This window comes from Roseovarius sp. (assembly GCF_048262375.1).
In the GTDB taxonomy this organism is placed as follows: Bacteria; Pseudomonadota; Alphaproteobacteria; order Rhodobacterales; family Rhodobacteraceae; genus Roseovarius.
In genome coordinates, this window is record NZ_JBLXFE010000022.1 from 1 (window position 1) to 47,334 (window position 47,334).

A 47,334-nucleotide genomic window follows, 5' to 3' on the forward strand; every position below is an offset into this window, starting at 1 on the left:
TCCGGAACCGCATGGGCCCTCGAATGGATGATCCTCCCGCAAATGGCCCAGACAACAGCACGCGCCCTCAACGCCGCAGTGAAACTTTGCAACGCGGTAACGGCGATGGGTGGGAAAACATCATGACTCTGTTTCAACACACCATCCGCAAGACCGCGTACCGACGATAAAACTATGGCCAAACGCCGTATATTCCACCAAGGAGGAGACCCAGATGACTTTCAAAACCACGTTGACCAGTGCGATTGCTGCTCTGGCCCTAAGCACCGGATTTGGTATGGCGCAGGAGGTCACGCTGACCGTGCATCATTTCCTGCCACCGGTTGCCAGCGCTCATAAAACCATGATGCAGCCTTGGGCTGACAAGATCCAAAGCGAGAGTAACGGGCGTATCGCGATCGAGATCTTCCCGTCGATGTCAATGGGCGGCAAGCCCGGCGAGCTTTATGGGCAGGTGCGCGATGGCACCGCTGATATCGTCTGGACGCTTCTTGGATATACGCCGGGCGTTTTTCCGCGCAGCGAAGTGTTCGAACTACCGCTGGTGCATGCCGGATCGGCCACCGACACGACGATTGCACTGAACGCATCGATGGACATGCTGGCCGAGGATTTCGGCGATGTCCACGTTCTGTTTCTGCACAGCCACGACGGCAATGTGATTCATTCCGCGACCAGGCCCGTGCGCAGCTTTGAGGATGCGGCCGGCATGAAGCTGCGCACGCCAAGCCGTACCGGGGCATGGGTCATCGAGGGCGCGGGGGCCGAACCGGTCGGCATTCCCGTCCCGGCCCTGCCCGAAGCGATGTCAAAGGGGGTTGTCGATGGCGCGCTCACTCCGCTCGAAATCGTTCCGCCGCTCAAGTTGCAGGAGTTGGACAAATCCGTGACAGAATTGCCAAACGGCGATCGCTTTGGCACTTCCGTCTTCATGGTCGCGATGAACAAGGACGCCTATGAAGCGTTGCCGGATGACCTCAAATCGGTCTTTGACGCCAATTCAGGCAGCAATGTCGCCGCTGAAATCGGTGCGATGTGGGAAGGGTTCGAGCAAAGCGGCGCTGATGCGCTGGCCTCTAAGAATGTTGAACGCATTGTTCTGTCTGAGGAAGAGGCGGCCAAATTCAATGCCGCCAATGAAACCGTGGTTCAGCGCTGGATTGAGGAGGTGAGTGCCAAGGGTATCGACGGTGCCAGCCTTGTGGCACAGGCGCGCGCGGCCATCGCGGCGGCAAAAGCAAGCCGCTGAAACGCCGACAGGAGTGGTGATCGCGCCTCTCCTGTCGCTGGACAACCAAGGGGAACCGGCACCATGACCACCATGATAAGACGTCTTACAGATGGGTTTGCCGTGCTTGGCGGGGTCATCTTGTTGATCATCGTCGCGGTCACCACGACCAACACGGCGGCGTTCATTCTTGATCGTATCGCGGGTCTCTTCGGCACCGATGTGTCGGGTCTGCCCGGCTATGAGGATTTTGTCCAGCTTGCCATAAGCGGGGCGGCCCTGATGGTCTTTCCCTATTGCCAGGCGAAACGCGGGCATGTGGCGGTCGAGCTTTTCATGGACCGCCTGCCCCAGATCCTGCAACGCGCCTTTGACAAGCTTTGGCTGACCTGCACCGCGGCGGTTGCGCTTTTTCTTGCCTACTGGATGGTGTTCGGCTTGCTTGAGGCGCGGGCTGATGGGGCGGTGACAAGCGTACTGGGCTGGGCTATCTGGCCGTTCTACCTGCCTGGGATTGCCTCAATGATCCTCTGGGCGCTTGTTGCCGCGACGCAGATCACGGGTGGTGCGCAGGATGCTTGACCCCATCTCCATCGGCATCATCGGGCTGATTGTCCTCTTTGCCCTGTTGATCCTGCGTATGCCGGTGGGCATCGCCATGATTGCGGTCGGCGTTGGCGGCACCTGGGTGCTGAGCGAAACCGTCAGCTACATTCGGTTCGTGCCCTATCTCAGGCAATTCAAAAGCCTGCTTTGGGAAAATGTCGCCAATTACGATCTTTCGGTGGTGCCGCTCTTTGTGCTGATGGGCTATGTCGCCGCCGAGGCCCGCCTGTCGAGCGATCTGTTCAAAGGGCTTGAAGCGCTGATGTCGCGGCTGCGCGGCGGGGTGGCCATGGCAGCCGTGGCAGCCTGTGGCGGGTTCGGGGCGGTGTGCGGCTCTTCGCTGGCGACAGCCGCCACAATGGGCAAGGTCGCTTTACCCGAACTGCGCGCCCAGGGCTATTCGTCGCGCCTTGCCTCGGGCGCGCTGGCAGCGGGCGGCACGCTGGGCATTCTGATCCCGCCCTCGGTGGCGCTGGTGATCTATGCGATCATCGTCGAAGGCTCGATCCTGCAAATGTTTCAGGCAGCAATCATTCCGGGAGTGCTGGCGATGTTGGGGTTTATCGCCGTCATCGCCCTTCAGGTGCGGTTCAACCCGTCCCTGGCCCCTGAACCGGGCGCGATGGACCCGGCCCTGCGCCGCCGCGCGATTGGCCGTCTGTTGCCGGTCCTGATCATCTTCGGCGCGATCATCCTGGGACTTGGCTTTGGCCTGTTCACGCCCACGCCCGCCGCCAGCATCGGTGTCTTTGTCGTCATCGTCTACGGCTTTGGCCTGCGCGCGCTGACCGGAGAGGGATTGAACATGGCGGGCCTCTTGCGCGCCATCCGCGCCACGGCCAGCACCAGCGGGATGATCTACCTGATCCTCTTTGGTGCAGAGGTTCTAAAGGGCTTTTTCACGCGCACCAACCTGCCGCAGGCGCTCTCGGACTGGGCCGCCAATAGCGGGATGGAGCCGATGATGATCCTGGTCATCATGCTCGTCATCCTGATCGTGCTTGGCTGTTTCATGGAAAGCCTTGCGATGATCCTAGTCGTGGTGCCGTTCTTCTGGCCAACGCTGATCGCGCTCAATGGCGGGGAATTCGCCACGGCGGACACATCGGCCTTCGGGCTTGATACGGACAGCCTCAGGATCTGGTTCGGGATACTCGCGCTCATTGTGGTCGAACTTGGCCTGATCACACCGCCGGTGGGCCTCAACGTTTTCATCATCTCGTCGCTGTCCAAGGACACACCGATGTCGACCGTCTTTCGCGGTGTGATGCCCTTTTTCGGTGCCGAGATCATCCGCGTGGCCCTGATCCTGATGATCCCGACCCTCACACTTTTGGTGCCACGTCTGATCGGCGGATGAAATCGTCATCTTTGCTCATGCAGCCCTGGGCCTGCGAGCAGCCAACTCTGAAATCCGACGCCGCCGAACATGCTTAAGCAAGTGACGGCGCGGCTCAGAAGGCAGGGGCTTGTGATATCCAGTTGACGGCAGCTTCATACTCTCGACCGAGGTTCAAGACAGCGGCGTCCTGACCGCGATGGCCGATCAGCTGCACCCCCATTGGGGTGCCGGACGCGCCAAAGCCCGCAGGAACACAAAGCGCCGGCAGGCCAGTCAGGGACGCCGGCACAACGACCTCCATCCAGCGGTGGTAGGTGTCCATGGTCGTCCCTGCGACCGTTTTGGGCCAATCCCAGTCGGCGTCGAATGCAAAGAGTTGTGCCGATGGCAGGGCAAGGATATCCACGTCTAGGTTGGCGGTGCAGCGGAACCAGTCTGAACGAATGACGCTTGCTCGGTGGATATCGGCACCCGTTGCGGCAAGGCCCTGCTCGATCTCCCATCGCAGTTCTGGCTTGATCATCTCGGGCGATTGCCTCAGCAGCGCCCCGAGGTTGCCCGCGATCGTCCAACTGCGCAGCGTGATCCATGCGCTCCACAGCGCCTCGGCCGAAAAGGGCGGGGTCAGGGCCGTGACGCTGTGGCCAAGGTCCTCGAAGACGCGGACCGCAGACTCACACAGATCCAGCACGCCCGGTTCCATTGCATAGGCACCGCCCCAATTCGCAAGCCAGCCGATCCTCAGCTTGCGGCCTTGGGCCTTGGGCCGATAGGGGCCGCTCGAATGCGGGTGCCTTGGGTCGTGTTCGGACAGGACGGACAGCAACAATTCTAGATCGCAAATGGAGCGGGCCATTGGGCCTTCGGTCGAGAGTTGCGACAAGAAGAGATCGCCCTTGCCCCCGCCTGCCACAAGGCCATAGCTGGGGCGGAACCCGAAGACGTTGTTCCATCCCGCCGGATTGCGCAACGAGCCCATCATGTCCGACCCGTCGGCCAAGGCCACCATCCGGGCGGCGACTGCCGCGCCCGCGCCACCACTTGAGCCCCCGGCCGATCGCGTGCGGTCATAGGGGTTGCGCGTGACGCCATAGACTGGGTTGTAGCTGTGCGAGCCCAAGCCGAATTCTGGCGTATTTGTCTTGCCGATGATCACGGCACCGGCCTTGCGCAGACGTGCAACCATGGGACAATCGGCAACAGGCACATGATCCCGAAAGGCGGGCGAGCCATAGCTGGTCACGGTCCCGGCTGTCTCGGAAAGATCCTTGATCGCCATTGGCAGACCCTGCAACGGCCCGGCAGCGGCGCGCTCGGCCTCATCCAGAAGGGTGTCACGGTCCCGCAACGCCACGATTGCATTGATCTCTGGGTTTACGTCTTGGACCCGATCCAGCGTTTCCGCCATCAATTCTCGGGCCGTGATTGTTCCCGCACGCAGGGCGGCCAACTGGTGAGTCGCGTCATGATTTATCATGGGCAAGTTGATGTCCGTCTGCACGATCAGGGTCAAGATACTTTTCAAAAGCGGCACGGGTGATCTCGCACGGTCCGACCAGTCCGCCTTGGGCCTTTGCTTGTCCGAGTGGTGGATCAATCCGCCTTTCTGAACAGGCCGTCGATCATGCAAGGGCTGTTCCAAGGCATCGAGCACAAAGTCCGTCTTGGCAGACCATGAAACCTACCATCCCATGATGCGATCAACGAAGGTGTCGATGACGTAGGCTACATAGATACAATCGCTGACCCATAAAAGGGTGAATGCAGGTACTCGGAACACGCAGTTCACCTAGTCGCGCAGACAGAACGCTGACGTATCAGGGAACGTTGTCTTGACCACCTTTCCGCGTACGGCACCCCATGTTCCGATTTGTTTCATCAAACGCTCCGCGGTGCAGCGCGCGCATACAGCCCTCCCGGAGCTGGCAGACAAGATGTGGGACAAAATCTATTCCAGTTGGTGAACCACTTTCAGGGGGCTACTCCAGTGCCATCCCTCCAAACTTCTTGCGCCAGTCGTAATACGTCTTGTCCGAAATCCCTGCCCTGCGACACGCACCCGCACCATCCAGCCCATCAAGCGAATGCACGTCGTTTTCGCGCAATATCTTCAAAGCGTCTTCATCCGAATACCGTTTCCGAGCCATCCTTCAAGCCTCCTATGCCAGTCAAAGAATGGGACCGTTTTTGGGGGCTGCGACACGAGGTGGTCCCATTTTTTGCCGTCGATCCGGCGATCCGAAAGATCATCTATACGACCAATGCCATTGAGAGCCTGAACCACGTGATCCGGAAGCCCGTAAAGACAGGCGGGTCTTTCCCGACTGACGAAGTCGCCACCAAGCTGATCTACCTCGCAATCCGGAACTTCGAAGAAGACGGAAGAAATGTCAGGGAATGGTTTGCAGCCCGCAACCAGTTCGCCATAGTGTTTGACGAGCGTTTCGACGTTTGAGTGTCCGAAGCCGCATGGACCAGGCCAGATACACAAAGTTCAGGACACTTCCGCCATGGCTCATCGTCGCGTACCCGAAACAATCCATGACGACGGTCAGACACGCATTCGGTATGCGGGCAGTCTTGTCCGGTCCGATCACCTGATCATTTCCTTTTCGAGCATTGGTCAGCGCCGAAACATGATGCCAGCCGACGAATTCACGGGCACCCTTCTGCGTGATCCAGACCAGCACTGCATGTTTGTCAGCGACATCGGCCGCTCTTGGATGAATGATCCGGCCCTGACCAAAACGATCCAGAGAGTTGTCCTTGGGCTCATTGACAGGAACGCGGTTACACGCGTGACGACATTGGGTCTCAGCATGGGCGCCTTTTCAGCGCTCGTCAGCGCGAACCTTTTCCCGGTCACAACGGCAATAGCGATTTCGCCGCAATTTTCCGTTTCAGACAGAGTCATGCCTTCTGAAACCCGCTGGCGCTTTTGGAGCCGACGGATTCGGACGTTTCAGTATGAAACAGCGGTTGCCGGAAACTCTCCCGCGCGCGCATTCATTTTCCACGGCCTGGTGGATGATGCCGACCACATAAGAGCATTTGGCGCGCGCCCGAACGTTGACCACTTTGTTTTTCCCGCAGCAAGCCATTCAGAGCTCGGCATGATCTTCAAGAAGGCCGGCATCCTTCAGGAGTTGGTCTTACATGCAAGCATGCACGACCGTGCAAAAGTCGCGCGTCTTATCAAGAAGGTCGGCGGCATGTGGCGCGCCAAACTGCTCGAAGATCTGCCCGCCGATCTCAAGGATCGTTGATACGCTGGCAACGCCGATATTTCACCGCCAATGCCATAGCAGGCTCGTCCTAGCGGGCTTTCCGGCTTTCAGGAAAGTCCTGCAGCGCGGGATGCTTTCTCAAGCGCATCATAGCGGCGTTGCGTGTCATCGACACGATTTCGGACCGCTTCGCTTACGTAATGCTCATCGATGATTTCGCAGAGGTCCGGGCCAACCTCATCATCAAACGGCACGTTCTCGAGCTCTGGGCAGGTCGCATGTAAAAGATCGAAAACCGGCTTCACACCAATCCTATAGGCGTCATCAAATCCTAAAGAGAGGGCAATCAGTCGCCTGCTGTTGAACGGTGACATGAAAAAATGTTCATGGAAAGCTGGGAACATCATGCCGAGCGAAGCGCTGGAAAAAACTTCGAGGAACATGAAGTCCATCTGCTTTCGCACCGCCGCCACCGGCAGTCCGCTCAGCCAATCGGAGTACGCCGGTTCGAACTTCCTGAAAACGCGGCGATCGAACTCTGCCCCAGGAACAATCAGCAGTTTCCGGATCTGGACTGGCAAGTTCTCCCATCTGGTTCGATCTGCATAAGGCAGGAAGACCGCGCGCAGCAGGTCGGTCTGATGACCCCGTAAAATGACCATCCCGCTAGGCACGAAACGATCGAGCTTGAAATGAGGGTCACGAATGCTGCCGCTCATTCCCGAGGCAATCATGAAATTCTCTCGCCGAATCTTGATATTCTTTTCACGCCGGTCAAAGGGGCGCGACTGCCGACTGGAAAAAATGTTGATCGGTTTGCCGACCTTCGCCGCCAGCCTTCTGGCGATTTCCGTGTCGCGGCGCGTGGCATAGTTTGTAAAATAGGAATATAACATCGAGATCGCATCACGGCCTTCCTTGCCGATGAGCCCGAGCAGAAGCCGGGAATCCCTCCCTCCGGATACAGGCAGCGCAGTTTCCTCGTGCCTTGAAATGGAGACGACGTTGTGCCGAACGGTTCGAGCGATCTCCGCATAGCTTGTGAGGTAATCGCTTTCAGGCGTATCAAAGCGATGCTCTCGAGGCCAAAAGCGAGTTTGTTCGAATGTTGTCAAGTCCAGGAAGCAACTTGGATTCTGTCGCCGAACATCTTCGTCCGCTGTATGGAAAATCGAAATCCGTCCCTTTCCCGAAGTGACCATTTCCAGATCATAGAGCGGGTTTGGCTTCAGCGGACGGTCGATGCACAGGAACGGCGACGACCCGACATATCGGCTTTTCGAATTGAAGCACTGGCCATTCATACCAACGGGATCGCAGTAGACCCGTGATTTGCCATTAATGTCAAATATGGCGGTATAACGGCCTGCCACATCTTCGATCCAAGCCTCTACCTCCGTGAAGGGATCGTCTTTCCCCTTTGAGTCTACCCCTCGGAGGCGCCACCTTTCGACAAGCATGCCGCCATCATCCACCGCAATGCCGACGACATAACCAATGAAAATCCCGTTCTTGTCCTCAAGCGCAGTTACCCGCGCAAGTTTTCCTGTATGGAGCCAGTACTTCCCGATTTTTCGCGATGCCATTCCAGGCAGATTCAGTTTTTTTGGGGCCAGCACATACTGATAGCGGAAGAGCTCGCTGAACTTTTCGCTGTCTCCATCGCAGCGGCGTAATGCTTCCAAAATGTGCAGCTCCTTGTACTTTCGGCAATCGACGGTCTGATCGGGATTTTTAATGCCTGGCTGGAGCGGATCAAGCTGTTTTGACGGCGTGAGCCGCCTCGACTTTCGCAGAGGCTGTTTGGTTTAAATTACGCGGCCATGGTCTGAGCTTCCCTAGCGCTTGGTAATTTGCTTCGGCCTCTGCTGGCGGGACGTTTCCAATGGGTTCGGGTGTAGCTTGTTTTAGTGAAAACTCGCCTGAAAGGACGTCGCGGTCAGCGAGACATGCGCGTCCAGCGGCGGGTGCAGCTCGAACGCCTTCGGCTCGCGCGCAAAGTTCCATAGGCGGAACAGGGACCATTCCGAACGCCGCTCCTCGGCTACCGCCAGCTCGTTGCGGCTGATGTGGAAGGGCGTGCGCTCCCAGCCGTTCGTCGTCTTCACCTCGATCAGGCGCGGACGACCGTCCGGTGCGAAGCTCGCAATATCGTAGCCGGCACCATCGCCATCCTCCTCCGAAACCCATCGGACCTTGCGCGCAAGATCGTCGCGGCCCGCTGATTTGAGGGCTGCACATTCATGCGCCAGGACACGCTCTTCACCGGCACGGCCTAGGGCGCGGTTTCGCTCGTCTCTCGCCGCAACATCGAATTTGCGGGCGATGTGCAGCATCTGCGCCAGCTCCTGCGGAGGCGGCTGGTTCGACAACGTGGGCGGCGGCCCGATCCAGATCGGCCGTGCCTCCTCCAGGCCAGTCGGCGCTCCTGCGCCCGAATGGAGATGAAGCCAGGCCGGGTTCAGCGCCAGCCAGCGCGCAACGGCATCCACCAGTGTCATTTGAAAATTGAAGGCGGGCTTGTAGCCCGGGATCCAGTCCTCGCCCAGCCCCTTCAGCACGGCGCTGATGTTCTGGTGCTTGAACTCGACCGATCCCTCGGAGCGATCGTTCAACAGCGGCAGAAGCCCGCGCCGATGCTCGGCCTTGTTGTAGGAGCGACCAGAGACGTCGTCTGCCAGCATCGCGAAGTAATCCGCGACGATCAGGTCGTTCTCTTGATCTGTCCAGGCCCCGTTCGACATTGCGCCAGGCTAGGGGCGGAAACTGCGTTTGTCATCAGAGACTTCGCGCACGACTCCCAAGACATACCAACCACCACGCCGCCCGTGTCGCGTCGCCATCTGCTCTGAGACAAGCCGGAACCAGCGAAACATGGGCGCAACGCGATCCCGTCAGTTCCTTGAAATGCATGGAGGTTTTGAATCCGTCTCGCCGAAAGCGCAGGGCGGGTGGAAAGAGACGGTGGGCGTTCGGAGACCGATCTCGCGCGGTTGGCCAGTCTCCGAAGGGCGGATGGTCACTGCAAACCCCTTTGGCACATAAAGAAAAAGGCCCCGCGAGGGACCTGTTTTCGGGTTTGCAATGTGCAAGTGGCGGAGCCGATGGGATTCGAACCCACGAGACCCTTCCGGGCCTACTCCCTTAGCAGGGGAGCGCCTTCGACCACTCGGCCACAGCTCCGCCGATGCGTATAGCCGCCCATGTGGTAGAGATACAAGACCCAATTTCGACCATTTGGCGGATGATCTCCTTCCCGCGAAAAAACCCGGAAATCATGGCCCACACAAGCGGTTGGGCGGCGGCGCGCCCATCCTTGGCAATCCGTTCGACACGGCTCCGGCGCGGACCCTGCCCGCGCCGGTCCCGACACATTCAGCCTGTCAGTTTGACATCAACGCCGGCACAATCGTTACGATCGACGGGAAGAACCATAAGAGCCCAAGCGCCCCAACCTGGATCAACACAAACGGAACCACCCCGCGGTAGATATGCCCGGTGGTCACTTCCTTGGGGGCTACCCCACGCAGGTAAAACAGGGCAAATCCAAAGGGCGGCGTGAGGAATGATGTCTGCAAATTGACCGCAATCATGATCGTCACCCATTTGGGATCAAACGTCCCGCCATAGATCACCGGCCCCACGATCGGGATCACGATATATATGATCTCAAGGAAATCGAGCACAAAGCCGAGGATGAAAAGCACCAGCATCACGATCAGAAAGACCTTGAGCTCATTGTCAAAGCTCTTCAGAAATTCCTGAATGTAATGCTCGCCGCCAAATGATATCACCACGAGGTTCAGAAGCTGCGAGCCGATGAGAATGGTAAATACCATGCTCGTGACCTTGGCCGTCTCTCGCACCACCGGCGACAATACCCCGCCGGTATAGAGCACCCAACACGCGAACAAGAGACCGAAGACCGCATAGAGATAGGCGGCATAGGCAAAGAAGAACGCAACCCAGGATTCAAAACTCACTCCGCCCTGATTGATCCGCAGGTCAAAGTTGATGCCGATCAGAATCGACAGCACCACGGCCAGAGTGGCGAGGATGATGATCTTGGGCGAACGATCTTGATCGCGCAGCTTGCGATAGGCCGCCAACATGATCGCCCCGCCTGCCCCCAGCGCCGCAGCCGGCGTCGGGTTGGTGATTCCACCAAGGATCGACCCCAAAACTGCGACAATCAACACCAGCGGTGGAAAGACGACGCGAATGAGCTCGTTCTTGGCCATCCGCATCGCACCATGGCCGCACCCATAGCAGGCCAGAGCCAGCGGCAGCGCCAAGAGCAGCACCGTCACCCCGGACGAGGTCGAGGGGCGGATCAGCGTAATATCAACCAATAGCGCCAGAATGATCCCAAGCGCCCCGATCAGGAGCGGCGCCGGATTGGCCGAAGGCGCCACGCCCCGCGCCGCCGCCAGCGTCAGGCCTAGCATCACCATCAACGTGGCCACACCTGTACCGATTGGGGCGGCATCCGCCTCTTTTTGCAGGCGCAATGCGTCGATCTCTTCGGGTGACAGCCGCACGCTCTCGGCAACGCCGCCTGCGGCGTCAATCGTCTGTTGTTCCGCCACGGCGGCATCCCATTTCGACTGCCCGTGCAGCTCGATCATCGCCGCCTTGCACTCGGGGCTGACATTGGTCCGCAACGAGGCTGATTGACCCTGATCGCTGAAACTGTCCACGATCAGACTTTGGCTGCCGACCATGCCCAGCGTCGAAAGCAGCATCACCCCCGCAATCAGCGCCACAGGCACCCCGAGGAACCATGTGAAACCCTCAGCGCGCGTGATCACCTCACCCCGTGCGCCCCCTGAGATCTGCACAGCCGGGGCCTTGGACGGATTCACCAACGCATAGCCAAACGCATAGAGCCCATAGAGCAGCGCCAGCATTACCCCCGGCAAGAGCGCCGCCTGAAAGAGCGTGCCCACAGAGACCACCGCAGGTTCCCCCAGATAGGTCAGCGCATCCGAGCACCCAACGTCCAGCGCCCGGTTCTCCTGCGCCACGGAATAGAGATCCCCCGCCAGCGTACCCAAGAGAACGATCACGATCGAGGGCGGAATGATCTGCCCCAATGTCCCAGAGGCCGCAATGACCCCGGTGGCCAGTTGCGGGCTATAGCCTGCGCGCAACATCGTGGGCAGGCTCAACAGGCCCATCGTCACCACCGTTGCGCCCACAATCCCGGTCGAGGCGGCAAGGAACGTCCCCACCACCACAACCGACACCGCCAGACCACCCGGCAACGGCCCAAACACCCGCGCCATCGTGGTCAACAGGTCATTGGCGATCTTGGAACGCTCCAGCGTGATTCCCATCATCACGAACATCAGAACCGCCAGCAGTGTCTCGATCGACGCCCCCGCCAGCACCCGCTCGTTGATCCGGTTCACAAGGAAGGACACGTTGCGATCCAGCGCCACATCCCAGCCCAGCGGAAACACCGGCTGCCCTGCGCGCGGCAAATCCGGATATCGGAAAATCGAGACCGCATCGGGCCGCACACCGCTGGCCACGATGGAATTATACGCCTCGCTCGAGGTGTCGATAGCCTGATGGATAAGCAGCCCCGCACTGTCCAAACCGGCGATGATGCCAAAGGACACCACCCCCGCGCCGCCAATTGCAAAGGCCACCGGAAAGCCCGAGAGAATACCCCCAAAGAGGCATAGAAATACGATGATCAGCCCGATCTCGACTCCGTCAAGTCCGAATAGCATTGGTCCCTGCCCCTTTAATGTGTGCCTTCATAGGCTTCTTCGCCCTCGCCCAGCGTGTCGCGGTCGAGGTATTTGCCCAGACTGTCGGGGCCTTCCTTGAATTCCAGATACGAGCGCCAGAAAAACGCCATCGCATGCAGGAAAACCATGCCAGCAAACAACACCAGCAATACCTTGAACAGGAAATAGCCGTTGAACCCGTTGGGACTGAAACCGATGGTCTCAACGTTCCAGCGCAAGGCGCGCGATTTCATCAACAGCCGCTCCAGCGTCTCGCTGGCCGACGGGTTCGGCACGATCAGGTGCCGCCACATGAAGAACCAGCCATACATCCACGTCAGCACCGCCATCGGCATCATGAAAATCAGGCTGCCCGCCATGTCGATCACCTTCTTGGCGGAATGGCTGACGGGCGCATAAATCAGATCCACGCGCACATGCCCACCCTGGACAAAGGTATATGTGGCACAGAGCGTAACAATGAGCGCGTTATAGAGCTTGAGTTCTTCGGAATACCAACTGATGTCGAATTGCAGCGGAATACCGAAGCCAATCACCAGATCGGGACGGGCAAAGATGCGCTGGATGAACACGATGATGACCTGCTGGATCACCATGATTAGCCCCGCCCAAGCCGCGAACCGGCCAACCGTATTGGCCAGCCCCTCTAGCCCGCGCACACACCCCCACATAAAGCCGTTTTTCCACACGCCAATCGCCGTGAGCACCAGAAAGGTCACGAACACAACAAAGAAGAACTCTATCGAGCCGCCATAATAGACGACCCGCATGATTGCTTCCTTGTTGGACCAATCCAGCCAGCTTGCAGGATGGCTGATAGCATAGGCCAGATTGTAAAAAGCCATGCCGATATTCTGGAAAATCCAGAGAACTGCGTCCAGCATCTTGTCCCCCTCACGCGCGGATAATCGGGTCCGCGCGGCCCGTCATGCGATGCGGACAGGCCCCGTGGACCGGGGCCTGTCGCTGTCCATGTTTCGGGGATCAGCCCAGAACGCGGTCGCGCTGCGCGGTATAGGCGCCATCCGACTTGTTGATCCAGGCCGAAGACGACCGCATCGACGCCATGTAGCTGTCATAGACGCGCTTGTAGATTTCGTCGCCCATGTTCTCCTGATGCACGGCATCCGAGGCCTGACCAAAGGCATCCCAGACGCTGTCGGGGAATTCGAGCGTCTTGACGCCATTCGACTGCAAACGCTGCAACGCAGACGAGTTGTTGGACAGAAACTGCGCCAGATTCCACTGATGCGCCTCGGCACAGCCAATCTCGACCATCTTCTGCTGCGCCGGTGTCAGGCTCTCAAACACTTCGCGGTTCATGCCGATCGACAGACCCGCACCCGGCTCATGGAAACCGGCGGTGTAGTAGAACTTGGTGATCTCCTGGAACCCGGCCTTTTCATCCGCCCAAGGGCCGATCCATTCGGTGCCGTCAATCGCACCCGATGCCAGCGCCTGATAGACTTCGGCACCCGGAATGTTCTGAACCGACGCGCCCAACTTGCCCAGCGCCTTGCCACCCAGACCGGGCATGCGGAACTTGAGACCGTTGAAATCTTCGGGGCCGTTGATTTCTTTCGAGAACCAACCACCCGCCTGCGCACCCGTGTTGCCCGCAAGGAAGGATTTCAGACCAAAGATCTGGCCAAGTTCGTCATGGAATCCGGCACCATCGCCGTGATAATACCAATTCACCAACTCCTGCGCAGTCATACCGAACGGCACCGAGGTAAAGAACGCATAGGCCGGATGCTGACCGACAAAGTAATAGTCGGCCCCGTGATACATGTCGGCCTGACCGGCGGTCACGGCGTCGAACACTTCGAACGCGCCCACCAATTCACCGGCACCCTTGACGTCGATCACAATGCTGCCATCGGCCATACCGTTGATATTGTCGGCGGCGCGCTGAGCCGCGTCAAACACCCCCGCCAGACCCCGGCCCCATGTGGTGACCATGGTCAGATTGCGCACGCCTTGCGCATAGAGCGGTGCGGCCAGCGTCGAGGCCGCAACAGCAGCCCCGCCACCCAACGCGGTATTCTTCAGAAAAGAGCGACGATCCATATGGTTTTCCTCCCCATTATTATGACTGTGCCGCCACCTCTCTGACGACACCGCGGATCACGTGTAGTGACCAGACCTTAGCGACGGCTTTCGCATCTGAAAATACCGACTACTGCGTAGAAAAGACGGCCGGCCGAAACTTTTTGCAATCCCTGACCCGGCGGCAAGGGGCCCGCTGCATGCAATTGTCTACGCGCCGCGCGTTTTGTGCTTGAAACCGGGTCGGCGCGGGTGTTGAGATTTGCGCATGAAACCCAAGATCCTGACCACACTCACGGGCTACACCCACGCCCTGTTTCGCGCCGACCTCTTTGCGGGGATCAGCGTTGCGATGGTTGCTTTGCCCCTCAGCATCGCCATTGCAATCGCTTCGGGTGCGGACCCCGCATCAGGGCTGACCACCGCCATCATCGGCGGCTTTCTGATCTCGGCCCTTGGGGGTAGCCGGGTGCAGATCGGCGGCCCGACCGGCGCTTTCATCGTTGTGGTTTATAGCGTCATTGCCGAACACGGGCAGGACGGGCTGATCCTCGCCACGCTGATGGCGGGCGTCATCCTCATTATCGCAGGCCGGTTGCGCGCAGGCAGCCTCGTGCGCCATATCCCCGAGTCGGTGATCAACGGCTTTACCATAGGCATCGCCATCATCATCGCCACCAGCCAGATCAAGGATTTCCTCGGACTGACGACCGAAAGCCTGCCCGCCGAATTTCTGGAAAAGATCGAGGTGCTCTGGCACGCCCGCGACACCTTCAATCCGCAGGCCCTCTTGATCGGGCTCGCGACCATGATGCTGATCGTGGGGCTGCGTCGCGCCGCGCCGCGCTATCCGGGGCTGATCGTGGCCGTGGGGCTGACCTCTGCTGCGGTGGCCATCTGGCATCTGCAGGTGGACACTCTGCTGTCGCGCTTTGGCCCGCTGCCCAATACACCCAACCTGCCCGCCCTGCCCGCGCTCAACCTTGAGCGGATGATCGACCTGCTGCCATCAGCGCTGATCATTGCCTTTCTCGCCGGGGTGGAATCCCTTCTGTCGGCGGCGGTCGCCGACCGGATGATCGGTGGCGCGTCACGCCCCAACGCCGAGGTGATCGCCAATGGCGTCGCCAATATCGGCTCCGCGCTCTTTGGCGGCCTGCCCGCCACCGGCGCGATTGCCCGCACCGCCACCAATGTCCGCGCCGGGGGGAAAACACCGGTTGCCGGCATGATCCATGCGCTGGTGATCCTATTGGTCATGCTGCTTGCGGCCCCGCTTGCAGGCTATTTCGCAATGCCCGCGCTCGCCGGTCTTTTGATGCTGATTGCGTGGAACATGTCCGAGCCGCACAAATGGCGCAGCTACATGGCGGACCGGCCCTCGGATCGGCTGCTGCTTTTGCTCACGCTGGTTCTGACGGTGCTGGCCGATCTGACCATCGCCATCGGCGTGGGGGTGGCCTTGGGCCTCGCCCTGCGTCTGCGGCGACGCAATGTCCCTCCCGCCGACTGGCACACGCCCGAGCATTGACGCGCGAAAGACTGGAAATGGCGCGCTTTTGGCCCTATCGCTGATCCATGCAATACCTCTTCGCCCGCATCCGGCTCAACTACGGCCAAAAGCTCTTTCTGGTTGCCACCCTGCCGCTGATCCTGACGGCACTGGCGATCTCGGTCGTGGTCACGCTGCAATCGCGCCAACTGGCAGAGCGCGAGATCGAAACACTTGAGGCGCAACTGATCGAGGCCAAACGCGCCGAGCTCAAGAATTACCTCTCCATCGCCCGAACCGCCTTTGTGAATATCTATGGCCGCGCGGCCCCTGATGACGAACGCGCCATGGAACAGGTCAGTCAGATCCTCGCGGGTATGCTCTATGGGCAGGACGGCTACTTCTTTGTCTTCGACTATGACGGCACCAACCTTGTTAGCCCCCGGCGCACCGAACTTATCGGGCGCAACTGGACCGGGCTAGAGGATGAGGGCGGCCAACCCATCACAGACGAACTGATCCGCCTTGCGCGCACGGGCGGCGGCTATCACAGCTATGACTGGCCCAAACCCTCAAGCGGCGAACGCGCGCGGATGGTGACCTATGTCGTCGGCCTGCAAGACTGGCGGTGGGCGGTGGGCACCGGCGTCTTTATCGACGATGTCGTGGCCACCGTCACCGCCTCGCGCCAGCAGGTCGAGGCACGGGTGGAACGCACCTTTTTCTATATTGGCGCGGCGATGCTTGCGGCGCTGCTGCTCGTGTTCGTCTCGGGCCTCTTTATCAACATCCGCGAACGCAGGCTTGCGGATGCCAAGCTCAAGAAACTGACGCAACGGGTGTTTGACGCGCAGGAAGAAGAGCGCGGCCGCGTCGCGCGCGAATTGCACGACGGCATCAGCCAGATCCTTGTCGGCGTGCGCTACGCCCTTGACACCGCCAAGCGGCGGCTGACGGCTGGCGATGCCCGCGCCGCCGACACACTGGAACGCGGCATCACCCACCTGTCGGGCGCCATTCAGGAGGTGCGCCGCATCAGCCGCGATCTGCGCCCCGGCGTGCTCGACGATCTGGGCCTCGGCCCTGCCCTCAAGACCTTGGCCGAAGACTTCGGCAAACGCACCGGCATCATCACCGAATTCAGCACCGTGGTGTTTCGCAACCGGCTGGATGACGAGGCTAAAATCGCGCTCTACCGGGTGGCCCAAGAGGCCTTCACCAATATCGAACGCCATTCCGGCGCAACCCGCGTCACCGTCGATGTGCGCGGCCATGCCCGTGGTGCCACCCTGAGGATCGCTGATAATGGCTGCGGCATTGATCAGGCCAAACCCTCCGGCACCCCCGGCGGCGGGCTTGGCCTGCGCAACATGCAGGAACGGCTTGAACAGCTGGACGGCACCTTGGCAGTGATCTCGACCAGAACCGGTACCGCGATTGAGGCCACCGTCCCCCTCACTCACCTGTTGCCCCCCCCAGACCGACCCAACCTTAAGGAAAAGGCCAGCACATGACCACAGCCCCCATCCGGATCGTGATTGTGGACGACCACCCGATGGTCGCCGAAGGCATCCAATCCATCCTCGAGAGCTACGCTGATGTCGAAATCCTTGCCACCCTGAGCAATGGCCAAGCGATCATAGATCAGGTCGAGGCGCTGGCCCCCGACGTGATCCTGCTCGACCTCAACATGCCGGGACTGGGAGGGCTGACCACCACCGAGATCATCCTCGAAAAGCGCCCCGAAACCCGCATCCTGATCCTCAGCATGCACGACAGCCCCGAATATATCTCTTCCGCGCTCAGCCATGGCGCGGCGGGCTATGTGCTCAAGGATGTGCCCACCGACGAGATCAAACGCGCCATCGATGCGGTGATGACCGGGCAACGCTATCTGTGCACCGGCGCCAAAGGCTCACTCGCGCCCTATGAAAATCCAGAACGTGAACAGCTCACCAACCGCGAACAGACAATCCTGTTACAACTGGCCCAAGGCAAATCCAACAAGGACGTCGCACAGGCGCTCGACATCTCGGTGCGCACCGTCGAGACTCATCGCAAGAACATCAAACGCAAACTCGGTATTGCCTCGACCGCTGGCCTCACCCGCTATGCGCTGGAACATGGCGTCTTGCAGGGCACCGGCGTCCAGCTCTGATCCGCGCGGGCAGAATGGGGGCCAGCCCCCAAACCCCCGAGGTATTTCAGGCCAGATGAACGCCAGCCCCCCGCCATGCCGCAAGGGGCGATTCCCGGCAAACTGCGGCGCCCACACGCACGCCAAGCGGGAGTCTGACACAAAACCGCATTCGCACGCAACAAATGCAAAGATTTCATCCCGGTTTGAGACATTTTATCCACCAAATCGGCTTGACGCCCCTTGGCACCGCACCTAATGTCGCCGCCACGCAGCATAGGAGTCGCCCGCGTGAACACGCTAGTATTCATCGTAGGTAAATGGCGCATGGGCCGGTAACGGACACCCTCTTGGTTTCCCATGCGCCCCCGAGAAACCGGGGGCTTTTTTATGCGAGTTGAGTTGACGTCATATACGGAGCAAGCACACATGACACGTCAGATGACCGGAGCGAGAATGATAGTCCAGGCCCTCAAGGATCAGGGCGTGGATGTCGTATTCGGGTATCCCGGCGGCGCCGTGCTACCCATCTATGACGAGATCTTTCAGCAAAATGACATTCGCCACATTCTCGTGCGCCACGAACAGGCCGCGGTGCATGCCGCAGAAGGCTATGCGCGCTCGACCGGAAAGCCGGGTGTGGTTCTGGTCACCTCTGGCCCCGGCGCCACCAATGCGGTTACGGGGCTCACCGATGCGCTGATGGATTCCATCCCGCTGGTGGTTCTGACCGGGCAGGTGCCGACCTTCATGATCGGCAACGACGCTTTTCAAGAGGCAGATACCGTCGGCATCACCCGCCCCTGCACCAAGCACAATTGGCTGGTGAGCGACACCGCGCGCTTGGCTGACACGCTGCATCAGGCCTTTCATGTGGCGACATCGGGCCGCCCCGGCCCGGTTCTGGTTGATATTCCAAAGGATGTGCAATTCGCCTCGGCCACCTATACCCCGCCGCAACAGGCGCGCGTGTCGCATTACCAACCGCCGGTCAAAGGCGATATCGAAGGCATCACCGATCTGGTGGCCGCACTGGAAAAGGCCAAGCGCCCGGTGTTCTACACCGGCGGCGGCGTGATCAACTCGGGCCCCGAGGCCACGCGCCTCTTGCGCGAACTGGTCGAGGCCACCGGCATTCCCACCACGTCCACTCTGATGGGGCTGGGTGCCTATCCCGCCAACGGACCGCATTGGATCGGCATGCTCGGCATGCACGGTCTTTATGAGGCGAACATGGCCATGCATGGCTGTGACCTGATGATCAACATCGGCGCGCGCTTTGACGACCGCATCACCGGACGGGTCGACGCCTTCAGCCCCGACAGCATCAAGGCGCATATCGACATCGACCCCTCGTCGATCAACAAGGTGATCCGCGCCGATATCCCGATCGTCGGTGACATCGCCAATGTTCTGCGTGATATTCAGGAGGTCTGGAAAGCGCGCGGTAGCAAGCTCAACCGCGAGGGCATTGCCAAATGGTGGGACCGGATCAACGAGTGGAAAAAGGTCGACTGCCTCAGGTTCACCCAAAAGGGCAAGGTGATCAAACCGCAATACGCCCTGTCGCGGCTTGAGGCGCTGACCAAGGATCATGACCGCTATATCTGCACCGAAGTGGGCCAGCACCAGATGTGGGCGGCGCAATATCTCGGCTTCAACGATCCCAACCGCTGGATGACCTCGGGCGGGCTTGGCACCATGGGCTACGGCTTCCCGGCCTCCATCGGTGTGCAAATCGCCCATCCCGAGGCGCTGGTGATCAACGTCGCAGGCGAGGCATCATGGCTGATGAACATGCAGGAAATGGGCACGGCGATGCAATATCACCTGCCGGTCAAACAGTTCATCCTCAACAACGAACGCCTTGGCATGGTCCGTCAATGGCAGCAACTGCTGCATGGCGAGCGCTATTCGTCAAGCTGGTCGGAATCCCTGCCCGATTTCGTGAAACTGGCCGAGGCGTTTGGCGCCAAGGGCATTTTGTGCAATGACCCTGCCGATCTCGACGACGCGATCATGGAGATGCTCAATTATGACGGGCCGGTGATCTTTGATTGCCTCGTGGAAAAGCACGAGAACTGCTTCCCGATGATCCCCTCCGGCGAGCCGCATAACAAGATGCTCTTGGGCGAGGCCTCGACCAAGGACGCCATCAAAGAAGGCGGCGCGGTATTGGTGTGATGATGGGTTTCCCCCACCCTGCGCCCACCTCGTAAGGTGGGTGCCAACCCACCACTCGCCAATGCCCGACAACAAGGAACCGAATAATGTCAGCCCTGCAAATCAAAAAAGGCTCGTCCAAACACTCCGCCTACAACCTGCGCCCGACCTTCTCGGATGAGCAGGAGACCCATACGCTGGCGGTGCTGGTCGATAACGAACCGGGCGTTCTGGCCCGCGTCATCGGCCTCTTCTCGGGTCGCGGCTATAACATCGACAGCCTGACCGTGGCTGAGGTGGATCACACCGGCCACACCTCGCGCATCACCATCGTCACCACCGGCACGCCACAGGTGATCGAACAGATCAAGGCACAGCTTGGCCGCATCGTGCCGGTGCACAAGGTCAATGACCTGACCGTCGAGGGCCCCAGCGTCGAACGCGAGTTGGCGCTTCTCAAGGTAGAGGGCAGCGGCGACAAGCGCGTCGAGGCGTTGCGTCTGGCCGATATCTTCCGCGCCAACGCGGTGGACAGCACGCTCACCAGCTTTGTCTTCGAGATCACCGGCGCGCCCGAGAAAATCGACGCCTTCGCAGAACTGATGCGCCCGCTGGGCCTCGTGGAAATGGCGCGCACCGGGGTTGCCGCCCTGCCGCGCGGCCTCTGAGCGGGTCAAACGCGTGGACGTGTCGCGGGATTGACGTGCCGCGTCGCAGACAGGCGCGAGCCGGGACAGGGCTATGGCAGAGTTATCGCCAGCCCTTAATCCCGGAGATATAAATGCCCGCGCTCACTGATCTGTCGAATGTCCGCACCTCGGTTGAGCGCGCCAATGGCCTGCCCAATGCCCATTACATCGACCCCGCTGTTTTTGAAGAGGAAAAGCACGCGCTGCTGTTTTCGCAATGGGCGGGCCTTGCGGTCGCCGCCGATGTGCCGGAACCGGGCGATGCCAAGCCGCTGGAGTTTCTCGGCATGCCGCTCCTGCTCTTGCGCGACAAGGACGGCGAGGTGCGGGTGTTTCAGAACATCTGCCGCCACCGTGGCATGATCCTCGTTGAGGAACCGCGCAAGATTGAAGGCGCAATCCGCTGCCCCTATCACTCGTGGTGCTATTCGACCAAGGGTGCGCTGGTCTCCACCCCGCATGTCGGCGGACCGGGGCATAACACACATGAGAGCATCAAACGCCAAGACTTGGGCCTGACCGAGATTCGCAGCCATATCTGGCGCGATGTGGTCTGGATCAATGTCTCGGGCGACGCCCCGGCATTCGAGGACGCGATGGCCGATCTCATCGCCCGCTGGCGCGAATTCGATCTGCCGGTCTATCACGGCGGTCACGACAGCCGGTTCGAACTTGAGGTTCAGACCAACTGGAAACTCGCGGTCGAGAACTATTGCGAGAGCTATCACCTGCCTTGGGTGCACCCCGGCCTTAACAGTTATTCGAAACTGGAAGACCACTATCACATCGAAAAACCGGGCAAATATTCCGGTCAGGGCACCATGGTCTATCGCCAACTCACCAATGAGAACGGCGAGAAATTCCCCGACTTCGAAGAAGTGGGCGCGAAATGGAACGAGCAGGCAGAATATGTCGCGGCCTATCCCAACGTCCTTTTGGGCGTGCACCGCGACCATGCCTTTGCCATCATTCTCGAACCCAAGGGACCAGAACGCACGGTCGAGCATATTCATCTCTATTATTCGGTCCCAATGGCCGATGAGGGGCTGCGCATGCGCAACACCCAGCTTTGGAAAACCGTGTTTGAAGAGGATATCTTTGTCGTTGAGGGCATGCAGCGTGGACGCCACGCCACCTATTTCGACGGCGGGCGGTTCTCTCCGGTGATGGACAGCCCCACGCATTGCTTCCACGATTGGGTGGCGGGACGCGTCGAGGCGCATCGCGCGCAGGCACGGGCGGCGGAATGACCGATCTCGACAGCGCCATGATCTGCGCCCATGCGGCGGGGGATCATGGCGCGCTGATCACGCTTTATGCGCAGGCGGCGGACACGGCCAACGATCTCGACGCGGCCTGCTTTTACCTCACCCACGCCTATATCTTCGCGCTCGAGGCCGGCGCAGCCGAGGCAGCAGCCCTGCACGCCCGCCTTGTCGCACATGGCCGCGAGGCATAGGCAGACCACATGCCGGCACCCTGACCTTGCGGGACCGGGCCCCACAAGACCGATGCGGATCGCCCCGCCCGTGCGGCATGAATGCCTCTCAGTGCCTGCGCTCAGAGCGGCACATCGTCATAGCCGCGCGAAAAACCGGATCGCGCGCCTTTCATCGTGTCTTCGGTGACCGTGGCAATCTTGCTTTGAAAGCGCTTGGCGTAGTCGGTGTAATGCGCCATGGCCGTCTTGAAGAACGCCGATTGGACCTCCAGCAGTTCGGTAGGGCTCTTGCAGGCCAAAAGGGCCTTTTGGGTGTCCAGATCCTGATGCAAACGCTCCGTCAGAAAGCGCGCGCCTTCTGACATGATATCCACCCAAGCCTTTGTCATGGCCGGATTTAATGTCAGCATCGCTGCGGTCATTGCAGGTGTTCCGGCATCCGCCTTTACGTCTGTCTTGTTTGGTTTTCGCATATCAAACAGTCCTTCATCCATGTCAGCGCCGCCCCTTTTCCCTAGACAAGAAACGGCCTGTTGTCTGATAGCACTCTTCAAAAGACCGCGCCTTGATCTGGATCGTGTCGCGTTCGGTCAGCGGGCCGCAGTCAGGGCGGCGGCCATCCGTTCTATGTCCTTCATGTCGATCATCCCACTCATGGTCATGTGGGGGCATATCGCCTCGACCCCCTGTTCCGGGTCCATGCAAGGCTATCGGCACATCCCAGATCTGGTTCAGATCATGTTTCAGCCTCTGCTGCACCCGCCTCGCAAATCAGCTTGTACAAATGCCATGTCGCATGCCCCAAGAGCGGCAGCACGAAAAACAACCCCAGAAACGCGGGCAGCATCGCCAGAAAGGTCAACGCCGCCACCAGCGCCCCCCAGACCAGCATCGGCAACGGGTTTTCGGTCACCACCTGCAGGCTCGTCAGCATCGCGGTGACGAAATCCACCTCGCGGTCCAGCAGCAAGGGCAGCGACACCACCGTCAGACTATAGAGCAGCAGGGCAAAGACCGCCCCCACCGCCGTCCCTACCGCCAGCATGCCCAGCCCCTCAGGCGTAAAATAGACCTGCAATGACGTCGACACATTGGTCATCGTCGACAGTCCCATGAACAGGGCGAAGATCATATGCGCAAGGAAAAACCAAAACAGGAACACCATGATGATGATGGCGCAGATTGACGGCAATTGCCGCCGCCGCTGATGGGCAATCACCCCGAATACCTCGGACGCCACCAGCGCCCGCCCCTCGCTCAGCCGGTGGCTCACCTCATATAGCCCCACGGCGGCGAACGGCCCCACCAGCGGAAAGCCTACGGCGGCAAAAATCAACCAATAGGTCTTGCCCGTGGCTAGCGTGATCCCGGCCAGAGCCAATCCGATCACCACATAGACCCCGGCAAAAATCATCGCATAGCCCGGCGCGCGGCGCATATCCGCCGCCCCCCGACGCAGCGCCTCGCCCAACATGTCGAACCTGACAGCGCCCATCTCCGGCACCCCGAGCGGCTTGATCTCGTTATGCGGCATTCCTTGTGCTCCTCCCCTTGTACCACGAGCCTAGCCAAGCGCGCGCCCGGCGCAAAGATATAACTTGAACTCAGCTAATACGCCGTCGCTGCGGCAAGGACCACCTGGCTTTAAGCGGTCATTGGCATGCCGCGCGCCCCGAACAACGGCGCGAAATGCGCCGCCGCGCATCGCCTCTCCGACCGATGCCCCAAAAAATGCAACAGGCGCGCCCGACCCCCGTCAGACGCGCCTGCCATGGTCATACCGCCGGAGCGATCAGATGTGGATCACCCGGTCATAGGCGTCCAGCACGCTCTCATGCATCATCTCGCTCAGGGTCGGATGCGGAAAGACGGTGTTCATCAGGTCTTCTTCAGTGGTCTCCAACTGACGGCCCACCACATAGCCCTGAATCAATTCCGTGACTTCGGCACCAATCATATGCGCACCCAAAAGCTCGCCGGTCTTGGCATCAAACACCGTCTTGATCATGCCCTCCGGCTCGCCCAGCGCGATCGCTTTGCCATTGCCGATGAACGGGAAGCGGCCCACCTTGACGCTATAGCCCGCGTCCTTGGCCTTGGCCTCGGTCAGACCGACACTGGCCACCTGCGGATGGCAATAGGTGCAGCCCGCGATGCTCTCGGGTTTCACGGGATGCGGGTGCCCGCCCGCGATCAACTCGGCGACCATCACGCCCTCATGGCTCGCCTTATGCGCCAGCCACGGCGCGCCCGCGATGTCGCCAATGGCATAGAGCCCCTCAACCCCGGTGCGGCAATAGGCATCCGTCACCACATGGGTCCGGTCGATTTTGACGCCGAGCGCCTCAAGACCCAGACCCTCGACATTGCCCACGATCCCCACGGCGGAAATCACCGTGTCAAACTCGTGCTGCTCGACCTTGCCACCCACCTCGATATGCGCGGTGACTTTGCCTTTGCCCCGATCCAACTGCTTGACCATGGCCTTTTCCATGATCTTGATTTTCTGCTTGGTAAACGCCTTCTTGGCAAAGGCGGAAATCTCGGCATCCTCGACCGGCAGAATGCGATCCATCACCTCGACCACGGTCGTCTCGGCCCCCAGCGTGTTGTAAAAACTGGCAAATTCGATCCCGATCGCGCCCGAACCGATCACCAGCAGCTTCTTGGGCATGCGCGGCGGAACCAGCGCATGCTTGTAGGTCCACACCAGATCACCATCTGCCTCAAGTCCCGGCAATTCACGCGCCCGCGCGCCGGTGGCCAGAATGATATGCTTGGCCTCCAGCTCTTCAACGCCTTTGTCGGTCTTGACGCTGACCTTCCCCTTGGCGGGCAGGATTGCTTCGCCCATCACCACCGTAACCTTGTTCTTCTTCATCAGATGCGCCACGCCGCCGCTCAGCTGCTTGGCCACCCCGCGCGAGCGCTTGACCACGGCGTCGAGATCATAGCCAATTCCCTCGGCCTTCAGCCCGAACTCCTTGGCGCGGTGCATCAGGTGAAACACCTCGGACGAGCGCAGCAACGCCTTGGTCGGAATACATCCCCAGTTCAGGCAGATGCCGCCCATATGTTCGCGCTCGACAACAGCCACCTTGAGGCCCAGCTGCGCACCCCGGATTGCGGCCACATAGCCCCCCGGACCCGCCCCGATTACGATCATATCATAGGTAGTCGACGCCATGCGGCCCTCCGTTTGCAAATTTAGTTTGCCATTAAACTATTTCCCGCTAAATCGCAACGGAACATGATTGACCGATTGAACAAACAATCGTCATGCGTGTCTTTTCCGCAATCGCGCCGTAAAACACGACCGGATCAGGCAGCCTGCTTGATCCGGCGCAGCGTGCCGCCATAGCCGCCTTCTGCCTCGAATGCGCGCTCCGACGCGGTCGACGGGCGTTGCAGCGCCGCGTTGCGATAGGGGAATCGGCCAAATTGCCGGATCACCTCGCGATGTGCCCGCGCGTGGGTCATATTTTCAGCCCCGTGCTTGGGCATACGCTCACACATCAAGCGCACACAACGTTCCTGATCACATAGGCTCTCAGAGTGCATCAAGGGCAGATAAAAGAACTGCCGCGCCGGTTCGTCGATCCGCAGATCCCAACCGTGATTGATCGCCACCTTGCACGCGGCCAGCGCCTGTTGATCAGTGGCAAAGGCCTGCGCCTCGCCCCGGAACATATTACGCGGGAACTGATCGGTCAGGATCACATAGGCGAGCATACCGCTCGGATAGGTCAACCACAGACCATATGCCCCGTCGCGCGCATTCTGCCAAGCGGACAGAAACCGCTCCCTTACCTTGGCGTCCAGCGCCTCAGATGTCTTGTACCAACCTCCCGGCCCGATCTCGTCCAGCCAGAACCGCAACACATCGTCAGGTGTAACCATAGGGGGACTCCTCATTGTCCTATGATGGTCTTTTGACGTTAACGGGTTTAGCGCCCGCTTTCACAATAACATATTCTTACAGAACTTACATAATTAAACGATTTCAATCCTCTTTCGCATCCTGAGCGGTCTCAATGGCATATTCTTGCGCAAACCCCACCGCCATTGGCGAAGAAGAGGGCGAAACCGGCATATACTTGTCGGTTTCACGCACCGAAGGCGCCGCACGCTGCGTCATGCGATAGATTGCATAGGCCACCATCGCGAACATCAGAACCGCGATATAGAGGAAATAGCCCCCCGGCCCCATCACCCCCATCATCCAACCCACCATCAGGGGCCCGGCAATCGCGCCCAATCCGTTGATGAACACCATACCGCCCGCCGCCGCCGCCATGTCGTCATGCTCAAGAAAGTCGTTGGTATAGGCAATAAGCAGCGAATAAAGCGGGTTCGACGTGCCCCCCACAAGGAACGCGGCCAGCATCAAAAGCCAGAAGTTTTCGCCAAAGAGCATGCCGATCACCGCTCCGATGCCAGTGCCCAGCGACACGCCCGCAATCAGCTTGCGCCGATCCATCCGATCCGAAAGCCACCCCAGAGGGTATTGCGCCACCACGGCAGCCACATAGAACGACGCGACAAAGGCCGAGATTTGCCCCACGCTCAGCCCTGCCTCTGCGCCATACACCGCCGCCATACCAAATTGCGCGGCAAACACGCCCCCCGTCAGCAGCATCCCCACACAGCCCAAAGGCGAGATTTTCATGATCTGGCGCAGCGACAGCGGCTTGGTCGTGTCAAAGGCCGGGGTCGGGCTGACCGACAAGAGAATGGGCGCAAAGGCCAGCGACACCAGAACCGACGGGATAACGAACAGCACATAACCCGACGGGTCCGCCAGCACCATCAATCCCTGCGCCGATACAATGCCGATCATCTGCACAATCATATAGAGCGACAGTGCCTTGCCGCGCGTGGCATTGGTGGCGGAATTGTTCAGCCAGCTTTCAGCGGTCACATAGACGCCTGAAAAACAGAACCCGATCAACACCCGGCCAATCGACCATGCCCAGGGCTCGGTGATCGTGGCATAGAGGATCAACACCGCCGAAATCATCGACCCAAGCGCCGCAAAGACCCGCACATGCCCGACCCGGCGGATCATCTCGGGGGCCATCCGCGAACCAAACAGGAACCCCACGAAATAGGATGACATAACCACCGACATCTCATAGGTCGAAAACCCTTCGAGCGCGCCGCGCACCCCCAAGAGCGTGCCTTGCATGCCATTGCCAACCTGCAACAGCATCATGCCCAACAACAGGGCCCACGCCCCCGACAGCACCTGAAACATCGCGCCTCTCCTTGTCCGTTCAGATCAGCCTAACAGATGCTCCGCGGTGCGGCACCCCAAAGGCGACTTACTCTGTTCCCTCACCGTCGCACCTGTCAGGCTTTGCCGGCGGGATCAACAACGAGGCATCCCCGTAAGAGAAAAAGCGATAGCCCTCAGCCACCGCATGCGCATAAATCCGCCGGATCGTGCCCTGCCCCATCAGGGCTGAGACCAACATCATCAACGTCGATTTCGGCAGATGAAAATTGGTCATCAGCGCATCAGCCACCCGAAACTCAAAACCGGGGTAGATAAAAATATCGGTATCCCCAGACCAGGGTGCGATCTCGCCAGTCGCGCGCGCCGCCGTCTCGATCAGCCGCAGCGCGGTGGTGCCCACCGGGATGATCCGTCCACCCGCGGCGCGCGTGGCAGCAATCTCCGCCGCCGCCTCAGCGCTTACTTCACCCCACTCGGCATGCATGCGGTGTGTCGTCACATCCTCGACCTTGACCGGCAGAAACGTCCCCGCCCCCACATGCAGCGTGACATGGCTGAACGCCACCCCCATCGCCGCCAGTTCGCCCAAAAGATCCTCATCGAAATGCAATGATGCAGTCGGTGCCGCCACCGCCCCCGGCGCGCGCGCCCAGACGGTCTGATAGTCCACCTTGTCTTGTTCATCCGCCGGACGGCGCGCGGCGATATAGGGCGGCAATGGCATCGCCCCCGCCTCGGCCAGCGCCGCATCGAAATCCTCAGCCACAAGGTTGAACCGCAGCCGACCCTGCCCCTCGTCTTTGGCCTCCAGAACCGCCGACAGCCGCTCGGAAAACACGATCTCTTCACCGGTCGACACTTTCTTGAGCGGCTTGATCAACGCGCCCCAAGTGCCATCCGCGCCCGGTTCCAACAGCGTCACCTCGATCTTCGCCGCCGTATCGCCCTGCGCACCGCTGCGGTGCCGCAACCCGCTCAGACGTGCCGGGATCACCCGCGTATCATTCAGCACTAGCCGGTCGCCGGGCCGCAACCATTGCCCCAAATTGGCCACCACCGCATCGGTGAGTGCCTGACCGTCCGCCACCAGCAACCGGGCCGAACGCCGGGGCTTGGCCGGTCGCGTCGCAATCAGCGCCTCCGGCAAATCAAAATCGAAATCTGAGAGCTTCATCTGTCCTGTCTTTGGTGTATGTCCTCAGCCACCGGCTCGGCCGCACCCTCTATTTTCCCCGAGGTGGCGGTCCGCCCCGTGCCCACCGTGGGCGCAGGCCGCCGGAACATCTCACGCAGGAACGCCGGTGCCAGTGCCGACAATGGATTGACCGACACATCCGGGTTCGACGACGGCCCCTTTAGCGTATAGTTCATCCCGATAAGCCCCTCACCGGGCCGGGTAAAGGCCTCACCGATCGCATTCAGCAAATAGACCGGCGACACCACACCTTGCATGTCCATCTGCTTGGTCGCCATGGTGTAATACCCATCCATCGACAGTCCGACCGAGGCACCAACCGCACTGCCCTCCAACAGAATCAGCCGATCCGGAGTCAGCCGAAACCGCGCATCGACCCGTCCAAAATGCAGCCCCTGCCCGGAAAACTGTTCCAGCAAACCCACGACACTGATCGTATTGAGCAGCGCCGCCAGCGCCGGGGCCTCCTTAACCCGGATCTGATCAATGCCCAGCACCCCGTCATAGCTTCCGGGCTCGGGCGCAGGCGTGAGCAACAGCTCCAACGCCCCGTCGCGCGCCTGCTGCAGCAGGCCCGCCGCGGCCAAGAGACCGCCAGCATCGTCTGATTTGATCCGAAATGCACTGCGCCCCGCCATGGGGACAACCTGCCCTGTGACCGGCGCACTATTATTCAGCAGCCCGGTAAACGTGCCATTTGCCCCCTGCGAGGTGTCCAGATCCGCGCGAAACTCGGTCAGGGCAAGCCCTTCTGAAATCTGCAAACGCTCCAGCCGCAGGGTAACCGGCGCACCGCCGCCGCCAGCCGCGTCATCCGCCCCCCCCAGCGAGGTCCGCCGCCGACCGGCCGTGCCGCCCGTCACTTCGACACGCGGCGTCACCCCGGCCCCCCGTCCGACCAAAGCGACCGGCACATCAAGCCATTCCCCCAGCGTGACCCGGCTGAATTCTGCCCGCTCCAGACCACCGCCCGCATCAAGACTGACACGCCCCCGCGCCTCTAGTCCCGCACCGCTCAGCCCTAGCGCGGTGACCTCCGGCAACGCGCCCAGCGTGCCCACCACGTCAAGCCGCCCCGCCTGCCCTTCGTCCAGAACCCAATCCAGTTGCGGCAGGCGCAGCCCAACCCCCCTCAGATCAGAGCTGAGGGCAAATTCAGGCGGCTGCCCCTTGGCAAAGCCGATTTCGATATCGGCCTGCCCCACACCCGACAGGCTGCCGGGCGGCAGGCCAATGCCGAATTCGTCCAGAAACCGCTGAGAGATTTCGACCTGACCGCGCACCCGGCTTTCGCCCTGCGGATTGCCACCGATGGCCATATCCCAACGGCCCCGCACCGGCACGGCCCCCACCTGCGCCATGCCGCCGATATCCAGATGGGTGTTGCTTGCCTCGACCGCCAAACGTTCCGCCGACAGCACCCGCCCCTTGATCAGCGTCGCGCTGCGCACGTCGCGCAAATCGCCGGTGATGTCGAACGCCACCTCTTCGGTGGTCAGTTGCTTCTTGAGCAGGAACATAAGCTCCCCCTCCAGCGCGGCACGCCCCTCTGCCACGGTGACCGGCTGTCCCGCTTTTTGCAGGAACCGGAACGGCGGCGCATCCAGCAGCGACAGCGCCGCAGTGATCGTGCTGCGGGTCCGCAGCCGGGCCTCTGCCGGCCCCTCCTTGATCCGCACGTCGGGAATGATGAAACTCGTGCCCGATACGTCGATCTGCCCGCCCTCATCCGCCACCACATGCCCGCGCTCGGCACGGATCACAAACCGGTTGTCGTCCAAAGAGGCCCGCCCCGCCGCCGCCCGGATCGGCGGCACATTGCGCACATAGACGGTCTCCAGATCCGCGAAATCAAACCCGATGTGGAAATCGGGCAGATGGTCCGGGCGCAGCCGCAAAGCGAACTGGATATCGCTCAGATCGGCATGGCGCACATTCGTCGCGATCCAGTCGCGCGTATTGGCCTTGGCCGCACGCGGCCAGAGCGCCATCAGGCGGTCAGGCGCCAGCCCGTCCATTCCCCCTTCCAGCGAGATGTCCCACCCTTCCTCACTGCCGCGCGCTTCACCCCAGGCCCGCAGGTAACGCCCCTGATCGCTCAGGCTCAGCTCCCCCAAGGTCAGAACGAACGGCTCCAACCGCAGCCGCAACGCCACCCGCGCCTCTTCGAACCGGATCGGCTCGGGATAGAGATTGGCCGGATCGGCCACCACATCGCTGACACGGATCTGCGCCTGCAATTCGTTTGGCCACCCCGCCTCCATTCCGATCAGCCGTGCCGTGCCCTCGGCACGCGCCTTCCCCCAGGCACTGTCCACCGACAGTTCGGTAAAGCGGATTTCCTGCACCGCCGGATCATAGGTGAAATCACTGCGCGCCGACCGGAACTTGATCGGGGCCGTGGCAGGCGTCGGCTGCAACACCCCCGCCCCGATTTGCAGCGTGGCATTCAGGGACCCCAGACGCCCCTCGGCATCCACCCCCGCCCGCAACGCCCCAGAAATCGGCGCCTCCAACGCCCCGAGCCAAGCCAGCGCTGGCGATTGACCGGCGATATCCCCTGCCGGCATATCCTCGAACTGCGCGCCAAATTCCGCCACCCTGCTACCAATCCGGCCCGCGTAATTGACCGCCAGCGTGGTTGCATAATCGCGCGCGCCCAGCAGCGCCACATCCCCGCGCAAGGAAATCTCCTCACCCGTGCGCGTCAATTCCACCCGGCCGCCATCCGCGCTCCAGGCCCGGTCCGCGCGGGCATCCTCATAGCGCAGCGTCAGATTATCCGCCGTGACCCGCCGCAAGGCATCAAACTGCGGCCGCGCAAACAACGCATCAATCTGCTCATTGAAGGTGCCGTTCTGTCCTGATCCGTTGAGCATGATCGCCAACTCGCCCGAGGCCAGCCGCCGCACCCCCAGCCGCGCGCCCGACACATGCACGCTCTTTGGCTGCACCTCACCCCGCAGGAGCGGCTCAGGCGCGACCGTCACCTCAAGCGATGACACAGCAACCAGCGGCACCCCCTCCAGACTGGCCAGCGCCACATCCCGCAGCGCCACCCGAGGCGTCAAATCCGCCCCCATCACCAGCGAGATTTCACCAAACCGCAGGTCATAGCCCGGCACACTCGCATCAATGCGCTGCGCGATCCGCTCTTGCAGCCATCCGGGCGCGCGCAGGCTCGCTCCAACGCTCAGCGCGACGGCAAACCCCAGAGCCACCACCAAAACCGCGCCAGAGAAACAGAACTGAAGCATGTGCCGCAGCGCACGCCGACCCCGGCGGCGCGGCTTGACCGTCCCGTCTGTCGGCGGCGGCATCGCTGCCCCGCCCTGCCCTTGTGTCGGCTGCGTGCTCATCCTATCCGTTCGGACGCGTGTTGCGCATCTCTTCTGCCTCGTGGCTTTATTCTCGCCTTTTGCGACCTAATATGGAATTCACATTTTTGCATCTCAGAGGAAACTCCATGCCTGATACGTCCGATACCGCTCCTGACTTCTCTCTGCCGCGCGATGGTGGTGATACTGTAACGCTCTCCAGCCTGCGTCCCGGCGCTGTTGTGCTGTTTTTCTACCCCCGCGACAACACCTCTGGTTGCACCAAAGAGGCGGTGGCCTTCTCTGCCCTCAAGGATCAGTTCGACGCCGCTGGCGCGACCGTAATGGGCATTTCCAAGGATAGCATTGCCAGCCACGAAAAGTTCCAATCGAAACATGCACTTACTGTGCCACTTCTGTCTGATGAGGGGTCAAACACCTGCGAGGCTTACGGCGTCTGGACCGAAAAAAGCATGTATGGCAAGACATTCTTTGGCATCGCGCGCTCGACCTTTCTCATCGACGGCCAAGGCCGCATCGCCCGCGTCTGGCGCAAGGTCAAGGTGCCCGGCCACGCCGAAGACGTGCTCGCAGCGGTCAAGGCCCTGTGAGCGGTCTCACCCTGACAGAGATGGCCGTCGAGGTGCTCTGCACCGCCGACGGTCGCGCCAAGACGGCACTCTCGCGCGCCCATGCTGCCCGGTGGTTCGCCGCACGCGCGGCGGGGCAGGACATTCCCTTGGGCCACACACAGCCCCCCCTGCGGCCCGCGCGCCCCGAGCGCCCAGAATTGCTCGATCCGCGCGACGTGCCGCGCCGCCGCCCCGGCTCCGAAAAGGGGCGCATTGCCCTGTTGCATGCTGTGGCCCATATCGAACTCAACGCCGTGGACCTGCATTGGGACATCATCGCGCGCTTTGCCGACACCCCGATGCCGATTGGATTCTATGATGACTGGGTTAAATCCGCTGACGAGGAATCCAAACATTTCAACATGATATCCGACTGTCTTGAGGCATTGGGCAGCTATTATGGCGCGCTGCCCGCCCATGCTGGCATGTGGCGCGCCGCCGAGGATACGGCGCAGGATTTCATGGGCCGCCTCGCCGTCGTGCCAATGGTGCTTGAGGCGCGCGGGCTTGATGTAACCCCCGGCATGATCGAGATATTCGAGCGCGCAAACGAACATGCCGCCGTCGCCGCCATGCGGGTGATCTACGCCGAAGAGGTGCATCACGTCGCCTATGGCTCCAAATGGTTTCACTTTCTGTGCGGACGTCACGATCTCGATCCCAAGATTGCCTTCCACAACCTCGTGCGTCGCTACTTTCACGGCCCGCTCAAACCTCCCTTCAACGAGGAAAAGCGCGCCGAGGCCGGTATCCCCCCCGATTTCTACTGGCCGCTCAGCGAAGACCACTCCACCAGAGGTTGCGACACCCCGTGATCCATCGGCGATTTTCCGCCACTCGGGCGTGAAATGGCCCAGCCCGGGCACCCAATTGGTCAAAAATCTTGCCCAACGTCCGACCACTGGCTAAGCACACAGGCAGATGGCGGCTGGGACAATCGCAGCCCCGCCCCGAACGACGACTGAGGCAACAAGGGCACAAGACGCGTGAGAACAAGACTTGCGATCAAAATCCATTCGATCCTCGAAAGGTATTTCCCCGAACGCCGGGTCTTTTTGCGGTCTGATACCGACACACGCTTTATCCGTCTGCGGTCCTCTACCCAACTCTTTGCCTTCGCCGGGGTGGCCTCCATTGTCGCTTGGTCGATCATCGCCACCTCTATTCTGGTGATGGACAGCATCGGTTCGGGCAATTTCCGCGAACAGGCCAAACGCGACCAGCGCACCTATGAAACCCGGCTCAACGCCCTCTCGTCCGAACGCGACAAACGCGCCGAAGAGGCGATTGCCGCCCAGGAACGCTTCAGCTTCGCGCTGGAACAGATTTCGCTGATGCAATCCGAATTGCTGGCCTCTGAAATCCGCCGCCGTGAATTGGAAACCGGCATCGAGGTGATCCAATCCACGCTGCGCCGCACCATGGCCGAGCGTGAAACCGCCCGGCACGAGGCCGAGCAGCTGGCCCTCTCGATAAACACCGACGGCGACACGGGCTCTGTCACCGGCCCTCAGGACGGATCAGACGCCACCTTGGATTTCCTGACCGCCGCCCTCGCGGACGCCGCCGAAGAGCGCGATACCACGATCGCAAATGCTCAGGATGCGCTGTTGCATGCCGATGAGATGACCACCCAACTGCGCCTTCTCCAAGATCAGAACGACCAGATTTTCAGTCAACTCGAAGACGCGATGGCGATTTCTGTCGAACCGCTCGACAAGATGTTCCGTGCGGCGGGTCTTAACACCGGCACGCTGCTTGACGCGGTGCGCCGGGGCTATTCGGGCCAAGGCGGCCCGCTCATGCCGCTGTCCTTTTCCACCCGCGGAGAAGAGCCCTCGGTCGATGCCGAACGCGCCAACCGCATTTTGGGGCGTATGGATGAACTGAACCTCTACCGCATCGCCGCGCAAAAGGCACCCTTTGCCCTGCCCGTCAAGAACGCCTTCCGCTACACCTCAGGCTATGGCATGCGCTGGGGCCGGATGCATCAGGGCACCGATTTTGCGGCACCGCAGGGCACGCCGATCTATTCCACCGCTGATGGTGTGGTCACGCACGCCGGCTGGCTTTCGGGTTATGGCCGCCTGATCAAGATCAAGCACGCCTTCGGCATCGAGACCCGTTACGCCCACCTCTCGCAAATCCGTGTCAAGGTCGGGCAAAGGGTCTCGCGCGGCGACCGGATTGGTGATATGGGCAACTCTGGACGTTCTACGGGCACGCATTTACACTACGAGGTCCGCGTCGGCGACAAGTCCGTCAATCCCATGATATACATCAAGGCTGCAAACAATGTTTTCTAAGAGCAAAATCAACGAACCCGCGCAAAAGCCTGCAGAGGCCAAACCGGCTGCCTCCGAGAACCGGCTCGATTCGGCGCGGCCCGACGCGCTGAGCAGTGAATTCAAGGCTTCGGCCCCCAAGGCCAAACCGCCCGCCTCGGTGCTGTCGTCTGACCTGCACGTCACTGGCAACCTCAAGACCACAGGCGACATTCAGGTCGAGGGCTCGATCGAGGGTGACATTCGCGCGCATCTGCTGACCGTGGGCGAAGGCGCGACCATCAAGGGCGAAGTGATTGCCGATGACGTGGTGATCAACGGGCGCATCGTCGGTCGCGTGCGCGGCCTCAAGGTGCGTCTGACCTCGACCGCCCGCGTCGAGGGGGACATCATCCACAAAACCATCGCCATCGAGAGCGGCGCGCATTTCGAAGGTTCGGTGCAGCGTCAGGACGACCCGCTGACCGGCAACAAGAACGCCCCCAAGCCTGCCGCGCCAAAACCCGCCGAAGGCTAAGCCCGCGTCTGAGCGGACGTAAAAACAAGGCGGCGTGGCTTCGTGCCATCGCCGCCTTTTTCGTGGCGTCAGAGCACCCGCTCCGCGCCGCACAGCAGGGGCGCTTGTGAAACAGGCGGCACAGTCCGTCCCGCCATCAGGCCAAAGTTATCCCTCGGCAGGGTCTTGACGGGCCTGCCCTATGTCAACACAGTCGCACAGTTTTCAAACCTGCCAAATCACAGGATTCAGACCGTGACGTCTCAGCTTTCCGATACAGTGGGTCTCTTGCGCGACCTGATCGCCTTTCCCACGATCTCCGAACTCAGCAATCTCGACATGATCGCCTATCTCGGGCACCGACTCGAATCTGCGGGCGCGCGGGTGGATATCTTTCATGACGACATCGGCCACAAGGCCAACCTTTTCGCCACCATCGGACCAGAGGTGGACGGTGGCATCGTGCTATCGGGGCATTCTGACGTGGTGCCGGTGGCCGAACAGGATTGGGCCTCCGACCCGTTCGAACTGACCGAACAGGACGGGCGGCTCTACGGGCGCGGCACCTGTGACATGAAAGGCTTCATCGCGGCGGCCACCGCCATGGCGCCTTACTTTGCCGAGCGTGTTCGCGACCGCCCCGTTCATTTTGCCTTTACCTATGACGAAGAGGTTGGCTGTTTTGGCGCCCAAGCACTGGTGGACAGCCTCAAGGCGCGTGGCATTCGACCCGGCGTGGCGATCATCGGCGAACCCACGATGATGCGCGTAATCGAGGGGCACAAGGGCTGCTATGAATACACCACCCATTTCTGCGGTCTGGCCGGTCACGGCTCTGCACCCGACCGGGGCGTGAACGCGGTTGAATATGCGGTGCGCTACGTCAATCGCCTGTTGGAACTCAAAGAGGCACTGCGCGCCCGCGCGCCCGCAGGCAGCCGCTTTGACCCGCCATGGACCACGATCAACACCGGCTCGCTCAAGGGCGGCGTGGCCCATAACGTGATTGCGTCCAACGCCACCATCGAATGGGAAATGCGGCCCGTTCAGGCGGCAGACGCACTCTTTGTCAAAGAGGACCTGCGCCGCTACTGCGAAGAAATGCTTCTGCCCCGGATGCGCGAGATCTACCCCGAGGCCAGTGTCAGCACCCAGATCATCGGCGAGGTGGACGGGTTGGAGCCCACCGAAGCGAACGAGGCCCGCGACATCATGATGGAACTCACCGGCGCGAATGGCGCTGACCTCGTGCCCTTCGGCACCGAGGCAGGCTTGTTCCAGAAATACGGCATGTCTGCGGTGGTCTGCGGCCCCGGCTCGATTGATCAGGCGCACAAACCCGACGAATATCTGGCACTCGAACAACTTCAGCAATGCCTTGATATGCTGGGGCGGCTGGGGGGCAGACTGGCGGCCTGATCTTCCCGCGCTCCGCACATAGCCTTGAATTTCCGTTAGGGGAAAATGAAAAGGCGTCGTAAACTGGACCCGGTAACCAACATCTATTTAGCGCGTTATTTCTTGCCTTTTCAGCACAGGATAGACTGCTATGACTCTCAGGATTATCGGATCGGGGTTCGGACGCACCGGAACCATGTCGACCAAGCTTGCCCTTGAACAGCTGGGCTTTGGCCCCTGCCATCACATGGTCGAAGTCATGCAAAACCCCGAACAGCCTGCGCATTGGGCGGCCATCGCCGCCCACCGGCCGGTCGACTGGAATGCGGTATTCAAGGGCTACCATGCGCAGGTCGATTGGCCCGGTGCCGCCGTTTGGCAGCAAACCATGCACGCCTTTCCCGACGCCAAGGTGATCCACACAGAGCGCCCGGAAGAGGCGTGGTGGAACAGCTTCAGCATCACCATCAGCAAGTTTTTCACCAACGCCCCAACCATGGACCTGCCGCCGCATATCCAAGACATCTTTCACGTCATGTCAGGCTGGTTCCTCAAGGAAACCTTTGAGGAACACACCGACCGCGATTGTGCGATTGCGGCCTACCGCGCGAACAACAAGGCCGTGCGCGATCTGGTCCCCGCCGACCGTCTTTTGATCTTTCATGTCGCCGACGGCTGGCAGCCGCTCTGTGACTTCCTCGACGTGCCGGTGCCGGACATCCCCTTTCCCCGCTCCAACCCGCGTGACGAATTCTGGGCGCATTTCGGCGGTGAACCGACCTAGAGGTCGAGGCACCGCGCGGTCGTACGGTTCAACCGCACAAGCGTACGGTTGCGACAGCGGGCAGGCTCAGAGTTTGCGAAAGGTCAGGTAATGCGGCACCCGCCCTTCGCGCAGCGCCTTTTGCTCGTAGCGCGTAGAAATCCAGTCCCCCCAAGGGTCGCGCCAATCCTCCGGGCGCTCCGCAAGCCATTCAAATCCCGCGCGCGGCACTTCTTCCAGGGTTTGGCGCACATAATCCGGAATATCCGTGGCAACCCGAAAAATAGCGCCTTTTTTCAATACCTTGCACAGCGGAGTTAAGTGTTCCTGCGTGACGAACCGTCGCCGGTGATGGCGCTTTTTGGGCCATGGGTCAGGATAGAGCAGAAACGCCCGCGACACTGACTCTGCCGGTAAAACATCAAACATATTGCGGGCATCGCCCGGATAAACCGCAACATTTTGCGCCTCTGCCGCCCGGATCTTACCCAAGAGCATCGCCACACCGTTGATGAACGGCTCACAGCCGATAATACCAACCTGCGGATTCTGCGCGGCCTGATGCACCATATGCTCGCCACCGCCAAACCCGATTTCAAGCCAGACGTCACGATCCCCGAAAAGTGCCTTCAGATCAATCGGTTGCCGCTCGGGGTTCACGTCCCAATCGACAGCTCCGGGCGACAGCTTCGCCAGATCCTCCTCCAGATAGGTCTCTTGGCTCGGCCGCAGGGTCTTACCCTTGAACCGGCCATAGAAATTGCGCCACGGCGCGCCTGTCGGATGTCTGTCCTGGCTCATACACTGTCAAACCGGCGCATGAACTTCATGCGCCAGACCCTTGATTATACGGCTTTTTTAAGAGCATCAACCAAATCTATCCGCTCCCAGCTAAAGCCACCATCGGCATCGGGCGTGCGGCCAAAATGGCCATAGGCCGCGGTGCGGGCATAGATCGGCCGCGTCAGCGACAGATGCTCGCGGATACCACGCGGGGTCAGGTCCATGCACTGCTCCACCGCTTTTTCGATCGCGGTTTCATGCACTTGGCCAGTGCCATGGGTATCGACATAGATCGACAACGGCTTGGCCACACCAATCGCATAGCTCAGTTGCAGCGTGCAGCGCTGCGCCAGCCCCGCCGCCACCACGTTCTTGGCCAGATAGCGCGCCGCATAAGCCGCTGATCTGTCAACCTTTGTTGGATCTTTGCCGGAAAACGCGCCGCCGCCATGCGGTGCCGCCCCGCCATAGGTGTCCACGATAATCTTGCGCCCGGTGAGGCCCGCATCGCCATCCGGCCCACCAATCACAAACGTACCCGTCGGGTTCACATGCCATTCGGTCTCATCGCTCAGCCAACCCGCAGGCAGCACTTCGCGGATATAAGGCTCGACAATGGCACGAATATCATCGCTGGTCTGGCTCTCATGCGCATGCTGCGTCGAGAGCACCAGCTGCGTCACGGCCACCGGACGGCCCCCTTCATAGCGCAGCGTCAGTTGCGATTTGGCATCCGGCCCCAGCGTGGGCTCAACCCCGGATTTGCGCACCTCGGCCAACCGCTTGAGGATCGCATGCGAATAGAGGATCGGCGCGGGCATGAATTCTGGCGTCTCGTCAACGGCATACCCGAACATGATGCCCTGATCCCCGGCCCCGTCGCGGTCCACACCCTGCGCGATATGCGCTGATTGCGGGTGCAGCATATTGTGCAATTTCAACGTGTTCCAGTGGAACGCATCCTGCTCATAGCCGATATCGCGGACACACTCGCGCACGATCCCGTCGATCCGCCCCATGAAATCCGCCAGCCGGGATTTATCCGTCAGCCCCACTTCACCGCCAACCACAACACAGTTGGTGGTGGCAAACGTCTCACAAGCGACGCGCGCGTTGGCCTCTTCCGCCAGAAACGCATCGAGGATCGCATCGGAAATACGGTCACAGACCTTGTCCGGATGCCCTTCCGAAACGGATTCGGAGGTAAAAAGATAGTTCTGTCTAGCCATGAAGATGCTCCATTGAATGTCACCGCCACGCCAGGAAGCCGTTGTGGGGGATTAGAGCGTGGTTACGCTCGCACATTGCCAGCGTCAATGCCTATCTGTGCCGCCGCCGGCGCCTGTGTCCACCCAGAGACAACCCCAGAAAAACAAGGAAAATCGCCAGCATCGGCGCATCGCCAAGCCGCGCATAGACCGTGACCGCCAAGGCCGGCGGCAACGCCACATCCCGCCATCCCGCCTCGCCCAAGGGCAAGGCCTCGGTGATCCGCCCGGTGGCGTCGATCATCGCCGACACGCCCGTATTGGCCACCCGGATCATCGGCAGACCAAATTCAGCACTGCGCAACCGCGCCTGAGCAAGATGCTGATAAGGCCCGGAAAAATTGCCAAACCACGCATCATTGGTAATCAAAAGAATGAAATCCGCACGGTTCGGGGCCGCCCGCAGATCCTGCGCGAATACCCCCTCATAGCAGATCAGCGGCAAGGCCCGCCCCAGACCCCCAAGGTCGATCACCTGCGCCCCCGGACCAGATGAAAACCCCCGCCCCTCATCGGACGCAAGCCCATGAATGCCCCACCGCCCCAAGAGATCGCCATAGGGCATATATTCGCCAAAGGGCACCAGATGATGCTTGTCATAGACTGCCGCCACGCGGCCTCCCGCCTCGATCAGCGCCAGTGTGTTAAACAGCCGTTGCACGTCATAGCGCTGCAAGCCGACCACCACCGGCACGCCCCCTGCTGCCTCCGAGATCACTTCAAGCGTTCGCGCCGCAGTCTCAAGCATCACCGGAACCGCCGTTTCCGGCCAGACGATCAGATCGGGCCGTACATCCCCCGCCGCCGAAAACATCACCTGCCGGTCAAAGAACGCGCGCATTTTGTCCGGGCGCCATTTCTCATTCTGCGGCGCATTGGGCTGGATCAGGCGCACCATCGCCGCGTCCGGTCCAGCCGCCGCTTCTGCCTCTGGGGTGAGCGCCCGGCCAATCGGCCACAAGAGCGCAATCCCCACAAGCCCCATCCACGCGATACGCCCCCCCGCCAGCCCCTGCCAGAGCACGACCCCGGCCAGCAGAACCAGCGCCGTCAGCCCCGCAGACCCGAAATAGGACGCCCCGTGCAGAACCGGCGTATCAATCAGGACATGACCGGGCTGCGCCCAGGGAAATCCGGTAAAAACATAGCCGCGCGCCAGTTCCAACAGGCCCAGCCCGCCGATGAATCCCAAGGCGCCGCCGCCCGCGACCCGCCCAAGCGCAAAGGCCACCGCCCAGAAAAGCGCAAGCCCCCCTGCCAAGCCTGCCAGCGCAAAGGGCGCCATCCAGCCGTGGCGCGCCACATCCACCAGAAACGGCTCGATGATCCAGTTGAGTGAGACCAGAAAATAACCGGAGCCAAACGCCCAGCCCAACCAGGCGGCCCGCCGCCATCCGTCGCTACGCGCAAAGAGGCCGAACATCACGGCCAGCGCTACAATCGTCAGCGGCCACGCCCCCACCGGGGCCTGCCCCAATGCGGCCACAGCACCAGTCATGACGTTAATCACACCCCGCCAACGGCGCGGCAACGCAGCCAGCCCGCGCACAAGCCCCACGGCGTGGCCTGTTTCAGCCATTCCTCGCCTCGGGCAGACGCACCCGCACCCGCTTGATGCGGCGGGGGTCGGCCTCAATCACCTCGATCACCGGGCCGGCGGGATGTTCAATCACCTCTCCGCGCACCGGAACCCGCCCCAGCAGCATAAAGACCAGACCGCCCAGCGTGTCGATTTCTTCTTCGTCGATCTCCTCCGCCTCGGTCAGCGACATGCCGATCTCGGCCTCGAAATCTTCAAGCGGCGTCTTGGCCAGCGCCACGTAGCAACCGGGGCTTTCAAGAGTCCAGTAATGCGCCTCGTCGATATCGTGCTCGTCTTCGATCTCGCCCACCACTTGCTCGATCAGGTCTTCGATGGTCACCAGACCATCAACCCCGCCGTATTCGTCGATCACCAGCGCCATATGCCGCCGCTCGGCCTGCATCTTTTGCAACAAAACGCCGATGGGCATCGACGGTGGCACAAACAGCAAGGGTCTCAGCAGATCGTCCAGCAGGAATTCTTCAGCCTCGCCGTTGAACCCATGCTTCAGCGCAAAATCCTTGAGATGGAGCATGCCAATGGGCGTATCCAGCGTGCCCTCATAGACCGGCAACCGCGACATGCCGCTGTCGCGGAACACATGCACCAGATCCTCTTTCGAAATGGTGCTTGGAACCGAAACGATTTCGGCCTTGGGAATGGCCACATCCTCAACAGCCATATGCCGCAGGTTGCCCATGCCCGGCACACCGCTGGCCTGGGCCGGATGCTGATCCTCGGCCAAGACAGTGTCTTCATTTGTGGAAAAAACGCCCAAGATCCGGCGGAAGAATCCAGCCGATTCATCGGTATCCTTATCGTCTTCCGGCTGCGCGCTCTGCGCTGCCGTAGACGATCCGTCTATACTCTCGTCCATCAACCACTTTCCAAGTGACGGGGCACGGCGGCCCCAACACGGCTAATATGGGTCAGCGACCCCTAGTTTGCCAAGTATCTGCACCTCTGTTGTTTCCATCAGAGTGGCATCTTGGTCACGCACATGATCATAGCCCAGCAAATGTAACACCGCATGCACAATCAGGTGCGTCACATGGTCTGCAAGCGATTTGCCGCCATCCGCCGCTTCGCGCGCACATGTCTCCCATGCAATGGCGATGTCACCCAACTCGGGATCAGCGCCGGGAATGGGCAGGTCTGGCCGCTCACCTGCCCCCTCCGCGCCGCGCTCTTCGCTCGGCCAACTCAGCACATTGGTAGGCTGCGGCTTGTTACGAAACCCCTCGTTGAGCGCCGCAATACGCGTATCGTCACAGCCCAGAACGCTGATTTCCCACTCCTCAGGATCAAGCCCGAGATGCTCCAGCGTGGCGCGCCCCGCGCGCTCGGCCAAATCCTCCAGCCCCGCCGCCTGCCAGCGGTCGTCCTCCAACACCACATCGCACAACATGCCGCCTTAACCTTCCGCCTCATAGGCCTCAATGATCGCGGCAACCAGCGGATGCCGCACCACATCCTTCGAGGTAAAGTAGTTGAAACTGATCTGCGGAATTCGTGTGAGCAACCGTTCCGCATCCGCCAGCCCCGACGGCACACCGCGCGGCAAGTCAATCTGCGTGCGGTCGCCGGTGATCACCATCCGGCTGCCTTCGCCCAGACGGGTCAAAAACATCTTCATCTGCATCGACGTCGCATTCTGCGCCTCATCCAGCACCACAAACGCATTGCTCAGCGTGCGCCCGCGCATAAAGGCCAGCGGCGCGATCTCGATTTTCTTTTCCTCAATCAGCTTTTGCACCTGCTTACCGGGTAGAAAATCGTTCAGCGCGTCATAGAGCGGCTGCATATAGGGATCGACCTTATCCTTCATATCCCCCGGCAGATAACCCAGCTTTTCGCCCGCCTCGACCGCCGGGCGGCTCAGGATGATCCGGTCCACATGCCCCTCGATGAACATGTTGACCCCCACGGCAACGGCCAGATAGGTCTTGCCGGTGCCCGCAGGCCCGATACCAAAGGCCAGTTCGTGCTGGAACAACGCCCGCACATAGGCCTTTTGCGCCTCGGTGCGCGGTTCTACATATTTCTTGCGGGTCTTGATCTCGACCGGACCGCTCTTGAACATCTCAAGCTGATCGCCCGCCAGAGCGCCGGTTTCGACCTCAGAGCCGCCCATCCGCAATTCCCGGTCCACATCGCCGCTCTCGACCGCACGCCCGCTCTCCAGCCGGGAATAGAGCGCCTGCAACACACCTGCCGCTTCCTTGACCGGCACCTCATCGCCCAACACCGACAGGTGATTGCCGCGCCGTACAATCTGAACGCCCAGCTTGCGCTCGATATCGGCGAGGTTACGATCATATTCGCCGCACAGATCAATCAGCAGCTTGTTGTCAGGGAATTCGATCACGGACTCTTGCATTGAGGCCATATCGGCGGCGGGGGGCGGTACGCTGTTACCCAAGCAAATCTCCCACAGAGTCAAAGGTTCCCTTGCACAGTGCCAAGATGCGGGATCATGCGCAAGCAGCCAGCCTCAAATGATCCGAAACCGATGAAAAAAAATACGGGCCGCACCGGGCCCGTATAATGTCTTGGCAGTGTGGCACGACCATATCAGATCGGATCGCCAAATCCGCGTGTGGACCCCTGCTTGAAATTGCCTGTGGCAACCGTCGGCGGGGCAATCCCGGAACAGACCGGCTTGCCATACTTGTCCAGGCGCTGCGACAGATAGCCTTCAACGCCATCGTCGATGATCCAATGGTCACAGCCATTCGGATCAACCCAGATCCCGGCGTGCATTTGGCTCAGGTGACCCTTGTCGAAAAAGTTTCGATCCATGGTCTTGTCCGGTCCGACATCACAGGCAGCCAGCAAACCAAACATCGGCAAAGCAAGTGCAATCTTATAGGTTTTCATAGCACAGCCCCCTCAGCGCCAGCACAAGATTTCGACACGACGGTTCTGCGTCATGCCTTCGGCGGTCGCGTTCGACGCCTTGGGCATACGTTCCCCATATCCACGCACGTCCGCGATGCTTGCACCGATGCTACGGGCAACCGCCGCCACCGAATTGGCCCGGCGCAGCGAAAGGCCCATGTTATATTCGTCCGAGGCACGGCTGTCGGTATGCCCAACGATTGTGTAGGAAACGGCGCCTGCCTGCTGAAAAAACTCACGCAACCGCTGTTTGCCCTGCCCGCTGATCCGTGCGCTGTCCGTCGCAAAGAGTTGGTCGGTGTTGACCACACCACACAGATTGACTTCGCGGCAAACCGGAATGCCCTCTCGGGTGACATGCGGACTCATATAGCCTTCGGCGCCATCATCCATGACCCAATGCTCACATCCATCGGGATCCACCCAGATTGTCGGGATATAACGTTCCCCGACGACCGTGCGTTCCTGCGTTTGCGCCAATGCGCCATTGGCTGTCAAAGCAAGGCCGAGAGCAATGGCACTTGCCCCCCGCAACACTCCGCGCAGCGTTTTTGAAATCATTTTGGTCACAATCCCAGTCCTTTTGCTGCCCCCCGGCAGGGCCAATCACAACAGGCCCCCAACCATTAATATCGTGAAATTGTATCAACTCTTGCCTTAATGTGAAGCAAATTCCACCAGATATTGTGGCTGGCAAAGAAACAATGCCACGCTCTTGCCACATTTCGCCAAGAGGTTGCGCCAACTGCTGAAAATTCAGCGCGGCAGCAGACGACCAGCCAGCGAATTGGGACCGCTCTCGACAATTTCCACCTGCCGCAGATCACCGACCGCCACATCGCCCGTCACATGCACAGCATGAAGATGATCTGACTTGCCGACCATCTGACCAGCCATCCGACCGGGCTTTTCAAACAGCACCCCAACCCTGCGCCCAACCATGGCATTTTGCGCGGCGCGTTGCTGACGGGTCAGCACATCCTGCAACCTCTGCAACCGCTCGGCCTTGACCTCTTCGGCAACCTGCGGACGCTCCGCCGCCGGTGTGCCCGGACGGGTGGAATATTTGAACGAGAACGCATAGCCGTAATGGACCGCCTCGATCAGATCGAGGGTCGCCTGAAAATCTTCCTCTGTTTCCTCGGGGAAGCCGACAATGAAATCCCCCGACATCAGAATGTCAGGCCGCGCTGCCCGGATCTTCTCGATCAGACGCAGATAACTCTCGGCAGTATGACTGCGGTTCATCCGTTTTAGAATTTTGTCGCTGCCTGACTGCACCGGCAAATGCAGATAGGGCATCAGCTTGGCACACTCCCCATGCGCCGCGATCAGCGCATCATCCATGTCATTGGGATGGCTGGTAGTGAACCGGATACGCTCCAGCCCGTCAATGTCGTTGAGCGCCCAGATGAGCTGTGCAAGGCTCCAGGCGCCGCCCTCACCTGCCCCGTGATAGGCGTTGACGTTCTGCCCCAACAGCGTGATCTCGCGCACGCCGCGCTCGACCAGATCGCGCGCCTCTTCCAACACCCGCGCCACCGGGCGGCTCACCTCTGAGCCGCGCGTATAGGGCACCACACAAAAGGCGCAGAACTTGTCGCAGCCCTCCTGCACGGTCAGAAACGCCGTTGGTCCGCGCGCCGCCTTGGGACGGTGGCGCAGGGTGTCAAACTTGTCCTCCAGCGGAAAGTCCGTATCAAGCGCCTTGCCGCCATCACGCACCCGCGCCTCCATCTCGGGCAGCCGGTGATAGCTTTGCGGCCCCACCACCAGATCCACCAGGGGCTGACGCCGCATGATTTCCTCGCCCTCGGCCTGCGCCACACAGCCAGCCACGCCAATCTTCAGATCGGGTTTGTCCAGCTTGAATTGCCGCATCCGCCCCAGTTCGGAATAAACCTTTTCGGCGGCCTTTTCCCGGATATGACAGGTGTTGAGCAGGATCATGTCCGCCTCAGCCGGATCTTGGGTCTCGACATAGCCTGCCCCGCCCATGGCCTCGGCCATACGCTCGCTGTCATAGACATTCATCTGACAGCCATAAGTCTTGATATAGAGCTTTTTCACATCCGCCATGCGCCCGGCCTCCGCCTTTGGGTTCAAGGTGCCTGACTACATCAGGGCAGTGGGCACTTGCAATGCCTCTACGTTTGGCGGATTCTGCGTTCAAAACCCGAGCAAAAGATCAGAGGCAAACCAGAGCATGAGCGTACCCGATCTCAAGACGTTCCTCGCCGCCCCCGGCAAGGCGCTCGCCAAGGGGCCGATCGCCATGATTTTTGCCGAGGACGAGGCCGAGCTCAATGCCACCCTGCGCCATCATTTCGACGCTGGCTTTGCCTCTGTTCTGCTCTTTGCCCCGGATGCTTTTGAACTGGCCAAAGACGTGAGCGACTCAGCCACTCTGCACCGCATCCGCCACGATCTGACCTCTGGCGACAGCCTCGTCGAGGCGGTCAACGCGATCATCGCCGCCGCCCCCGGCCTGTGGATGTATTACTGCTACAACGCCGAATTCCTGTTCTATCCGTTCTGCGAAACCCGCAGCGTCGGCGAAATGCTGGCATTTCATACCGAGGAACGGCGCGACGCGATGCTGACCTATGTGATCGACCTCTACGCCGACGATCTGACGGCCCATCCGGGTGCCGTTTCGCTTGAGGCGGCACATATGGACAAATCCGGATATTACGCCCTCGCCCGCCCCGATCCCAACAATCACAACCACCCAAAGGAACGCCAGCTTGATTTCTACGGCGGCCTGCGCTGGCGCTATGAGGAACATATCCCCGCCAAGCGCCGCAAGATCGACCGCATCGCGCTGTTCCGCGCCAAACCAAATCTGCACCTGCGCGACGATCACACCTTCTCAGACGAGGAATACAATACCTACGCCTGCCCGTGGCATCACAATCTGACCAGCGCCATCGTATCGTTCCGCACCGCCAAGGCGCTCAAGCGCAATCCCGGTTCGACCTTCGATATCCAGAGCTTCAAATGGCACAATTCCATTCCGTTCGAATGGCATTCCCGGCAATTGCTGGACCTGGGCCTGATGGAGCCGGGACAGTGGTTCTAGGCGCGCCCTAATCCTGCGCGCGCAGCAAAAGCGCCGTCACCGGATCAACCCCCGGAACCCCGGCCACATCGACGCCACCGTTCAACCGGGCCAGCATCGCGCGGACATAGTCATTTCCCTCGGTGACGTCCTGGGCCAGCACGACCACATGTTGCATCCCGTCATGCACCGCAGGTGCAAGCGCGGGCTCTTGCCATATCGCCACCAGAATACAGGCCATCAGCATGGCCCCCGTCGGCCGGGCCAATCGCCGCGCG

The 47,334-nt window shown here is 60.6% G+C and carries 42 protein-coding genes, 1 tRNA gene, 2 pseudogenes and 1 riboswitch; of the genes and pseudogenes, 19 read left to right on the forward strand and 26 right to left on the reverse strand.

Annotated features, from left to right (window positions below; translation table 11 throughout):
- Positions 1-214 precede the first annotated feature (214 nt).
- The 3 genes from ACN0SW_RS17090 to ACN0SW_RS17100 all read left to right on the forward strand — a co-directional run bounded on the left by ACN0SW_RS17090 (position 215) and on the right by ACN0SW_RS17100 (position 3,194).
- Positions 215-1,249: a TRAP transporter substrate-binding protein gene (locus ACN0SW_RS17090; RefSeq protein ID WP_417729141.1), complete on the forward strand. Its 1,035-nt coding sequence runs from the start codon at positions 215-217 to the stop codon at positions 1,247-1,249.
- Positions 1,250-1,312: 63 nt separating this feature from the next.
- Positions 1,313-1,810 carry a TRAP transporter small permease gene (locus ACN0SW_RS17095; RefSeq protein WP_417729142.1) on the forward strand — a complete coding sequence of 166 codons (498 nt, stop codon included), beginning with the start codon at positions 1,313-1,315 and terminating at the stop codon, positions 1,808-1,810.
- Positions 1,803-3,194, forward strand: coding sequence for a TRAP transporter large permease (locus ACN0SW_RS17100; RefSeq protein WP_417729143.1), 1,392 nt, complete (start codon positions 1,803-1,805; stop codon positions 3,192-3,194). The genes ACN0SW_RS17095 and ACN0SW_RS17100 overlap by 8 nt, the downstream gene beginning before the upstream one ends.
- 94 nt (positions 3,195-3,288) lie before the next feature.
- Here ACN0SW_RS17100 and ACN0SW_RS17105 read toward each other — a convergent pair whose 3' ends face one another.
- The 3 genes and pseudogenes from ACN0SW_RS17105 to ACN0SW_RS17115 all read right to left on the reverse strand — a co-directional run bounded on the left by ACN0SW_RS17105 (position 3,289) and on the right by ACN0SW_RS17115 (position 5,323).
- Complete coding sequence (locus ACN0SW_RS17105; protein WP_417729179.1) at positions 3,289-4,653, reverse strand: amidase; 1,365 nt, start codon at positions 4,651-4,653, stop codon at positions 3,289-3,291.
- A 99-nt stretch (positions 4,654-4,752) separates the two neighbouring features.
- A pseudogene (locus tag ACN0SW_RS17110) lies at positions 4,753-5,079 on the reverse strand (IS3 family transposase); the annotation flags it as partial.
- Between the two features lie 76 nt (positions 5,080-5,155).
- Positions 5,156-5,323, reverse strand: a complete 168-nt coding sequence (locus tag ACN0SW_RS17115) for a transposase (RefSeq protein ID WP_417729144.1) — start codon at positions 5,321-5,323, stop codon at positions 5,156-5,158.
- 56 nt (positions 5,324-5,379) lie between these two features.
- Here ACN0SW_RS17115 and ACN0SW_RS17120 point away from each other — a divergent pair.
- Together ACN0SW_RS17120 and ACN0SW_RS17125 are read left to right on the forward strand one after the other, a co-directional pair.
- Positions 5,380-5,631, forward strand: a pseudogene (locus ACN0SW_RS17120) (transposase); the annotation flags it as partial.
- Positions 5,632-5,686: 55 nt separating this feature from the next.
- Positions 5,687-6,442 carry a hypothetical protein gene (locus ACN0SW_RS17125; protein WP_417729145.1) on the forward strand — a complete coding sequence of 252 codons (756 nt, stop codon included), beginning with the start codon at positions 5,687-5,689 and terminating at the stop codon, positions 6,440-6,442.
- 68 nt (positions 6,443-6,510) lie between these two features.
- On the opposite strand, the gene ACN0SW_RS17130 is transcribed toward ACN0SW_RS17125, so the two are convergent.
- The 6 genes from ACN0SW_RS17130 to ACN0SW_RS17155 form a co-directional block, all read right to left on the reverse strand.
- Positions 6,511-8,088 (reverse strand): hypothetical protein, encoded by a 1,578-nt coding sequence (locus ACN0SW_RS17130; protein WP_417729146.1) that lies wholly within the window; start codon positions 8,086-8,088, stop codon positions 6,511-6,513.
- A 222-nt stretch (positions 8,089-8,310) separates the two neighbouring features.
- Positions 8,311-9,147: a DUF3883 domain-containing protein gene (locus ACN0SW_RS17135; RefSeq protein WP_417729147.1), complete on the reverse strand. Its 837-nt coding sequence runs from the start codon at positions 9,145-9,147 to the stop codon at positions 8,311-8,313.
- Positions 9,148-9,496: 349 nt separating this feature from the next.
- Positions 9,497-9,586 (reverse strand) — tRNA-Ser (locus tag ACN0SW_RS17140).
- 200 nt (positions 9,587-9,786) lie between these two features.
- Positions 9,787-12,144, reverse strand: coding sequence for a TRAP transporter large permease (locus tag ACN0SW_RS17145; protein WP_417729148.1), 2,358 nt, complete (start codon positions 12,142-12,144; stop codon positions 9,787-9,789).
- A 14-nt stretch (positions 12,145-12,158) separates the two neighbouring features.
- Positions 12,159-13,049 carry a TRAP transporter small permease subunit gene (locus tag ACN0SW_RS17150; protein ID WP_417729149.1) on the reverse strand — a complete coding sequence of 297 codons (891 nt, stop codon included), beginning with the start codon at positions 13,047-13,049 and terminating at the stop codon, positions 12,159-12,161.
- A gap of 100 nt (positions 13,050-13,149) precedes the next feature.
- Entirely contained in the window at positions 13,150-14,235 is a 1,086-nt protein-coding gene (locus ACN0SW_RS17155; RefSeq protein WP_417729150.1) for a TRAP transporter substrate-binding protein, read from the reverse strand.
- Positions 14,236-14,482: 247 nt separating this feature from the next.
- On the opposite strand from ACN0SW_RS17155, the gene ACN0SW_RS17160 reads away from it, so the two are divergent.
- The 7 genes from ACN0SW_RS17160 to ACN0SW_RS17190 all read left to right on the forward strand — a co-directional run bounded on the left by ACN0SW_RS17160 (position 14,483) and on the right by ACN0SW_RS17190 (position 22,154).
- A complete protein-coding gene (locus ACN0SW_RS17160; protein WP_417729151.1) occupies positions 14,483-15,745 on the forward strand; it encodes a SulP family inorganic anion transporter in 1,263 nt (420 codons plus the stop codon).
- 47 nt (positions 15,746-15,792) lie between these two features.
- Positions 15,793-17,220 carry a cache domain-containing protein gene (locus ACN0SW_RS17165; RefSeq protein WP_417729152.1) on the forward strand — a complete coding sequence of 476 codons (1,428 nt, stop codon included), beginning with the start codon at positions 15,793-15,795 and terminating at the stop codon, positions 17,218-17,220.
- Positions 17,217-17,864, forward strand: coding sequence for a response regulator transcription factor (locus ACN0SW_RS17170; RefSeq protein ID WP_417729153.1), 648 nt, complete (start codon positions 17,217-17,219; stop codon positions 17,862-17,864). Before ACN0SW_RS17165 ends, ACN0SW_RS17170 begins: the two co-directional genes overlap by 4 nt.
- Positions 17,865-18,272: 408 nt before the next feature.
- On the forward strand, positions 18,273-20,027 hold the full coding sequence (locus ACN0SW_RS17175; RefSeq protein ID WP_417729154.1) for an acetolactate synthase 3 large subunit: 1,755 nt from the start codon (positions 18,273-18,275) through the stop codon (positions 20,025-20,027).
- 86 nt (positions 20,028-20,113) lie between these two features.
- On the forward strand, positions 20,114-20,674 hold the full coding sequence (gene ilvN, locus ACN0SW_RS17180; protein WP_417729155.1) for an acetolactate synthase small subunit: 561 nt from the start codon (positions 20,114-20,116) through the stop codon (positions 20,672-20,674).
- 113 nt (positions 20,675-20,787) lie between these two features.
- Positions 20,788-21,945: an aromatic ring-hydroxylating oxygenase subunit alpha gene (locus tag ACN0SW_RS17185; RefSeq protein ID WP_417729156.1), complete on the forward strand. Its 1,158-nt coding sequence runs from the start codon at positions 20,788-20,790 to the stop codon at positions 21,943-21,945.
- Positions 21,942-22,154 (forward strand): hypothetical protein, encoded by a 213-nt coding sequence (locus ACN0SW_RS17190; protein WP_417729157.1) that lies wholly within the window; start codon positions 21,942-21,944, stop codon positions 22,152-22,154. Before ACN0SW_RS17185 ends, ACN0SW_RS17190 begins: the two co-directional genes overlap by 4 nt.
- Before the next feature lie 101 nt (positions 22,155-22,255).
- On the opposite strand, the gene ACN0SW_RS17195 is transcribed toward ACN0SW_RS17190, so the two are convergent.
- The 7 genes from ACN0SW_RS17195 to ACN0SW_RS17225 form a co-directional block, all read right to left on the reverse strand.
- On the reverse strand, positions 22,256-22,609 hold the full coding sequence (locus ACN0SW_RS17195; protein ID WP_417729158.1) for a phasin family protein: 354 nt from the start codon (positions 22,607-22,609) through the stop codon (positions 22,256-22,258).
- A gap of 263 nt (positions 22,610-22,872) precedes the next feature.
- Complete coding sequence (locus ACN0SW_RS17200) at positions 22,873-23,670, reverse strand: DUF2189 domain-containing protein (protein ID WP_417729159.1); 798 nt, start codon at positions 23,668-23,670, stop codon at positions 22,873-22,875.
- A gap of 258 nt (positions 23,671-23,928) precedes the next feature.
- Positions 23,929-25,323, reverse strand: a complete 1,395-nt coding sequence (lpdA, locus tag ACN0SW_RS17205; protein WP_417729160.1) for a dihydrolipoyl dehydrogenase — start codon at positions 25,321-25,323, stop codon at positions 23,929-23,931.
- A 134-nt stretch (positions 25,324-25,457) separates the two neighbouring features.
- The gene (locus tag ACN0SW_RS17210) at positions 25,458-26,036 is read right to left on the reverse strand and encodes a DUF924 family protein (protein WP_417729161.1); all 579 of its coding nucleotides are present in this window, start codon (positions 26,034-26,036) and stop codon (positions 25,458-25,460) included.
- Positions 26,037-26,139: 103 nt separating this feature from the next.
- Complete coding sequence (locus ACN0SW_RS17215; protein ID WP_417729162.1) at positions 26,140-27,393, reverse strand: MFS transporter; 1,254 nt, start codon at positions 27,391-27,393, stop codon at positions 26,140-26,142.
- Between the two features lie 67 nt (positions 27,394-27,460).
- The gene (gene queA / locus ACN0SW_RS17220; protein ID WP_417729163.1) at positions 27,461-28,549 is read right to left on the reverse strand and encodes a tRNA preQ1(34) S-adenosylmethionine ribosyltransferase-isomerase QueA; all 1,089 of its coding nucleotides are present in this window, start codon (positions 28,547-28,549) and stop codon (positions 27,461-27,463) included.
- Positions 28,546-31,929 (reverse strand): DUF3971 domain-containing protein, encoded by a 3,384-nt coding sequence (locus tag ACN0SW_RS17225; RefSeq protein WP_417729164.1) that lies wholly within the window; start codon positions 31,927-31,929, stop codon positions 28,546-28,548. The genes queA and ACN0SW_RS17225 overlap by 4 nt, the downstream gene beginning before the upstream one ends.
- 107 nt (positions 31,930-32,036) lie before the next feature.
- On the opposite strand from ACN0SW_RS17225, the gene ACN0SW_RS17230 reads away from it, so the two are divergent.
- From ACN0SW_RS17230 to ACN0SW_RS17255, 6 genes are all read left to right on the forward strand, one after another.
- On the forward strand, positions 32,037-32,498 hold the full coding sequence (locus tag ACN0SW_RS17230; protein WP_417729165.1) for a peroxiredoxin: 462 nt from the start codon (positions 32,037-32,039) through the stop codon (positions 32,496-32,498).
- 20 nt (positions 32,499-32,518) lie between these two features.
- The gene (locus tag ACN0SW_RS17235) at positions 32,519-33,334 is read left to right on the forward strand and encodes a ferritin-like domain-containing protein (protein WP_417729180.1); all 816 of its coding nucleotides are present in this window, start codon (positions 32,519-32,521) and stop codon (positions 33,332-33,334) included.
- 171 nt (positions 33,335-33,505) lie between these two features.
- Positions 33,506-34,825 carry a DUF5930 domain-containing protein gene (locus tag ACN0SW_RS17240; protein ID WP_417729166.1) on the forward strand — a complete coding sequence of 440 codons (1,320 nt, stop codon included), beginning with the start codon at positions 33,506-33,508 and terminating at the stop codon, positions 34,823-34,825.
- Positions 34,815-35,321, forward strand: a complete 507-nt coding sequence (locus tag ACN0SW_RS17245) for a bactofilin family protein (protein ID WP_417729167.1) — start codon at positions 34,815-34,817, stop codon at positions 35,319-35,321. Before ACN0SW_RS17240 ends, ACN0SW_RS17245 begins: the two co-directional genes overlap by 11 nt.
- 234 nt (positions 35,322-35,555) lie before the next feature.
- On the forward strand, positions 35,556-36,719 hold the full coding sequence (gene argE / locus ACN0SW_RS17250) for an acetylornithine deacetylase (RefSeq protein ID WP_417729168.1): 1,164 nt from the start codon (positions 35,556-35,558) through the stop codon (positions 36,717-36,719).
- 130 nt (positions 36,720-36,849) lie between these two features.
- A complete protein-coding gene (locus tag ACN0SW_RS17255; protein WP_417729169.1) occupies positions 36,850-37,482 on the forward strand; it encodes a sulfotransferase family protein in 633 nt (210 codons plus the stop codon).
- 66 nt (positions 37,483-37,548) lie between these two features.
- Here ACN0SW_RS17255 and trmB read toward each other — a convergent pair whose 3' ends face one another.
- The 9 genes from trmB to miaB form a co-directional block, all read right to left on the reverse strand.
- A complete protein-coding gene (trmB, locus tag ACN0SW_RS17260; RefSeq protein WP_417729170.1) occupies positions 37,549-38,262 on the reverse strand; it encodes a tRNA (guanosine(46)-N7)-methyltransferase TrmB in 714 nt (237 codons plus the stop codon).
- A 44-nt stretch (positions 38,263-38,306) separates the two neighbouring features.
- Positions 38,307-39,473, reverse strand: a complete 1,167-nt coding sequence (gene metK / locus ACN0SW_RS17265) for a methionine adenosyltransferase (RefSeq protein WP_417729171.1) — start codon at positions 39,471-39,473, stop codon at positions 38,307-38,309.
- 5 nt (positions 39,474-39,478) lie between these two features.
- Positions 39,479-39,526, reverse strand: a riboswitch (SAM-SAH riboswitch).
- A 38-nt stretch (positions 39,527-39,564) separates the two neighbouring features.
- Entirely contained in the window at positions 39,565-41,091 is a 1,527-nt protein-coding gene (gene lnt / locus ACN0SW_RS17270; protein WP_417729172.1) for an apolipoprotein N-acyltransferase, read from the reverse strand.
- Positions 41,084-41,971, reverse strand: coding sequence for a transporter associated domain-containing protein (locus ACN0SW_RS17275; protein WP_417729173.1), 888 nt, complete (start codon positions 41,969-41,971; stop codon positions 41,084-41,086). The genes lnt and ACN0SW_RS17275 overlap by 8 nt, the downstream gene beginning before the upstream one ends.
- 42 nt (positions 41,972-42,013) lie before the next feature.
- Positions 42,014-42,502: an rRNA maturation RNase YbeY gene (gene ybeY / locus ACN0SW_RS17280; protein WP_417729174.1), complete on the reverse strand. Its 489-nt coding sequence runs from the start codon at positions 42,500-42,502 to the stop codon at positions 42,014-42,016.
- Positions 42,503-42,508: 6 nt separating this feature from the next.
- On the reverse strand, positions 42,509-43,483 hold the full coding sequence (locus tag ACN0SW_RS17285) for a PhoH family protein (RefSeq protein WP_417729181.1): 975 nt from the start codon (positions 43,481-43,483) through the stop codon (positions 42,509-42,511).
- 185 nt (positions 43,484-43,668) lie between these two features.
- A complete protein-coding gene (locus ACN0SW_RS17290) occupies positions 43,669-43,974 on the reverse strand; it encodes a hypothetical protein (protein WP_417729175.1) in 306 nt (101 codons plus the stop codon).
- A gap of 12 nt (positions 43,975-43,986) precedes the next feature.
- Positions 43,987-44,556: an OmpA family protein gene (locus tag ACN0SW_RS17295; protein ID WP_417729182.1), complete on the reverse strand. Its 570-nt coding sequence runs from the start codon at positions 44,554-44,556 to the stop codon at positions 43,987-43,989.
- A gap of 195 nt (positions 44,557-44,751) precedes the next feature.
- Positions 44,752-46,074 (reverse strand): tRNA (N6-isopentenyl adenosine(37)-C2)-methylthiotransferase MiaB, encoded by a 1,323-nt coding sequence (gene miaB / locus ACN0SW_RS17300; protein ID WP_417729176.1) that lies wholly within the window; start codon positions 46,072-46,074, stop codon positions 44,752-44,754.
- Between the two features lie 127 nt (positions 46,075-46,201).
- Here miaB and ACN0SW_RS17305 point away from each other — a divergent pair, with 127 nt between their 5' ends.
- Complete coding sequence (locus ACN0SW_RS17305; RefSeq protein WP_417729177.1) at positions 46,202-47,077, forward strand: glycosyltransferase family 2 protein; 876 nt, start codon at positions 46,202-46,204, stop codon at positions 47,075-47,077.
- A gap of 7 nt (positions 47,078-47,084) precedes the next feature.
- Here ACN0SW_RS17305 and ACN0SW_RS17310 read toward each other — a convergent pair.
- Positions 47,085-47,334 (reverse strand): hypothetical protein (locus tag ACN0SW_RS17310; protein WP_417729178.1); only part of this gene is annotated, 250 nt, incomplete at its 5' end.

What these genes read in the sequence shown, in the direction of transcription:
- ACN0SW_RS17225 (WP_417729164.1), bottom strand. Translation starts at nt 31,929, where the DNA reads ATGAGCACGCAGCCGACACAAGGGCAGGGCGGGGCAGCGATGCCGCCG.
- ACN0SW_RS17115 (WP_417729144.1), bottom strand. Translation starts at nt 5,323, where the DNA reads ATGGCTCGGAAACGGTATTCGGATGAAGACGCTTTGAAGATATTGCGC.
- ACN0SW_RS17275 (WP_417729173.1), bottom strand. Translation starts at nt 41,971, where the DNA reads ATGGACGAGAGTATAGACGGATCGTCTACGGCAGCGCAGAGCGCGCAG.
- lpdA (WP_417729160.1), bottom strand. Translation starts at nt 25,323, where the DNA reads ATGGCGTCGACTACCTATGATATGATCGTAATCGGGGCGGGTCCGGGG.
- ACN0SW_RS17305 (WP_417729177.1), top strand. Translation starts at nt 46,202, where the DNA reads ATGAGCGTACCCGATCTCAAGACGTTCCTCGCCGCCCCCGGCAAGGCG.
- ilvN (WP_417729155.1), top strand. Translation starts at nt 20,114, where the DNA reads ATGTCAGCCCTGCAAATCAAAAAAGGCTCGTCCAAACACTCCGCCTAC.
- ACN0SW_RS17105 (WP_417729179.1), bottom strand. Translation starts at nt 4,653, where the DNA reads ATGATAAATCATGACGCGACTCACCAGTTGGCCGCCCTGCGTGCGGGA.
- ACN0SW_RS17230 (WP_417729165.1), top strand. Translation starts at nt 32,037, where the DNA reads ATGCCTGATACGTCCGATACCGCTCCTGACTTCTCTCTGCCGCGCGAT.
- ACN0SW_RS17155 (WP_417729150.1), bottom strand. Translation starts at nt 14,235, where the DNA reads ATGGATCGTCGCTCTTTTCTGAAGAATACCGCGTTGGGTGGCGGGGCT.
- ACN0SW_RS17165 (WP_417729152.1), top strand. Translation starts at nt 15,793, where the DNA reads ATGCAATACCTCTTCGCCCGCATCCGGCTCAACTACGGCCAAAAGCTC.
- ACN0SW_RS17175 (WP_417729154.1), top strand. Translation starts at nt 18,273, where the DNA reads ATGACACGTCAGATGACCGGAGCGAGAATGATAGTCCAGGCCCTCAAG.
- ACN0SW_RS17150 (WP_417729149.1), bottom strand. Translation starts at nt 13,049, where the DNA reads ATGCTGGACGCAGTTCTCTGGATTTTCCAGAATATCGGCATGGCTTTT.
- ACN0SW_RS17210 (WP_417729161.1), bottom strand. Translation starts at nt 26,036, where the DNA reads ATGGTTACACCTGACGATGTGTTGCGGTTCTGGCTGGACGAGATCGGG.
- ACN0SW_RS17125 (WP_417729145.1), top strand. Translation starts at nt 5,687, where the DNA reads ATGGCTCATCGTCGCGTACCCGAAACAATCCATGACGACGGTCAGACA.
- ACN0SW_RS17170 (WP_417729153.1), top strand. Translation starts at nt 17,217, where the DNA reads ATGACCACAGCCCCCATCCGGATCGTGATTGTGGACGACCACCCGATG.
- ACN0SW_RS17295 (WP_417729182.1), bottom strand. Translation starts at nt 44,556, where the DNA reads ATGATTTCAAAAACGCTGCGCGGAGTGTTGCGGGGGGCAAGTGCCATT.
- ACN0SW_RS17185 (WP_417729156.1), top strand. Translation starts at nt 20,788, where the DNA reads ATGCCCGCGCTCACTGATCTGTCGAATGTCCGCACCTCGGTTGAGCGC.
- ACN0SW_RS17160 (WP_417729151.1), top strand. Translation starts at nt 14,483, where the DNA reads ATGAAACCCAAGATCCTGACCACACTCACGGGCTACACCCACGCCCTG.
- queA (WP_417729163.1), bottom strand. Translation starts at nt 28,549, where the DNA reads ATGAAGCTCTCAGATTTCGATTTTGATTTGCCGGAGGCGCTGATTGCG.
- miaB (WP_417729176.1), bottom strand. Translation starts at nt 46,074, where the DNA reads ATGGCGGATGTGAAAAAGCTCTATATCAAGACTTATGGCTGTCAGATG.
- ACN0SW_RS17235 (WP_417729180.1), top strand. Translation starts at nt 32,519, where the DNA reads ATGGCCGTCGAGGTGCTCTGCACCGCCGACGGTCGCGCCAAGACGGCA.
- metK (WP_417729171.1), bottom strand. Translation starts at nt 39,473, where the DNA reads ATGGCTAGACAGAACTATCTTTTTACCTCCGAATCCGTTTCGGAAGGG.
- lnt (WP_417729172.1), bottom strand. Translation starts at nt 41,091, where the DNA reads ATGGCTGAAACAGGCCACGCCGTGGGGCTTGTGCGCGGGCTGGCTGCG.
- ACN0SW_RS17285 (WP_417729181.1), bottom strand. Translation starts at nt 43,483, where the DNA reads ATGGCCTCAATGCAAGAGTCCGTGATCGAATTCCCTGACAACAAGCTG.
- trmB (WP_417729170.1), bottom strand. Translation starts at nt 38,262, where the DNA reads ATGAGCCAGGACAGACATCCGACAGGCGCGCCGTGGCGCAATTTCTAT.
- ACN0SW_RS17135 (WP_417729147.1), bottom strand. Translation starts at nt 9,147, where the DNA reads ATGTCGAACGGGGCCTGGACAGATCAAGAGAACGACCTGATCGTCGCG.
- ACN0SW_RS17255 (WP_417729169.1), top strand. Translation starts at nt 36,850, where the DNA reads ATGACTCTCAGGATTATCGGATCGGGGTTCGGACGCACCGGAACCATG.
- ACN0SW_RS17200 (WP_417729159.1), bottom strand. Translation starts at nt 23,670, where the DNA reads ATGCCGCATAACGAGATCAAGCCGCTCGGGGTGCCGGAGATGGGCGCT.
- ACN0SW_RS17095 (WP_417729142.1), top strand. Translation starts at nt 1,313, where the DNA reads ATGACCACCATGATAAGACGTCTTACAGATGGGTTTGCCGTGCTTGGC.
- ACN0SW_RS17145 (WP_417729148.1), bottom strand. Translation starts at nt 12,144, where the DNA reads ATGCTATTCGGACTTGACGGAGTCGAGATCGGGCTGATCATCGTATTT.
- ACN0SW_RS17090 (WP_417729141.1), top strand. Translation starts at nt 215, where the DNA reads ATGACTTTCAAAACCACGTTGACCAGTGCGATTGCTGCTCTGGCCCTA.
- ACN0SW_RS17290 (WP_417729175.1), bottom strand. Translation starts at nt 43,974, where the DNA reads ATGAAAACCTATAAGATTGCACTTGCTTTGCCGATGTTTGGTTTGCTG.
- ACN0SW_RS17195 (WP_417729158.1), bottom strand. Translation starts at nt 22,609, where the DNA reads ATGCGAAAACCAAACAAGACAGACGTAAAGGCGGATGCCGGAACACCT.
- ACN0SW_RS17100 (WP_417729143.1), top strand. Translation starts at nt 1,803, where the DNA reads ATGCTTGACCCCATCTCCATCGGCATCATCGGGCTGATTGTCCTCTTT.
- ACN0SW_RS17215 (WP_417729162.1), bottom strand. Translation starts at nt 27,393, where the DNA reads ATGTTTCAGGTGCTGTCGGGGGCGTGGGCCCTGTTGTTGGGCATGATG.
- ybeY (WP_417729174.1), bottom strand. Translation starts at nt 42,502, where the DNA reads ATGTTGTGCGATGTGGTGTTGGAGGACGACCGCTGGCAGGCGGCGGGG.
- ACN0SW_RS17190 (WP_417729157.1), top strand. Translation starts at nt 21,942, where the DNA reads ATGACCGATCTCGACAGCGCCATGATCTGCGCCCATGCGGCGGGGGAT.
- ACN0SW_RS17245 (WP_417729167.1), top strand. Translation starts at nt 34,815, where the DNA reads ATGTTTTCTAAGAGCAAAATCAACGAACCCGCGCAAAAGCCTGCAGAG.